Source organism: Pseudoalteromonas sp. TB51, from assembly GCF_000498055.1.
Classification (GTDB): Bacteria; Pseudomonadota; Gammaproteobacteria; order Enterobacterales; family Alteromonadaceae; genus Pseudoalteromonas; species Pseudoalteromonas atlantica.
On sequence record NZ_AUTO01000236.1, the window covers coordinates 1 to 57,671 of the forward strand.

Consider the following 57,671-nt stretch of genomic DNA (forward strand, 5'->3'; position numbering starts at 1 on the left):
GGCTGCCACAGCACACACAATAAGGCCAAACTCACTAAAATTAGCAAGGCTAAATGCAGTGAGTAACGAGGTGCGCGCTCTGAGTTTAAAGGTATTCGTAAACACATAATAAAGTAAGGTTTTAACTGGCAGCACAAATATAAGGATTAACGCTACAATTAATGAATTAGCTGTAAGCTCTGCGTTTAAACCAATACTTAAGAAAAAACCGACCAGCAAAATATCTTTTAAATTAAGCAGAGATTTTGAAAGCTCTCCCGCCTTTTTATGTGGCGCAAACATCATCCCCATAATTAGCGCGCCTAAATCGCCCTTTAAACCTGCAAAATCAAAAGCGTTATAACCGGCTACCAACGCAAAGAAAAAGCCAAATAACGGCAATAGCTCACCATGTTTAGAGCGGTTAAGCACTGCATACATAAGTGGACGTACTAAAGGTAGTGCAATAATTAAAGCAAGAGCCCACATATTAGGTACTTTGCCGGTGCTAATGGCTAAAAATATAACCGCAAAAATATCCTGCATAACTAAAATGCCAATGGCTATTTTTCCGTGTAGGCTTGCCATTTCACCGCGCTCTTCAAGTACTTTTACCGCAAATACAGTGCTTGAAAAGCTTAGCGCAAACCCAACTAATAAGGCACTTTGCCAGCTTAAATCAACAAACATAGGCACAGCAAAAATACCTAGCAGTAATATAAAGCCACTAAATAATGCACTGCTAAAAATAATGTGTAGGGTAGCGGGCGCCCATACTTGGGGCTTGATTAAGTTGTTTACTTTAAGTTTTAAGCCAATACTAAATAAAAGAAGTGTTACACCCAGTGCCGCAATGGTATCGAGTAGTTCGGTGCTTTTATAGCCAGATAAATTTAATGCAAAACCGGCAAGTAAAAAGCCAATAAGGGGAGGAAGTTTTAATTGATAAACACCAAAGCCACAAACAAACGCGGCGGCAAAATAGATTAGTTCCATAATTCTTAATATCACTTCATTTGGGATTGCAGTGTAGCGAAAATTTTATACCATTGAAAATAAAAATAGCCCTAAAAATGAGTGCGTTTAATCAATTACTTGCCCAGCTACGTATAAAAAATGCACATTAAACACGTATTTAATCGTAAATAGCATGTAAATAACATTTTTTCACTGACATTGGCTTTTAAATATGGTTAAGATGCTTTAACGAAGGAGTTTAAGCTTGAGCAACAAACTGAGCCGCTCAGCTTAAGGAGATAGATATGTTTAAAAAGATTTTAGCGTCGGTAGGTATTGGCGCTGCAAAAGTAGATACAATTTTAGAAACTGAGCATCTTCAGCCAGGGCAACTTTTTAACGCTAATATCGTTATAACTGCAGGCGATGTGGCTCAAGAAATTGCTGGCCTTGATTTGTTTTTAATGACTCGCGTTAAAGTTGATGGCGAAGAAGGTGAGTACTTTACTAATCACGTAATTGATCAGTGGCGTATAACCGACATAGGCACCATTGAGCCAGGTGAAGTTAAAAGTATTCCATTTGAAGCGCGCCTTCATCCAGAAACGCCAATTACTGAAATTAATGCCGGTTACAACCAATCACATGTATGGATTGAAACAGGCCTTGATATTGATTTAGCACTAGACCCAACAGATAAAGACCACTTGCATATTTACCCTAACGAAGCAGTTAAAACCTGTATGCAAGCAATGGATAAATTAGGGTTTAGTTTATTAAAAGCTGATGTTGAAAAAGGCCATTTACGTGCGCCTACTTTTCAGTCGGTATCGGGGTGTTATCAAGAGTTAGAATACAAGCCTAATAGCCGCAGCTTATTTGGTATTCAAGAGATTGAATTATCGTTTGTACCAGAAGCACACAAAACGCATGTTTTAATTGAGCTGGATAGAGCATTTAGAGGCGATGGTTATGTTGATTTAACCATAGAGCACGACCATGTGAATTTATCGCAGTTGTGCGACCAATTAGAGCGTTTGTTTGCCTAAGTGATGCGTAGTTTAACTAAACCCAGCTTAGGCTGGGTTTTTTATTTTAGGATTTTATATGTCGTTTAAATGTGCGCATTTTGATGCGCTTGATACGCGTACTTTATTTACGATAATGCGCGGTCGTGTTGATGTATTTGTAGTAGAGCAAACGTGTCCTTACCCTGAGCTTGATGAAGTAGACATTAACCCTAGTACTCAGCATTTATATGCAATTGCAGATAATAGTTTATTAGCTTATGCCCGCTGCTATGAAAAAAATGAGCAGTACAGTGCAATAGGCCGTGTACTGGTTTGCAAAAGTGAGCGAGGTAAAGGGCGGGCAACTGAGCTTGTAAATGCGGCCATAGCATGTTGTAAAAAGCAGTGGCCACAGCGTCATATTTATATAGGCGCACAAACCTATTTATTAGCATTTTATCGCTCTTTTGGCTTTACAGAAGTAGGGGAGCAATACCTAGAAGATGGCATCCCTCATCAAGATATGGTGTTAAATACTCTAAGCTAATTTATTACGAGTAAATTTAAGCTATTAAAAAGCCCACTTAACGCGTGGGCTTTACTTAATTTAGAACTTAACCTGAACTCGGGTTAGTTAAAAATAACGTTTTAACTTAACACCGAATGTAAAAACACAGCACCAATAGCTATAGGGCACACAAACTTAGTGTATACAGGCCATATTTTCCAAAATAGTGTGTTATGAACCTCAGGGTTACCTTGCTGTATTGCTTTTAGTAGTGAGCCACGGTACCAAATCCAGCCAACAAAAATACAACACATCAAGCCAAGTAAAGGCTGAGCAACTTTAGTTGTTAGGGTGATCACTAAACCAAATAAGCTTCCTAAGTTACATACTATGGTAATGCTCACTGCGCTTATTAGCGCGCCAATTAGCCATGTAGCCTGCAGGCGGCTCATTGCAAAGCGCTCCACAGTATACGATACCGGCGCCTCTAACATTGAAATAGAGGAGGTAAGTGCGGCTATACTCATTAGAGCAAAAAATGCAAAGCCTATAAATAAACCCACAGAGCCCATACCATCAAACAATGCTGGTAGCACTTGAAACACCAGTGTGTCTTCAGAGAGAAGTTTGCCTGTAGATGAAAAAATTTCTACGCCTTGAGCTTGTGCGACATACATGGCTGGTATAATTAAAAGGCCCGCTACAAACGCGATAAACACATCTATTAAGGTTACATAAGCGCCTAGCGTGACTAGGTTTTCTTTTTTACTTATGTAAGAGCCATAAATAATCATCACGCTGGTGCCTAATGACAAAGAGAAAAACGCTTGACCGAGTGCACTTACGAGTAAATTTGCATCAAATATAGATGAAAAATCAGGCACTAAATAGGCTTTAAGCCCTTGCATAGCACCTTCTTGGGTCATAACGTAAGCAATTAGGGCAAATAAAATACCTAAAAGAGCAGGCATCAGACGCTTAGACCATTTTTCTATGCCGTTTTCTACGCCACGGCTAATAATAGCCACGGTGAGTATAATAAATATCACTGTAAAAATGATGTTTCGTGAAAGTGACTGCTCACTTAACCACGTTGAAGCTTGGTTTGCACCAGCTAATGTAGTGATAGGTTCAATTGTTGCGCTGAGCATCCAGCCTGCCACAATGGCATAAAAACTTAAAATAAAGCCCGCACATAAAATCCCGCCAAAACCCACGATAAAAGCAAAGCGCTTTTGCCACGCGTGTGATGTTATTTTTGTTAAAGAAGACACCGCATTAGCTTGTCCGTGGCGGCCAATTATAAGCTCAGCCATAAGTGCGGGGTATGCTAAAAAGAACGCGAGTACCAAATAAGCGACTAAAAAAGCGGCACCACCATTGCTTGCTGTTTGGGTAGGAAAACCCCAAATATTACCTAAACCTACTGCAGAGCCTGCGGCGGCCATTATAAATCCAAAGCGAGAGCTAAACTCACCTCTAACTGCGCTCATATTGTTGTACTTCTCTATTTTTTGACGGCGCTGACAATCTACTGGAATTGCAAATAAATAAAAAGTACTTATTTGCCCAATTGTGACAATAATTATCGTCTGGTGTGTCTATCACGCGATGCATTTAATTAATGTTATCAACAGGTTTAGAATAAGGAGTTGATTTTGTGTAATAAATTTTAGGGCCTGTTTACCTTTCGAGGTTAAATTTGCAGCAGTCTGTTTGGTGTTTAGGCAAGGCAGAGCCTATGTAGTGTGGTTGTTCCCCATAAATAGGCGATAACGACGTATAAATGCCAAACAGGCGCTGCCCTAAGGGTTCTGCCTAGGGGCTATTTACTCTTTGTTACTCGGTTTTTACGTAGCCCACTAGGTTACAAACCTCGCGCCGCGATTAAACAGCCCCTAGATAGAACTAATTATAACCCTAAAAGGCCAACAGGCCCTAATTACAGTTGTGTAAATAATATTTTACGAATCGTGATGCTGGCCAATTTTAAGGGTAAAACACGCCCCTTGAAGCCGCGCACTTTTACTAACGCTTACACTGCCGTGATGCCAATCTGCCACTTTTGCAACAATGGCTAACCCTAAGCCATAACTTTTATCAGCACGGTTACGGTGGCTTTCTTCTCTAAAAAACGGGCTAAAAACGTTATTAAAGTTCTCTGGTGCGATACCTGGGCCATCATCTTCAACTGTAATATATAAATAATGCTCATCGCGCTTTGCACTGACATAAATAGTGTCTTTTGCAAAGTCGCAGGCATTGCCAATTAAATTACTAATAGCCCGAGCAAGCCAATGTAAGTCAGCAAAAACCATATCGTCACTACTTTTTAGTTGTATTTTAAGTTGGCTGGTTTCAATTTTAGGCGAAAGCTGAGTAAGTAAGTCTTCAAGATAGTGCGATAAATTAGTTTGCGAGTAGGTGAGCTGGTTGGCATTTTGCTCAAGGGTTGCAAAGGCTAAATAGCTTTTAAGCATCGATTCCATATGATCAAGATCGTTTTCCATACGCACAAGGTATTGCTTAACTTTAGGCATATCTGCGCTGTCGAGCGCAGCATCTAAGCCAAAGCGTAAACATGCGATAGGGGTTCTAATATCGTGCGATAAGCTCGATGCCATTAATTTGTTCTCCGCCACGAGCTTTTCTATTTGGCTAGCCATGCGGTTAAATGTAAGCTCAACATCTCTTATGTAGGTAAAGTGAGAGACCTTTATTCTGGCTTGCACATCTCCTGCGGCAAATTTTTTAGCCGCATCGTTTAATACTGTTAAGCGTTTAGCAAGTGGGGCAATAATAAAGCCCATAAAAATGCAGAGCCCAGCATAAAACAACAAAGTTAAAATAATATCGTTGCGCTGATCTGTTTCAAAGCCTTTATCTAGGCGCATGGAAAGATGATAAGGCGACAATACTTCGCTACTGTAGAGCATATAAAAACCTTGCTGGTCTTCTAAAATAAGGCCGCTTTGGGTATGCATTTGTAGTATTAAAGACGGTGGCAGGGCAAGGGATTCATTGTTTTTGTAATCAAGCTTTACATTAAAGTCGTTTGCCAATTGCTTTACATAAGCTGCGCGCTCTGAGGTCGCTACACTACTCAAATGTTTACTAAAGCCGTTGATCATTTGGCTTTGTAGGCTGAATTCATCATGCGGTGTTTGAGTTTGTTGGCTAAATGCATCGATTAGCCAGCCCAATACAACAATAGAAAGCAGCGCGCTACCGAGTAGTGAAATGTAAAATTTTTTCATTTAAACCACCACGGTTACTATTCCCACGCAGTGGCAACAAGTAAATAACCACGCCCCCAAATTGTTTTAATTTTTTCTGGGTTTTGCGGGTCATCATGAAACTTTTTGCGCAGCGCAGATATTAGTACATCAACACTTCTATCAAGCCCATCGTATTCACGGCCTTTGGTTGCTTTAAACACAGCATCACGCGAGACTACTTGGCCTGCATTACTGGCTAAATAGTGCAGTAGGAGGTACTCAGCACTAGAAATAGCCATATCTTGATTATTAAGCGTTACACTGCGTGATTGAGTATCAATACTGAGTGCGCCTACAGTAATCACACTCTCGTTAGTGGCTACTTTAGTCGGTTCGCTGGTAAGGCGCAGTGCTGCTTTTATACGGGCAAGTAATGCGCGAGGGCGCACAGGTTTCATGATGTAATCACTCGCACCTACTTCTAAACCAATTACTTCATCCATTTCATCATCGCGGGCGGTCAGCATAATAATGGGCGCGGTGTAAAAGCTACGTAGCTCTCTGCACACACTTATACCGTCTTGGCCTGGCAGCATAATGTCGAGCAGCACAATGTTAGGGTTTAAGTTTTTTACCTGGCTTATTACTTCATCGCCGCGGTGGCAAACATGGGTGGTATAGCCTTGCTCGGTTAAGTACTCTGCAACCCATTGGGCTAAAGAGGTGTCATCTTCAACTAATAAAATAGTGCCGTAATTATCCATAAAGCTTCCTTAGTGTTAGAGGGTTGCCGTGTGTGGATTGAAACTCGCCCTTAAATAACCCTAAGGGCTGCATAAGTTTGGGATTTGTGCTGCGTTAGTGCCTATTTAGGTGAACGACCACACTTTATAAACGCTGACTTACTTAATTACCAAACACATTGCTGTAAAATCAATCACGAAAGGTCACACCTCTAATTAGAACAAGCGCCAGCGGCGTTTTTTTGTCTATTTTGATAAACCCACTGCAGTTTAACCTCTGTTGTGGCAATAACTTGGGCTGTATTACTATCAAACAATTCAAAAGAAATACTTTGCTGGGAGTCGAAGGTATATTCAAATACGCCTTGTTGCTGCTTTAACCAGCATTGCATTATATATTTTGATGTTGCGTCTCTTAGGCAGTAATTACCAATAGTTGGTTGCTGCCAGCTAAGCGTTACATCAGCGTAGCAATTACGGCCCTCACGTAGTGCAACACAAGTGTCGGGCAGCGCAATTAATGGGGCTGTTTTATCTGTGGTTTTAGCAGATGAAATAGCAGGGAAGATCAATAATAAACAGATCCATCTAAAATACATAACGTAGGCCTACCTTGGCTTTATGTTGATACCCTTGAGAAATAATGGGGCTGTCGTCTATTTCTTTTGAAAACCATGTTGTTAACCAGCCAGACAAAAACACCCAATCTTGAGAAATAGGGTACTCAGCATGAAACTCAAACATAATACTGGTGCTGCCATTAGGGGTGTAAATAGGGCGATTAGCGGTGGCTTCGTCTGCATCTATACCAAAGTAATAGTTAGTAAAACTGCCCGAATAAGCGCTAATACCCACCCCAGATCTAAACTCCCAATTACGCCATGGCAAAATATGGCTAAAAAAGGNCCCAGCCATTATGTGTACCTGTAATATCATGTAAAAACTCAAACGAAATTTGCGAGTTTTCAAAGCGGCGCGTTAACCTTAGCCCAGCATCAAAATCGTAATTACGCGATTTTATACCCGCAAGCTCTTCTATTACACCGTGGTTGTAAAAACCTAAGCCTTTGTCATCAAAGCCAGCTTGAGTATTGGTGCCTAATATATCCAAGCCCCAATCAAATTTATCTATAAGGCTGTAACCCACAACTAAGCCGCCGCTTAACTGGTTATGATCAAAGTCGAGATAAAAGTTTTCGTAGGAAATAGCCAGGCTTAAATCGAGTTCAATGCCATCGTCATAGGAATCAAGGCCAATTAGGTAAGAATCTTCTACATAATAACCAGCCCCAGCGCTCCAATCCCACGCAAAACCTTGGGTGGGCTCTAGCGTGTTATCAGCATAGTATCGATTGCTTGCCTGGCTTTGAAAGCTCAAAAAACTGGCGCAAAGCAATACGCTATTAATAAAAGTATGCTGTAAGAAAGCGTTTTTCATCCCTGGGGACCTAATTATTATTTGTTATTAAGCGTATTATATTGGTAAGTGAATCCTTGAATCTGTAAAAAAATGTAGTTTTTTACGTTATTGCACTTTTATTTTATCAATTAAAATACTGCTTAAGTAATATTGCATCATAGGCGTTAAGGCACTCACCTCTGTACGCGTACATGGGCCTTGTAGTTTAGTTAAGCTGCTTAATTTAGTAATGGTTTTAAAGGGCGGTACAGTTACTTCCTTACCTGCGCGCGCTATACGGGCTTGCTCGGTATTTTGTTGATGTACAAATGTTGCCACTTCTAACTCATTAGTAATTTTTTGCTCTTGGGCAAAGCTAAACAATAAAGGCTCACGGTGGAAGCTTGCGCTGTCTATTGATGATTTTGCAAACCATACCACATCGCCAGAGGCGCGGTGCGTAATGCGCATGCTCACTTGCGCTAGTATGGTGGCGCATTGTTGAGTAGGGTATTGCTGCGCTACTTTGGCAAATAAAGGGTACGGGTTTTCAGGTTGAGTTAACGCATATTTTGTATCGTCAGTAAATGCTAAATCTAACTGATGGATAGCTAACGTGTAGTCACTGTTTTTGCTATCAGTCACTTCTAAGCCTTTATCGTTCAAGGCTTGGGTTATTTGCTTTAATAGCGTGTCTGTTACGCTTGCTTTATCGGTTGTAATACGCACTGTTTGGCCGCGTGTTACTTTGTGCGCCGGTAACTGTACAGACTTAACTTTTGGCGATGCGTGCTCTGTTTTATACTCAAGCTGGTAAGTTTCGCTCTTTAATGTTGGCTTTAACGGTAAAGCCAAAGGCTCGGCCGGCTGTTTGGTAATTGCACAACCTGCTGATAATAATATAAAAAGTGATACAACTATAAAACGCATAAATACTTAACATCCACTTAAAAAGCCAATAATCGCAACATTGTACGTTAGTCCTATCAAAACTTCATGATATTATGCACATAGATGTAGTTAAAAAAGAATAAATTTGTAACGAATGAAGTATCTCACTAATTTTATGTACGTTTGGGTCGCTATTTGTCTATCTATACCGCTTCTGGCAATAGCTAAAGCAGACTCAAGCTGGGATGGATTCGTAAAACAGTATGGACGCTACGCAGAAAAAAAACTCAACAGTAAAGGTATTCCTGGCGCTGCGCTTTCGATAGTGAGTATTGGTAACGCTGATTATATCCACACCATGGGCCGCACTAAGGCAAGAAGTGGCACACAGGTTAACCGCCACACCCGCTTTAGGTTGGCTTCTGTGTCAAAAACATTTGCAGGGTCGTTAACTGCAAAGCTTGCAAGTGAAGGGTTAATAGATTTATTTAAACCGGTAAGTGAGTATATACCTGCCTTTAAAGGCACGGTTTATAAAGATAATTTAAAAGTATTTCACTTATTAAGCCACTCCAGCGGTTTGGTTCCTAATGCGTATGACAATTTAATTGAATCAAGAATGAATTACCCCGATATTGTCGAAAAGCTATTAACAGTAAAGCCCATTTGCGAACCAGGCCAATGCTATGGCTATCAAAATGTGATGTTTAGTTTAATTGATGATGTAATTTACAGCAGTACCAATAAAAAATATGACCAATGGCTGCAAGAGGGGATTTTTACACCATTAAAAATGAGCGATACCAGCTTAGGCTACGATGCAATGGTGCAGGATAAAAATTATGCGCTGCCGCATGTTAGAGGCAAAAAACGTTGGTACACAGCCAAGCTGAAAAAAAACTATTATAAAGTCGGCCCAGCTGCGGGCGTAAATGCAAGTGCCACCGATATGGCAAAATGGTTAAATGCGCAATTAGGGCAAAACCTAGATGTACTTTCTTTAGATGCACTTGCTACACAAACACGTCCTTATACACTTACAAAAAAAGAGCGTTATAGACGAGTATGGAAAAAGGAATTAGAACAAGCTTATTATGGATTAGGCTGGCGTGTTTATAACTATAACGATGAAACGCTTTATTATCATAGTGGCTGGGTGCAAGGCTATCGCAGTGACTTGGTGGTTATACCCCATTTAAATGTGGGTTTTAGCTTGATTGTTAACGCGGAAACAGGCGTGATAAATGAATTAACTACTGAATTTTTAGACCGTTTATTAAAATACAAACGCACTAAATAAAACAGGCCTAAAATTGCTTAAAAAGCGCAGTGCTTTAAATTTATTGTTTAAAGGTAAAAAGCATAAATAAGCACATATGATAAAAAACCAGCTTAATGCTGGTTTTTTTATAAAAAGCTCACTGCACAATTAACTTATGCGCGTGGTAATTGAATCTTTTTTTCTGCACTTTGACGATACAATACAACAGTGTGACCTATTGTTTGTAGCTTAGTAGCGCCGGTTTCACGAACGATTGCATCAAAAATAAGTGCTTTTGTTTCACGATCGTCAGTAGGTACTTTTACTTTAATCAATTCGTGAATTTCTAATGCACTTTGAATTTCGACTACTACGCCCTCGGTTAAACCGTTAGAACCTAGTAAAACTACAGGCTTAAGGCTATGCGCCTGACCTTTTAAAAACTGCTTTTGTTTGTTTGATAATGTCATGTTTATACAAATTTTGCTGAATATGGCTTGAATTAAGGGTATTCTAACGCCATCTAAAGAATATTACTAATTAGTTGCGTGTTAATTTATGACAAATAAAAAACATTCAGCCAGTTCAAAGCGATGGCTGAAAGAACATTTTGATGATCAATATGTTCAGCAAGCGCAAAAAAAAGGCTGGCGTTCTCGAGCTGTTTTCAAATTAGATGAGATCCAAAATAAAGATAAACTGCTTCGCCCTGGTATGACCGTTGTTGATTTAGGTGCTGCACCTGGCAGCTGGTCACAATACTTAGCCGAGAAAGTATCTGATAAAGGTCAGGTTGTTGCGTGTGACATATTACCTATGGACTCACTTGCGGGGGTTGACTTTTTACAAGGCGATTTTCGTGAAGAAGCCGTACTTGATGCATTGTTAAAACGCATTGATGGTAAAAATGTTGATGTGGTACTCTCTGACATGGCGCCAAATATGAGCGGTAATAACTCGGTAGATCAAGCGGGTAGCATGTATTTGGTAGAATTAGCACTTGATATGTGTCATCAAGTATTAAAGAAAAATGGTGCATTTGTTGTTAAAGTGTTTCAAGGTGAAGGCTTTGATCAATACTTGCAAGACGTTCGTAATAGTTTTAAAGCAGTGAAAATACGCAAACCTGATGCCTCACGTGCCCGTTCTCGGGAAGTATATATAGTAGCGACCGGCTACAAACTGTAGTACAGTTGCTTGGCGTTTAGTTGAATTTAAATTAATTGGATACAAGAGGTTAACCCCTTGAGCGATATGGCGAAAAATCTAATACTCTGGCTGGTTATTGCAGTTGTGCTAATGTCAGTATTTCAGAGCTTTAATGGCGGCGATCAAGTTGATCGTCAAACAAGTTACACTCAATTTGTAAAAGACGTGCGTAGCGGCTCTTTACAAGAAGTTATTATTGACCGTGGAACAGGTAATATTACAGGTACTAAAAGCAGTGGTGAGCGTTTTCAAACCACAATGCCAATGTACGATGAAGACTTAATTAATGATTTACTTAAAAATGATGTAAATGTGAAAGGCGTTCAGCCTGAAGAACAATCGTTTTTAGCAAGTATTTTTATCTCTTGGTTCCCAATGTTGCTGCTTATAGGGGTATGGATATTCTTCATGCGTCAAATGCAAGGCGGTGGCGGTAAAGGCGCAATGTCGTTTGGTAAAAGCAAAGCGCGCCTGATGAGCGAAGACCAAGTTAAAACAACTTTTGCTGATGTAGCAGGTTGTGATGAAGCAAAAGACGACGTAACAGAGTTAGTAGACTTTTTACGTGACCCTTCTAAGTTCCAAAAACTTGGTGGTAGTATTCCTAAGGGCGTACTAATGGTGGGTCCTCCTGGTACGGGTAAAACATTACTTGCAAAAGCCGTAGCCGGTGAAGCAAAAGTACCGTTTTTCACCATTTCAGGTTCTGACTTTGTTGAAATGTTTGTTGGTGTGGGCGCATCGCGTGTACGTGACATGTTTGAGCAAGCTAAAAAGGCTGCACCCTGTATTATCTTTATAGATGAGATTGATGCTGTAGGTCGTAAGCGTGGCGCTGGCATGGGCGGTGGACACGACGAACGTGAACAAACACTAAACCAAATGCTAGTAGAAATGGATGGTTTTGAAGGTAACGAAGGTATTATCGTTATAGCGGCAACTAACCGCCCTGACGTACTAGACCCTGCATTACTTCGTCCTGGTCGTTTTGACCGTCAAGTAGTGGTTGGTTTGCCTGATATTCGTGGCCGTGAGCAAATTCTTAAAGTACATATGCGTAAAGTGCCATTAGGCGATAACGTAGAAGCGGCAGTTATTGCACGTGGTACGCCTGGTTTCTCTGGTGCTGATTTAGCAAACCTTGTAAACGAAGCCGCACTTTATGCCGCACGTGGTAATAAACGTGTTGTAAGTATGGCTGAGTTTGATGCTGCTAAAGATAAAATCATGATGGGTGCAGAGCGCAAGACCATGGTGATGAGTGAGCAAGAGAAAGAAATGACGGCTTACCATGAAGCGGGTCATGCTATTGTTGGCCGTATGGTGCCAGAGCACGACCCAGTTTATAAAGTGTCGATTATTCCACGTGGCCGTGCCCTTGGTGTAACTATGTACCTACCTGAACAGGACCGTGTTAGCCATTCTAAAGAGCTTTTAGAGTCAATGATTTCAAGCCTTTACGGTGGCCGAATTGCTGAAGCACTTATTTATGGAGAAGACAAAGTAACAACGGGTGCGAGTAACGACATTGAGCGTGCAACAGATATTGCACGTAAGATGGTAACGCAGTGGGGCTTGAGTGAAAAACTAGGTCCGTTACTTTACGCTGAAGATCAAAACGAAATGTACATGGGTGGCGGCGGTGGTCGCGCAATGAGCATGTCTGATGAAACAGCTAAAGTAATTGATGCCGAAGTACGCTTATTCTCAGACCGTAATTATCAAAGAGCAGAAGATATATTAAAAGAAAATATTGATATTCTTCATGCGATGAAAGATGCATTAATGAAATATGAAACAATTGATGCTAAACAAATTGATGATTTAATGGCGCGTCAGCCTGTGCGTGAACCACGTGATGCACACGACCGTTTAGACGATAAGCCAACTAAAACAGTCGCACCTCAAGAAAAGCCGGTTGATGAAAGCCAAAAATCGGATGATTCATCGAAAAAAGATGAAACAAACCTTGATGATAAAGCTGAATAATCGTTAAAATAATACTTTAAAAGCCCCGTACTTCGGGGCTTTTTTGTATCAAATAACTAAAAGGTTGGCGATGACTAACATAATAAACCTTCCCCGTGGGCGTAAACTTAATTTAGAAAAACCATGTGTGATGGGTATTTTAAATGTGACCCCAGATTCATTTTCTGATGGTGGAAAGTTTTTAGATACAGCGCACGCGGTGCAACAGGCAATGCAGTTGCTAGACGAGGGTGCAACTATCATTGATATTGGCGGGGAGTCTACACGCCCAGGCGCGCCAGATGTTAATTTAGACGATGAACTTAATCGTGTGATACCTGCAATAAAAGCCATTAGAGCTAAAAGTGACTGCGTTATATCGGTAGATACCAGTAAAGCGCAGGTCATGGAGCAGGCGATTTTAGCAGGTGCTGATATAGTTAACGACGTACGTGCATTACAAGAGCCCCACGCACTTAGCACACTCGCTAAGTATCCCGATGTAGCAATTTGTTTGATGCATATGCAAGGGCAGCCACGGACAATGCAAAGTGAACCCACTTATACTGACTTGCTAGCGCAAATTAACCTCTTTTTTGAGCAGCGTATAAGCGCATGCGAAACAGCGGGTATTAAGGTGGAGCAACTTATCCTCGACCCAGGTTTTGGCTTTGGCAAAACCCTAGAGCATAATTTTGAAATACTTGCTAAATTTAATGCATTTAATAAATTTGCACTACCGCTTTTAGCAGGTCTTTCACGCAAGTCGATGATAGGTAATTTGCTAAACAGAAAAACAGATGAGCGATTAGCGGGCAGCTTAGCCGGTGCGCTAATTGCCGCGCAAAATGGCGCAAAAATTATTCGTGTACACGATGTAAAAGAAACAGCAGATGTGCTTGGTGTACTCCAAGCTTGCGAAAAAGGAGCTTTATAATGAGCGAAAGAAAATATTTTGGTACCGATGGGGTACGTGGTTTAGTGGGCACGGCTCCAATTAACCCTGAGTTTGCAATGAAATTAGGCTGGGCCGCAGGTCGAGTTTTGTCTCTAAGTGGAACAAAAAAAGTAATTATAGGTAAAGATACCCGTATTTCAGGTTACATGCTAGAAACCGCGCTTGAAGCTGGTTTAATTGCCGCAGGAATAGATGTCGTACTGCTTGGGCCAATGCCAACGCCCGCTGTTGCATATTTAGCGCAAACGTTCAGAGCCGAAGCAGGTATTGTAATTAGTGCATCGCATAACCCATATTACGATAACGGGATTAAGTTTTTTAATGGCCAAGGCTTAAAATTGGATGACGACGTTGAGCTACAAATTGAAGCGATGCTTGATGAACCAATGACCTGTGTTGCCTCAGATAAACTTGGTAAAGCCTCGCGCTTAGTAAGTGCTGATGGGCGCTATATTGAATTTTGTAAAAGCCAATTTCCACAAGGCTTATCACTTGAAGGTTTAAAAGTTGTACTAGATTGTGCCAATGGCGCAACCTACCATATTGCTCCGTCGGTAATGCGTGAGCTAGGCGCTGAAGTGATTACTCATGCATGTGAGCCTAATGGGGTGAATATAAACCATGAATGTGGTGCTACACACGTTGATACGTTAAAGCGCAAAGTGCTAGAGCACAAAGCTGATGTGGGTATTGCTTACGATGGTGATGGTGATCGCGTAATGATGGTTGATCACAACGGTCGCGTATTTGACGGTGATGACTTAGTTTACATTATTGCCTGTCAAGCGGCTGAAGATCATATGCTAGGTGGTGGTGTTGTTGGCACGGTTATGTCGAACATGGGGCTTGAAAATGCATTAAAAGCAAAAGGAATTGAATTTGCGCGCAGTAAAGTTGGCGACCGTTATGTAATGGAAATGCTGCAGCAAAAAGGGTGGAGAATTGGCGGTGAAAGCTCAGGCCATGTATTAAACCTCGATTTAATCACCACGGGTGATGGTATCATTTCAAGCCTTCAGGTATTGGCTGCAATGGTGGCTCAAAATCGCACATTACAAGATTTAGGGGCTGGTTTTACAAAGTACCCAATGAAAATGATTAATGTACGTTACACACCTGGCACAGACCCTACACAAGCACCAGAAGTACAAGATGCGGTTGCGCAAGTAGAGCAAGCTTTAGGCGAAAAAGGCCGTGTTTTACTTCGTAAATCAGGCACTGAACCGGTAGTACGTGTTATGGTTGAAGCCGAACAAGAAAAAATAGTCATAGACAGCGCGCAAAAAATTGCAGCAGTTGTCGAATCTATGAGCAAATAAACTGATTGAGAACAATAACCTCTTGTAACTTAGGGCGAGAAAAGTTAATATCTCGCCCGCTTTCTAATCTGGAGTGGAAAATGGCAATACGTAAGGCAATGGTCGCAGGCAACTGGAAAATGAATGGCTCTTTAGAGCTTGTCACTCAACTGTCTGATGCCATTAACAGTGTTAAATCAAATGAGATAGACATTGTTTTATTTCCTCCATTTCCATTAGTATCAGCACTGGTTGACAGTGGTGTTACCACGGGTACCCAAACGCTCAGTGAAAATACCCCAGGCGCCTTTACCGGTGAAGTGGATGCTCAGCTTATTAAAGATTTAGGTGCTAAGTACGTACTCGTAGGTCATTCAGAGCGACGCAGTATTTACAAAGAAAGCAATGCAACCGTAGCCGCAAAATTTGCCCGTGCACAGCAAGTGGGGCTAACACCTATCTTGTGTATTGGTGAAAGCGAGAGCGAACAAGAAAACGGTCAAACCGAACACGTGGTTGCTGCACAAATTGATGCAGTAATTGGGAAATTAGGTGTAGCAGCACTGAAAGATTCTGTGATAGCATACGAGCCCGTTTGGGCCATAGGCACAGGTAAGACTGCATCGCCAGAACAGGCACAAGCTGTTCATAAATTTATCCGTGACAAAATTGCTTCATTAGATAGCGATTTAGCACAAGGGCTTACCATCTTATATGGTGGTAGCGTTAACGAAAAAAATAGCGAATTATTATTTGCACAACCAGATATAGATGGCGGCCTTATTGGCGGTGCTAGTCTAAAAGCAGATTCGTTCACTGCAATCTGTAACAGTGCAAAAGGGACCGTATAAGATGTACGAAATTTTATTAGTAGTTTATTTAGTTGTTGCTTTAGCTTTAGTTGGTATGGTTTTAATCCAGCAAGGTAAAGGCGCAGACATGGGTTCTTCATTTGGCGCCGGTGCTTCGGGCACAGTTTTTGGCTCATCAGGTGCAGGTAACTTCATGACCAAAACAACAACAAGCTTAGCAACAGTGTTTTTTGTTTTAAGTATTGTGTTAGGTAACTTAACTGCCGGTCAAATTAAAAAGACCGATGAGTGGGAAAACCTCGAAGCAGCACCTGCAGTAGAAACTGTAGCGCCAGCAGAAGAAGACGTACCTGTTACTCAACAGCAGAGCTCTGACGTACCAAACTAATTTAGCGAAAGCTAACGTTAAACGACTTATACTCCTCAAGTAAGTCAATAAGTTTAACACCTAAGCGAAAGCTTAAAAAATGCGGATGTGGTGGAATTGGTAGACACGCTACCTTGAGGGGGTAGTGCTTTCGGGCGTGGGGGNCCCCCCATCCGCACCAAATTATAAAACCAGTAGCAGCAATGCTACTGGTTTTTTTATGGGAAATTCTCCATTTGCTCACTTATTAATCGTTAAATCCTTTTTGCGTTTATTAGTTGTTTAAAACTCGCTGTATTTGTAAAAAAACTAGAAATATTACAAATTTAGTTAACACTTATAGGTAATAAGCCGATAATAGATATAGACAACAAAATAAGGTATACACAATGGCTTCAGGCTTCTCTTTTCAAAACCTCAGCATAAGTAAAAAAATACATGCGATTACCAGCATTGCGGTTGTAGCATTTTTAGCAATCGTTTTGATTAATTACTTTGCAATGAATGACAATAGAATCGCACTTGATGAAATGGAAAAGTCTTCATATCAGGTTGTTAAGTTAACATCAGCAAATGTAAGTCTTTTAGAAAAGCTCGATGAGCTTTATACGCAAGCAGTTACATTTGGTGAGCAGGAGTTAGTAGAGAAAGCAGCTGATACATACAATGCACTAAGCAACAACATAAATGCGGTTGAGCAAATAAACGCTTCGTATATTCACAGTGACACGAAAGTTCAGTTAGCAAACTACGAAAAAATATCAGCCAGTATTGCCAATGGCATGGTAAATGGAACAGCTGACTTCAGTAAAATTCAGCAACAAGCACAAAGAAAAACAGCACTGTATAATGATGTGCTTGAAAAGTTTAAAACCGCTCAAGCAAAAGCAGACGATCGCTTTTTTGAGTTAGTTGCAAGTACTAAAGAGCGTTCTGATCACGCACTAACACTTATGTTGGTGGTATCTATTATTTCGTTAATTTTACTGCTATTTATGGCTATTTGGATTGCTAAACGTATTGCTGCCTCTGCAAGTGATGCCGCTAATAACCTGAGTCTACTCGCAAACGGTAAAGGGTCGCTGAGCACTAATCTGAGCGTAAATTCAGAGGATGAAATTGGTCAAGTATCAATTAACTTCAACTCCTTCATCGCTTTGCTGAAAAAAACAGTACTTGAAGTAATCGCGGTATGTGAGCCACTAATGGAGAACTCAACTCGCTTAGTGCAAGGTATGGAGCAGGCTGAACGCGCAACCACAAAGCAAACAACAGAGGCTGAGGTGGTTAAACAGTCTATGGAAGAGATGAAGCAAAGCGTGGGTGATATTTCTCAATCGGCGGCAAGTGCATCAAATGCAGCGCAAACAGCAGAAAAAGAGGTAGAACAAAGCAGAACTCAAGTTCAAATGTCAGTCACCGCCTCACGTACGTTAAGTGATGAAATAAATCAAGCCGCCTCAACTATCAATAAGTTAGCTGATGATACAAAAAATGTGTCTCAAATTCTTAATGTGATTACATCTATTGCTGAACAAACTAATTTATTAGCTTTAAATGCTGCTATAGAAGCGGCTCGTGCAGGTGAGCACGGTAGAGGCTTTGCCGTGGTTGCGGATGAAGTAAGAGAGCTTGCATCACGTACAGCACATTCAACGAATGAAATTCGTGAGTTACTAAGCACCTTGACTGAGGCTGCAAATGAGTCTGTGACGGCGATGACATCAGCGCGAGATATGGCCACAGATAACGCAACAGCCGCAGAGAAAACTGGCGTTTCGATAGAAAAAATTGCAGAGCAAATGTTAGAAATAAATGGTATGAACTCACAAATCGCCGCTGCAACAGAAGAGCAAACATCGGTTGCTGCGATGGTTGTAGAAAATGTGACGAATATGCATGAATCGTTTGAAGACACCATGGACTCACTCGCGGCGGTAAGGGATGTAGCGAAAAACCTACACTACCTTTCAGATAACCTTTTAGATGCCACTGCGAAATTTAAAATTGAGTAATATTAACCCGTAATAATACTTAATCATTTTAGAGGCTAAGCTAGGCGGTAGCTGCATTAAAAAATCGTTATTTAGCGCAACTAAATAATGATTTTTTTGCCTAGCTATCTACACACTTGTCCGCCACTCAATTGCTTATTTGTTTAAGCATATTAGTATATAGCCGTAATATTTAGATATAAAAAAACCACCTAATCGGTGGTTTTTTTATATCTAGCTACCACGCTTAAAACGTAGCAACTACCTTAACTTTATCTGTTGCCTTACTACTGTCTATGTAACCAATTGAGTCGCCATTACTAGCAACAAAATCAATAACAGCTTGGTCAGAATCAAATTTCTCTGGAGGTGTACCTTTACCGGTAAAAACAAGTTTTGACCAATAGGCATTTAATTGGCTACTTGATTTACCAACTACTTTAGAATTGAATTCATCAGCAACAGCGGTACCGTTTTGAGTGGCTGGGCTCACTTTATTACCGTTAGCAAATGACTTTGCTTTTCCTAGGTAAATCTTTTTAATAGTATCGCCATCAAGTGCACTTGCATTGCCAGGGTTTACTATTACCGCAACTTCAGCATAGGCGCTAAACGCACATACCGACAGTACACTGGCTAGGATTAATTTTTTCATATTTCGCTCCAATTAGAATACTAAGTCAACGCCGACAGCTACTACATCAGTTTCAATGTTTGTTATGTCGTCATCTAAGCGACTAAAGTCGATTTTAAATGCAGCTGACGGGTGGAAGTCATAACGGGCGCCGATGGTGTAAACATTACTTTTTGCTTTAGAGCCTTCTAATGCTGAATTTATACCTGCATTTAATTGCGGCACAGCTGTAAGTGAATCATAACGGTTGTTATCGTGTTTATCGTCGTTGTTTTCATAGGTAACGTGAACAAGCCACTCATCCATACGATAGCCTAGAGAGGTATAGTATTGAGTTTGCTCAGCTAAAGCGCTGTTATCGACTTCAAACTGAGTATACTCTGCATCAAATAAAATATTGTTGTAGTCGATTGAAAAGCCAAGTGCGAAAAATGCTCCATCGTCTTCATCTACAGCAATGCTATCTGCTTGATCAGTGAAACCCGAGCTGCGAAGAGTTGCCTCTAGGCCATTAAGGGCGATACCAGCATCAGTATCATTTTCAATGTCAATGGTGGTCTCTGCCACAAAATAGGCAACACGTGCGCTAAACCAATCGTAACTAAGTGACCAGTTAAGACCAGCGATATCATTAAGCTCAGTTTCACCATTGACCGACACTACTGCGATATTATCTTCAAAGCTACCATATATGACTTGAAGACTTGAGTCCCAATCACCGATTTGTGATGTATATAGTAAGCTCAACCCTTCGTAAGTAGAAAATGGTAAATTGTAAACCGATTGAGGAGGGCGAACCCAGCGGTAAGTGTAACCTACATCTAGAAAGTCAGAGTATTTGTAAAATGGCGCACGCATTTTACCAGCGCTGAGTTGTACTTCATCACTAAACTCATAAGTTAAATACGCCCATTCAAAATCTGCATCAAAGTCATTCTCGCCGCGAGCCACAATTTGCGCTGTTGCGCTGAGCTTTTCCTGAAGATCGGCAGATAGTTGTAATGCAAATACACTCTCATTTTTAAATGAGATATCGTCATCATATCCGTATAAAGTTTGATCACTGTCTAGACTTTTGCCACCCACTATAGATGCAAAGCCATTTATACGAACTTCAGCACTCGTGTAACTAGATGCAAGTGCGGCACATATTGCTACTGCTACAGATAGCTTTTTCATATGTATTTCCTATTTGTTATTTAGATGTTGATTTCATGGGGATTATAGAAGTGATTTTAATTTTTATCTAATAATTTTAGCTAGTTACTAAAAAAGAAGTCAGCATTTAGTTTATATTAAAGTTTACAATTGTTAATTTTGAGTTTTTTGTAATCAAAGTTGTTGATTTAATTAAAGTTAAAAATTATTTAAATTTATTAAAGTTGTTTATCTAATAATTTATAAAATAGTAATTGCTGTTTAATTGGTTGTTTATCTTTTATTCAACTTATGTTTTGCATGTTTATAAACATTAAACATAGCGCTAAAGCGGACTTTAAGAGAGTGATAATAATAAAGAGGCTACCTTTATCGGTTACTAGTCACTTAAATGTTTATACCAAATGGTATGCTTAGCTACAGTGTATTTAGTCTTACCTTTTGTTTTGTAATCAAATAACAACTTTCTAAACCTGAATTTTAGCTTAACATTACCACTGTATTAGCAAGGTAGTTCAAAGGAAGTGACAGTGATGAAGAGGCTTGCATGGTTAGTATTATGTTGCTTTGCATCCAATGCATACAGTAACGATGAAGTAAGTATTACATTGGTGGGGCATATTTCTCCGGTGTGTGAATTTACCTCACAAAATAATAACCTAGAGTTTTCTTCTAGTGGCGTTGCTAATACAACATTAGAGATTAACTGTAATTCGCCAATGAGAATATCAATGCAGTCTCTTAATGGTGGTTTAAGTCATGAGCAAAGCAGTAGAGTAAGTTCATATAATATTAACTGGTCATTGGAAGGTGCCAACAAAAGTGTGTCTGTATCGGCACAGGCAACCAAATCGACATATAGCTTTAATATTGATGATATCTTATTTGATAGCATTGCTGAAATTCAGTTAACTCTAGATGACCCCTTGATATATGCAGGAAGCTACCAGGATGTGATCCGCATAGAAATGACACCATCAGTAGTATCGGGTGGCGTGCTTTAAACGCACATTTATTTAACAAAACAAACTATATGTCACATGGATAAGGAATATAACAATGAAAAAATTAATCGTAATTTCAGCAATCGCAGCAATCTCATCTGGTTCAGCACTAGCAGATAACTTAAACGTAGGCGGTGCAGTCGCATCCGTATGTGAAGTAAGTAATATTGCAACAAATCACTACTTTCCAACTCTTGCAATGGGGGATACAACAAGCGTTAACTTTGATTTGAAATGTAATGATGTGGATGGTGCAACACTTACTTTAACCACTTCTGAGGGTCATCTTCAAAACGCTGATCATGAAGACAGAGGGATAGGGTACACCGCTCGCTTAACAGCAGGCGCATATGACTTTACTTTGACAGCTGATAATGGCATCAATGATCAAAGCGTTTCTCAAAGTAATGGCGGCAACAATACATTAGCAACGTCGGGCGTTGCAGGAATGATTGACTTAGAAGTAATTGAGACACCGGTATACGCAGGTACTTATGCTGATACTCTAATGCTAACTGTTACAGCAAACTAAAGTTAAATAAATTAAATAAAAAGGCAGTGACTATGCACTGCCTTTATTTAGGAGGGAATTCTATGCATATTTTATTTATCTTTATATTTTGTTTGCTTTCTTTTTCAGTCAGTGCTTTTCAGGTGATACCCATGGTAGCCGATCTCAGCTCGCAGGGGAGTCAGTCACAGCAAACACTTCGAATTACAAACCCATCTGATAAACCATTAACTATTGATGTTTCAGCATTTAATATGAATATAAGTGATACTGGTGTTGAGTCTTTAGAGATAAATGAAGAAGATTTCTTGATTATTCCTATGACAACAATTATCCCACCAGGAAATAGCCAGTCGGTTATTGTTAGATATATTGGCGAACCTATTATTGAACACTCCAAATCTTATCGAATTACAGTAGAGCAAGTGTCGGTTGATTTGAACGATAATGCGCAGTCTGGGGTTGGTATGTCACTCAGTTTTCGAACGCTATTTAATGTTGTGCCAGATAACGCTGAAGCAAAACTAATAATCAAAGACAAAAAGCAGTTAGCAGAAAATCAATGGGGTGTGTTGCTAGAAAACCATGGAAATAAATATGTACGCCTTTCTAAAGCTCAGTGGAATATTAAATCTAAGGGTAAAGTGTTAATTTTAGAAGGAATGGATCTAAGTAGAGCCCTATCAGGTAAGATTTTACTTCCAAATTCAAAAAGCAATATTTCAATTTCAATACCAAAAGAGTTTCAAGCTGCTGATAGTGAGTTAGAGGTTATATTCTAATGTTTTGTGTTCAGTGGTTCTCCCGATGTTTAATGATACTAATATGTAGTATTTCTATTTCGGTAGAGGCTCTGGAAGTAACACCTATGGTGATCACATTATCACCGGATAAACCCTCAAAAGTACCTTCTAGTTTTATTTACAATCAATTACCTAGAGAGATTGCATTTGATATTGAAGTGTTTGAAATTAATTTTTCTGAATCTAGCCCATCGTTAAAAAAGTTGGAAGATTCTCCATTATGGGTCTTTCCTCCCTCTTTATTTTTACAAGAGGGGCAAGGTCAGAAAATTCAATTTAGGTGGGTTGCTGAGAGTTTTCCGAAATATGATAAAAGTTATCAAGTAAGTTTAGTTGAGCAGCCTTTGGCTTCTAATATTGGTAGTGATACCTCGCAACTTAAAATATTAATGAATGTAAATTTAGTTGTTCATGTAGACAGGGATATATATTCACCTAACTTAAAAATACTGACTTCTAAAATAGAAAGTGGGGAGCTTTTAGCCCAAATCAAAAATGAAGGAGAAGGGGCTGCGCGGCTCAGTGACTATAAAATTAAAGTAACTACAAATAAATCCGTTGTAACTACTTTTGAAAAACAAGCTTTATTGGAGAAGGGGTACGATGTTTTTTTTGCGCCTTATGCCACACAGACCATAAAAGTTAAGCTACCTGAAAATATTGAGAGCCGTGAGGTAGGGCATTTAAGTTTAGATCTGGTGCAATGAAAACTTCAGCAGTGTTCCTCTTCGCTATATTTTTTTTACCACTTAGCGTGTTAGCACAAATAAACCCTTCTAGCAGGACAATTGAACTTAATGTGTCAGTTCAATTAAATAAAAGTCCAATAGGTCAAGTCTCACTTAAAGTCGATAAAGATGATGCACTTTTTTTACAGTGGAACGAGTTAGAGCCACACCTTAGCGAAATTTTACTTGAAGAAAAAGAGAGAGAACTATTTAAGGTATTAAAAGACAATACTTTAGCGGTAACTTCATTAAGGGAACTGGGTTTTAGCGTTGAGTTTGATATGAGCGATTTTAGTTTGGACGTTGTTGTTCCCGTAGAGTTAACTCGCCCACAAAAATTAAGTGCGCAAAAACGAAGGAAAAAGTTAAAGGCTATCGAGCCAGCTAACACTAGTGGTTTTATTAACGCTTATGCAAGCTACGTACATCAAGATGATAAGGAACAGCAGCAAGTTCAAGAGCAATATGCATTACGCTCAGAAATTGTAGCTAGTTGGCAAGGGTGGGTGTTAGAAAATGAATTTGAATATAATAAAATATCGCAGCCTGCTTCATCAAACTTTAAGCGGCAAGGAACTAGGCTTATTCATGATCTACCTAGCTTAGGCATGCGCCTTTCTCTAGGGGATAACTTTAGTTCAGGCGGTTATTTCCAAAACTCCTCTCGCTTGTTAGGTTTTTCAATAGCCCATGACTTTTCTCTATTATCAGACAGGCCCATAAGGCCAACCGCTTCACGTAGCTTTACTCTTCAAAGCCCTTCAAGTGTAGAGGTATATGTCGATGAACGAATTATTCAGCGCCTTAATTTGGTTGCGGGTATTTATTCTTTAGATGACATACCTTTGAGCGAAGGCAGCAATAATATCTCTCTAAAAATTACTGATATAGCTGGCGTTGTGCGCTATGTAAACTTTGATGTTGCAACTGGCTTAGATCTATTTGCACAAGGGCAGCTTGAATATGAAATTCACTTAGGCGTTCCTGCTGAAGCTGGCGATAAACTCGAGTATGAACCAGATTCTCCCTTCCTCAGTGCCTATCTGGATTATGGCCTGACCCCAAGTTGGACTGCAGGAGTTACAGCGCAGGGAGATAAATACGCGCAACAAATTGGCTTTAAACAAATCTATGCAGCTCAAATAGGGCAACTGGCATTTGAGGGCGCATTTAGCTTCGCGGAACGCCAAGGATACGCTTACCGTACTGTTTATAGTAGCTATAATATAAGCAACTTAGGAAGTGAGCTAACGCTCGGTTATGAATACAGTTCAAAAGGCTTTACAGCTTTAGGTTTTAGGTCTCAAGATACGTTTAATAACCGCTATAGAGAACACTATGCACAGGCGAGTTATAGTTATTATGTTAACGATAGAACGTTAGCCTCTTTTTTTACAAATATTTCCCGAGATCATCAAAGTGTTCAATTTGATAAATCGCTGGGAGTCAATTTCTCAGGCGACTTGGTAAATAGTCAGTGGAGATATACTGCAGGGGCGCAATGGGATGAGTTAAAAGGTGAGCGAGAGTGGGGTATAAATTTATCATTTACCTATAAATTTAATAATCAGCATAGAGTTAAACTATCCCACCAGTCTAGGCGTGATAAAACGAGACTAGAATTTACTCAAGACAGTAATCAGCGTTTTGTCGGTGCTTTGAACTTTCGAGCTGGTTTAGAGAGCAACGAGTTAAATAAAACTATCTTTGATTTAAACATGCAATATAACGCAAACCGTTTTGCTGCTAACCTTGAACATGCAAGTTTTTATAAAGATTTAAATGCTCGTTCTGCTTATCATCAAAGTCGTGTAAGCCTCTCATCTAGCATAGCTTTTGCAGATGATGCATGGGCATTTGGAAAGCCTATATACGATAGTTTTGCTTTGGTTAACGCCCACAAAAGTTTAGAAAATAAAGTGATTACATTAGGCCGAGCTGAAAATGACTATAGAGCTGATAATAGAGATTTCAAAACTATATTACTTAATGATTTGAGCTCTTATGACAATATCAACATCCCTGTTGATATTGATGATCTAGCCCCTGGCTATGATATAGGCTCTGGCATGCTTAGCTTTTACCCTAAATACAAAACTGGACATAAAGCAATAATTGGGACTGCAGCAAATATTTCTGTTATTGCAACTCTTCGGAGTAAGGACGAAAGCCCCTTAGCCTTAATGGTGGGAAAGGCTATTTGTCAAGATAAAGCATCGGCCAAAGAGTATACATTCTTCACAAATAAGCGGGGCCGCTTTGCAATAACTGGCCTTGCTCCTTGTCAGTATAAAGTGACCTTACAAAATAAAGATAGTACTACATTTTTAATAGAGGTTCATGATGCAGAGCAACTTCAACGAAAAGGGGTTATTTATGTTCATTAAAATTGTGTATTTAGCAATAAGTATATTTTTACTAACTATGGCAAGTAGAGTTAATGCTCTGTGTGATGCAAGTATTGGTGAAATTGAATATTTGTTCGATGACCTGTCATTTTATCACGTAAAATCACAAGTCGATGCTGAGAAGACAATTCGAGTAGACACAATAAATACGTCGGATTGTACTTTGTATTTTAGTCTTTCTTCGCAAAACCAAGGATACCTTAAAAGTAACTCTCAATTTATTGACTATCAAATTCGTCTAGAAAATCAGTTGTTAAGTAGGAGCATTAATCAGGTTAAGCTTAACAATAGCAAAGTAGATATCAGGCTAGTGATCCCCGCAGGGACGCCAGTAAAAGCAGGGTATTACACTGATAGGCTTGAGTTGAGGCTCTATGATGAAAATAAGCAAACCGTAGATGAAATAGAAATCGAGATTGAAACTAATATTCAACCCCGAACTAGTTTATCTTTATTAGGTTATAACACTTTTTCTAATACTGTTTATTTGGGAGAATTGAAGCCAGCAGAAAAATACACCATGTTACCTAGCTTACAAATAGTGACTAATACGGATGTTCAACTTAATGTAACCTCTGAGAATAAAAGTCGTTTATTACACTCTATTTTTAGTAATAAATATGGTATTAGCTATACATTGCAGTTAGGCTCAGAAGAAATTAACTTAGTAAAAGCTTCAAGTCTAAACTTTTCGTATTCTGGCCAGACTGAGTTTTACATTCCGCTTAGCATTCAATTGGAGGACTTCACACGTCAAGCCGCTGGAGAGTATTCAGATGTTATTCGTTTTCAAATAAGCCCACTTAATTATTAACTTTACTTAAGTTTTTTTGGCACCAAAGCAATGCTTGTTGTTTGTTTTTTACAGATATTTTTTGATAAATTTTATGTAAATGCACTCTGACAGTGGCTTCACTTATAAATAAGCTATCTGCAATAGCGGTGGAGTGTAGACCGGAGAAAAGCAAGTTTAATACTTTGATTTCTTTACAAGTAAGGTTACTTGATTGCAGGGTGGTTTGCTGTTCAGTGGCTAACATTTGTCTCATCCAGCTGTCAGTGACATCACGGGGAAACCAGAGCTTACCTTGTTCAATAGCTTCAAGGCCTTGTTGAAAAAGGGAGTCATCTGAACTTTCGTAAAAAAGTCCCTTTAAATTAGGCCATTCTTTTAAAGCTAATACGTCACTATTTTTTGGAACATCAAAAATAACTAAGCTTTTATAACCGTTATCTTGCATAAACTTATTGATAAGTTCATAAGTTGTGATTACATTAAGTGCTTGGTAATTAACTAATAAAATGTTGTAGTTAGCTGCTACACAGAAAAGTGAAGTATAGTCTGGACTATTAAAGCACTTTATATAGCGTATTGGAGTATTTTTAATATCCATAATTTCTGTCCGTAGATGCAATAGTAATACTATATTGCTATTTTTGGTTAATATCAATCATAGTGCATAGTTCGATAAGCTATACGTAGCTTTGATTAATGTGTTTTATGGAATAATGGTTCTCCTATATGTAAACATAAAAGGTGCACAAAATTAGAGTGTGTATAACGTGATTACTTTTTAGCAAAAGGCCATTTTTTTGTGTAGGTTATCCAACAATAATCAAAAATTATAATTGATTTGTACCTGTATGTTTATTAAATGAAAATTTTTATACATTTCTTCACAAATATGTAATATAATACCCTTCCAGAGGAAAGATGCTATTAGGCGTCTTTTTTTATGCCCAAAACTTATTGCCCAAGCCAATAAGTTCGCATAACTAAATTATACGGTATCCTTTGGAGAATATTTTGAAACTACGCAAACTCTCACAGTTAAGCCTCGCAATTGTCGCTGCACTAACTACCTCAGTAAATGCTGAAGAAGCTAAAACAACAGCAAAACAAGACGCGTTTGAAAAAATCGAAGTTACAGCTCGTAAACGTACAGAGAGCTTGTTTGAATCTCCAACCGCTATCACATCAATTGGTGCTAACCTAATTGATAAAGCCAATATGAGTAACCTAGAAGATATTGGTAAATACGTTCCAAACTTAAATATCACTCGCTACGGTGTAGGTAATGCGGCGCATGCCTCTGTGTTTATTCGTGGTATTGGTCTACAAGATCACATAATTACAACCGATCCGGGTGTAGGTGTTTATTTAGATGGTGTTTACTTAGGCCGTCAAATGGGGTCAAACTTATCGTTACCAAATGTAGAGCGTGTTGAAGTTCTACGTGGCCCACAAGGTACATTATATGGTCGTAATACCTTAGGTGGCGCAGTAAATGTAATTACTAAGCAACCAGGTGACGAAGGGATTGTTTCAACCACAGCTAAAATTGGTAGCCGCGGACGTATTGCTGGCGATGTATACTTTAATAACTCGCTAACAGATGAAGTGAGTATGTCTGCAAGTGCATCATACAAAACGCGCGATGGTGTGGGTGAAGCTGTCAATTTAGCTAATCCAGAAAAAGAAATTGGTGAAGAAGAAGAATTTAGCGGTCGCGTAGCCCTTAAATGGCAGGCCAATAGCGATTTAGCGTTTACTTTTTCACTTGACGGTGTTGATAACGAGTCGGGTCAATCGCCTTACACTATTGAGTTAACTGAGCCACTTGATGCAAATGATGTATTTAATGGTGACTTTCCTTTACTAACACAGGATATGATCCCATCTGACCCAGATGATTTAGGCACTACTGTTGCTGGTATTGAATCTACGTCTTACTCAGGGTGGGGTACGTCATTTACTGCTGATTGGGCAATTGATGATACGTACACGGCTAAATTTATTTCAAGTTACCGTACTTCTGAATACGAAGGTGGACTTGATGATGATGCCTCACCACTTAATTTATCTGAGTTCCCAGAAGAGGGTGGTGCAGACCAATACTCGTTTGAAATTCAACTAAATGCGACTTACGACAATATGGACTTTGTATCAGGTCTTTACTTCTTTAATGAAGATGGCTTCACACGTTCAGGTCCATTTGTATTTAGCCCATTCAATACTCCTAATGGCTTATTAAACGATGGTGTTACACCTTCATTTGGTGGTTATGGCGATTTTGAAATTAACCAAGAAACAAACTCATACGCTGTATATTTTAATACAAGTTACGATTTAACAGATGATTTAAGTATTGGTGGTGGCCTTCGTTACTCAAAAGATGAGAAAGATGCCGATGCGATTTTCCCAACATTTGCTGAACGTAAATACGTAAGTGCAGAGTTTGACGCTGTAACATGGGATGTAAACGCATCATATCAAATCAGCAATAACATGAATGTTTATGGTCAAATTCAAAAAGGTTACCAAACAGGCGGTTTCCCTCCACGTCCATTTGGCGGCCCCGATCAGTTTGTATCGTTTGATGAAACTAAAGCAATTAACTACGAAATGGGCTTAAAAGGCCAAGTACATGAAAATGTATCTATGATGTTGGCTGTATTTGTAACTGATTACACTGACCTTGCTTTACCATTTTCTGACCCTACTGCAGGCGGTGGTTTTGTAACGATTGTTGAAAATGCAGGTGAGTCTAAAGCGCAAGGTATTGAGCTTGAAACTACCGTTGCCATTACAGACGATTTCACAATTCGCAGCTCTGTAGGTTACTTAGATTCTGAAATTACAGAAGTAGATGCAGGCGTACAAGGTATTGGTAAAGGTGATTCACCAGCATTAACACCACGTTGGACTGTAATGATTGCCCCTTCTTACTTTATGGATTTAGACAGCGGTGCAACCGTTGCATTTAACGCTAACTACTCTTTCAGAAGCGAAATGCAAGGCCAGTCGGTTTACAATGAAAGCGAGACTATTGATTCGCGTGAGTTAGTTGGTTTTAATATTTCTTACACTAACCCTTATGGCGATATGGAAGTAACCTTATACGGTGAAAACGTATTAAACGAGGTTTACGATGTAGGTCGTTTACAGCAGTCAGGTTTTGTTGGTGTAATGCGCAGTAATGACCGTAGCGAGTTTGGCTTAAAATTCAAAAAAGACTTTGAGCTTTAATAACCCGCAATGAGTTAATTAAAAGGTAAGCTTAGGCTTACCTTTTTTTTCGCCTGTAAAAAGAAAAACTTAGATCAACAGTGAATCTCTTTAGAACAAGCGTTATACAATCGTGTAGTGCAATTGCTATTGATATATTTAGTGTGGTGCGAAGGCTAATCGCTAAGTATTAAAAAGCGCCACAGGCATCAACTAGCCTTATTTTTAGGCAATAAAAAAGCCCTCAGTGAGGGCTTTTAAACAATCAACATAGGTTTAAATAAAAACCTCTGCCATTCTTATTTGTTAGATTCATTGTATTCACGCGTTAGTCTTGCGTGCTCACTTAAATCTGTCAGGCCAAGCTTTTCGTAGCTTTTTTCCATCATCTCAAGTGCAGGCTCTAAATAGCTGCTTTGCGAGTAATGCTCAACAACGTACTTACCACGATTAGCGGCCGCTAGGTAAGCTTCACGTTCGTAGTAGTAATTAGCCACTTTTAGCTCGTAACGCGCCATGCGGTTTAAAAGCCACACTAAGCGACGTTTAGCCTCTGGTGCGTAATCACTTTTTGGAAAGCGTTTTACAAGCGTTGATAAATCGGTAAATGCAACACGTGTACGGTTTGCATCGCGGTCAGCTCTGTCTATGCCAAAATACTCTTGGAAGGCATTTTTATCTGCTTTAATGTTAACCAAGCCACGCATGTAGTACATGTAATCTAAATCTTTGTGGTTTGGGTTTAAACGAATAAAGCGGTCGATAGTCGCTAATGCTTGCTCTGTATTACCTGATTGGTAATGGGCATACACTAAATCCATTTGGACTTGCTTTGAGAAAGGGCCAAATGGGTAGCGTGAATCAATAGCGGTTAATAGCTCAATTGCTCGGGCGTATAAACCTGAGTCGAGTGTTTGTTTTGCATCTTCATACAAAGCGTGTGCAGATTTGTTAGGAACGCGTTGGATATCTTCTTGGTCAGGCGCAGAAGAACAGGCCCCTAAAGTAAGTACAGAAGCTGAAAAAACAATGGCGAATGCACGTTTCCCTATTTTATTTATCATTTTATTTGTTACCTTCGATGTCTTCGGCTAGGCCACGGCGGTAAAACCGAGTAAACTATGCGTATTATATTATGCTTTTATTAAAAGCGATTCTAACCCAGTCAGGCACAGCTTGCACTGGTAAATTGGGTAAAGTTACTAATGTCAGAACAAATTTCACTTCAAGCCGAGGTTCCTACCGAGTTAGGTGGTAAACGTCTAGACCAAGTATTAGCGCAATTGTTCCCTGATTATTCACGTTCACGTATAAAAACATGGATATTGGATGATAAAATCACCGTTGACGGTGAAATCTATAACACACCACGAGAAAAACTACTCGGTGGTGAAGTTGTAAATGTTGAAACCAGCATTGAAGCACCACGCGAATACGAAGCACAAGATATCAAATTAAACATTGTTTATGAAGATGATGATATTTTGGTTATCAACAAACCTATGGGCCTAGTCGTTCACCCAGGTGCAGGTAACCCAGATGGCACAGTGCTAAATGCATTGCTGCATCATTTTCCGGATATTATTAACGTACCGCGTGCTGGTATTGTGCACCGTCTAGATAAAGACACCACAGGCTTAATGGTGGTGGCTAAAACTATTCAGGCGCAAACACACTTAGTTAAAGCACTGCAAAAGCGCGAAAACTTCACACGTGAATACGAAGCTCTATGTAATGGTACTATGACCGCAGGTGGCATGGTTGAAAAGCCGATTGGCCGTCATCCAACGCAGCGTACACACATGGCAGTTCACGAAATGGGTAAGCCTGCCATTACACATTACCGTGTTGCTGAAAAATTCCGTGCTCATACACGTTTACGCCTTCGCCTAGAAACCGGACGTACACATCAAATTCGTGTTCATATGGCGTATATAAACCACCCGTTAATTGGTGATAGAGCCTACGGCGGGNGGCGTCCTCGTCCACCTAAAGGTGCTACGCCAGAGCTGTTTGAAATGTTACGTACATTTAATCGCCAAGCCTTACACGCAGTAAAATTGAGTATTGCGCACCCTATTACGGGCGAGATGATGACCTGGCAAGCGCCTATTCCAGATGACATGGTGGCAATGACTCAGGTGCTTAGAGAAGATACGAAAGCTAACCCTAACATAGAGTATTAATGGCTTTTTTGTCAGCCCCTTGGCCTAATTTAACCTCGGTAGGTACGCTCAGTACCACCCGAGAAGGCGGTGTGTCAAAGCCGCCTTTTAATAGCTTAAATTTAGGCCTACATGTTGATGATGATCCAGAGCACGTGCTAAAAAACCGTGCTTTGGTTGAGCAATCCCTGCCAAACCCGCCACTGTGGCTTAATCAAGTGCATAGCGCCGATGTGCTCTGTGTTGATGCAGATTTTAATTTTCAAACATTACACAGTGCTGATGCGTTGTATACTAAAGTTAAAAATCAGCCTCTTGCTATTATGAGTGCAGATTGCATGCCTATTCTGTTTGCAAGTCATGATGGCCATGAAGTTGCAGCAGTGCATGGTGGTTGGCGCGGCCTTGAAAAAGGGATCATAAAAAATACGCTTGCCTGTTTTAGCTCGCCTAGTAAGCAAATATATGCGTGGCTTGGGCCTGCTATTGGTGCTGAGCAATTTGAAGTTGGCGCCGAGGTTGCTACGCAATTTATTGCAAAATCTCCGTTGTTTAAAGAGGCGTTTAAATTACAAAGCAATAATAAATACTTGTGCGATATTTACCTAATCGCTCGCATTGAGCTTGAGCAATTAGGTGTTATTAATATTAGCGGAGGCGATTATTGTACTGTTTCTCAGCCATCATTGTTTTTCTCTTATCGGCGAGAAGGTAAAACAGGGCGTATGGCAAGTTTGATCTGGCGCAAATAAAACACTATTTCCCCACAATATTCTTCTTAACACCTTGAACAATTCTATTAACATACCCATTTATTAAGCAATTAGTTTATTAAATAGGTAAACCCTCATGCGTTTAGATAGATTCACAAGTAAATTTCAATCTGCGCTTTCAGATGCTCAGTCGCTAGCATTAGGGCGCGATCATCAATTTATTGAACCCGTACATTTAATGTATGCGCTTTTACAGCAAAATGGCTCTAGCGTGCGCGCCTTGCTTGCACAAGCAGGCGTGAGTGCGGATGAACTTAACACCAAGCTTTCTCAAGAAATAGAAAAGCTGTTTAAAGTTGAAGGAGTAGGGGGCGACGTACAGCTTTCTAATAACATGGCTTCGCTTATTAACTTATGTGATAAGTACGCGCAAAAGCGTAAAGATAAGTATATTTCGAGCGAATTATTTGTATTAGCTGCCTGTGACGACAAAGGCCCTTTAGGTGATATTTTTAGAGCGCTTAATATCACTGCAACTAAAATAGAAAGTGCCATAAAAGCAATTCGCGGTGGCCAAAAGGTCGATGACCCTAACGCCGAAGAAACCCGACAAGCACTTGAAAAATACACCATTGATTTAACCGAGCGCGCAGAGCAAGGTAAGCTCGACCCCGTTATTGGGCGAGATGACGAAATCCGTCGTACGATTCAAGTTTTGCAGCGCCGTACTAAAAATAACCCCGTGCTTATTGGTGAGCCAGGGGTAGGTAAAACGGCCATTGCAGAGGGGTTAGCACAGCGCATTATAAATGGCGAAGTGCCAGAGGGCCTAAAAAGTAAGCGTGTTTTATCGCTAGATTTAGGCGCGCTGGTGGCGGGTGCTAAATACCGCGGTGAATTTGAAGAGCGTTTAAAATCAGTGCTCAACGAGTTGGCTAAAGAAGAAGGCCAAGTGATTTTATTTATTGATGAAATTCACACTATGGTGGGCGCAGGTAAAACCGACGGCGCTATGGATGCTGGCAATATGTTAAAGCCAGCGCTTGCTAGAGGGGAGCTACACTGTGTGGGCGCCACTACGCTTGATGAATACCGCCAATACATAGAAAAAGATGCCGCACTTGAGCGTCGTTTTCAAAAAGTATTGGTTGAAGAGCCCTCAGTTGAAGACACCATTGCTATTTTACGCGGCTTAAAAGAGCGCTACGAGTTACATCACTCTGTGGATATTACCGACCCGGCAATTGTCGCCGCTGCGCATTTATCGCACCGTTATATTAGTGACCGACAATTACCAGATAAAGCCATTGATTTAATTGACGAGGCTGGCTCTTCAATTCGTTTGCAAATAGATTCTAAGCCTGAGTCTTTAGATAAGCTTGAGCGCCGTATTATTCAATTAAAACTTGAAGATAACGCTTTAGCTAAAGAAAAAGACGATGCAAGCCAAAAGCGGCGCAGCGAAATGCAGCAGCTCATTACCGACTTAGAAGCGCAATACCGAGAGCTTGATGAAGTATGGAATGCAGAAAAAGCCTCGTTACAAGGCACGCAAGTAATTAAAGCTGAGCTTGAACAAGCGCGCCTTGATTTAGAGGTTGCCCGCCGAGCAAGCGATTTACAGCGTATGTCGGAGCTGCAATACGGAAGAATTCCAGAGCTTGAGCGAAAACTTGATTTAGCCTCGCAAGCTGAAATGCAAGAAATGAGCTTACTAAAAAACCAAGTAGGCGAAGACGAAATTGCAGAAATACTTTCTCGTTGGACCGGGATCCCAGTATCGCGAATGCTGCAAGGTGAGCGAGAAAAACTGTTAAAAATGGAAGAGCAACTTCACAGTAAAGTGATAGGGCAGGACGAAGCAGTTGTTGCGGTCGCGAATGCGATACGACGCTCTCGTGCGGGGCTTGCCGATCCTAATCGACCAATAGGGTCATTTTTATTTTTAGGACCAACTGGGGTGGGTAAAACAGAGCTTACTAAAGCGCTTGCAGGTTTTATGTTTGATACAGAAGATGCCATGGTGCGTATCGACATGTCAGAGTTTATGGAAAAACACGCTGTAGCACGTTTAGTGGGTGCGCCTCCCGGTTATGTTGGTTACGAAGAAGGCGGTTATTTAACCGAAGCCGTTCGCCGTAAGCCTTATTCTGTAATTTTGCTTGATGAGATAGAAAAAGCGCATCCCGATGTATTTAATATTTTATTGCAGGTACTCGATGATGGCCGCCTTACTGATGGGCAAGGGCGCACGGTTGATTTTAAAAATACGGTTATTATTATGACCTCAAATTTAGGCTCAGATATTATTCAAGAGCAAGCGGGCACGAACGACTACGCAACGCTTAAGAGCAAAGTTATGAATGTGCTCGTTAATGAATTTAGGCCAGAATTTATAAACCGTATTGATGAAACTGTCGTATTTCATCCACTTGCCAATGAGCATATTAAAGAAATTGCCGATATTCAGCTTGTTAAATTGCGCGAGCGTTTAACAGAAATGGGCTACTTATTAGAGATCAGTGATGCGGCGCTTGAAAAAATAGCCTCTAGCGGGTTCGACCCTGTTTACGGTGCTCGGCCATTAAAACGAGCTATTCAGCAAACAATCGAAAACCCACTGGCTCAGCAGCTATTAGGGGGAGAGTACAACCCTGGCGATATTGTCGTGATAGATGCAAACGAGCAGGGCCTGATTTTTTCAAAACGCTAATCTAGACGCACAATAAGCCGCCAAGCAGGCGGCTTATTGCATTGCTTTATACTTTAAATGTATAAAGTAGGTTGTTTACTTTTTGAGAGCCGGCAACTAATTCTGCGGCATCTTTAGCAACGTCAAAACTTAAAGCTAAGTTTTCGTTACTCACCTCTTTTATATTATCTACATTATTAGCAATATCATGGCTCACCATCTGCTGCTCCTCTGCAGCCGTCGATATACTATTTGTTAGCAAAGCTATTTCACTAATTTGATTGAATATACTATCGAGCTCTTGGTGTGTTTGCTCGGTTGTTTGTACGCAGCCCTCAGCTTGTAGTTTTGTACTTTGCATTACCTTTGACCAATTAACCAATGTATCTTGTATATCTTTAATCGAGCTGTGAATTTGCCCCGTAGCACTTTGCGTACGAGAAGAAAGGGCACGTACTTCATCAGCAACTACGGCAAAACCACGGCCATGCTCGGCTGCTCTTGCGGCTTCTATTGCAGCATTAAGCGCTAGTAAATTAGTTTGCTCAGCAATACCTTCTATCTCATTCATTACTTGGCCTATTTTATCTGCTTCCTGCGCGAGGTTATTAGCCGTATTGGCAGCATGATCTACGTGGGTTGCCAGCTCCGATACCATTTTTTTGTTATCAGCAATATGTTGTTTTATATCCGCGCAGCTGTGCTGAGTCGAATTAACTTTGTCGGCGGTAGTTGTTGTACTATTCGAAATCTCACCAATAGTGGCGGTCATTTGCGCCATAGCAGTGGCGATTTGTGTAAGCTGTGTGCTTTGCGCCTCAATGCCTTTTTCGGTGAGCGTCGATTTATCATCTAGGTTTTCAGCAATGTTATTAAAGGCATAGGTAGCATCTTTTACGCGCCCCAATACAGTTCTGAGCTTAGCAAGTAACATTTGCTCTTTATAGTCACTCACACTTAGCGGTGAGTTATCGCAAAAAACATAGCGCGAGATAGAGTCAGAATGCTGTTTATAGGTGTTTAATTTAGCAGGGGTTGCCACAAGCTCTTGATAATTTAAGGCCAAAATAAGCACGCAAATTAATACGTTGATAACCGCTGCCATGGCTGAAAAGGCAAACCCACTCATTATTAGCCAGCTAAATACAACGGCTAACGTAAGCATTTGGCGCAAGTGTGTGCGTTCGTTAAAATTAAAAGCGGCTTTACCGCTATTTAATTTTTCGTATAGTTTATGGGCTGTTAAAACATGTTTTTTATCTGGTTTTGTACGTACAGATTGATAGCCAACTAACTGGTCACCTTCAAAGATAGGGGTTACAAATGCATCAACCCAGTAATAGCGCCCATCTTTACATCTATTTTTTACTATGGCGCGCCATGAGTGGCCGCTTTTTAGCGTACTCCACATTTCTTTAAATGCTGCTTTGGGCATATCTGGGTGGCGCACAATATTATGATTTTTACCAACGAGCTCCTGGGCACTAAAGCCTGCTACATCGCAAAATGCCTTATTTGCATACGTAATGACTCCTCGTAAATCGGTCGTGGATACCAATTGCTGAGCATCACTAAAGTGAACCTCTTCATTTATTAAGCTTTGATTATGACGCATGTTAGTTTTAACCATCCTTTTTAATTAACTTGTCATTGTATTGGGTAAACAAAAGGAGGTGAAGTAAAGGCGCTGCGCAAAATAAAATTGTCATTAAAATTGCGACTTTTTATGATCTATATCAAATACTGCGTTTAAAATGTTAAAGCTTATGAAGTGTAATCTATTAATTCAGGGTCTTTATGTTTGGGGCGTGAGGGTTTTTGTGGCTGAATTTACAGCAGTATGTTTGGTTTTTAGGCAAGGGGTAAGAGCAGGACGCGAAAGCTTTGTTCGGTTTTTACTTATTCTTACATGGATGTAAGTCATAAGAATAACGCAGGGCAGTTATCGAGCCTATTAGGTTACAAATATCGCGCTGCGATTGAATCGCCCTTAGTTCAAACAAATTTCAATTCACAAAGGCCAACACGCCCTAGCAAAGCGATTGTATATTAGCGTGAGCAGTGGCAAGATTAGCTTGCTGGTTGATGCTTATTGTATCAAGCGCATGCTCAACAGGGTAAATAGCTAAAAATTTTGAAAAATTATATTGTTCTTAACAATTTAATCTTGAGTATGGGCAATTAGCCCCCATAACCCTAAGATTAAGCCACGTGGCCGAGGAAGCATTTTTTGACTATACATGATTTATCTAGCGCGCTAAACGCGTTATCAGCAACACCGCATCAGCACGCAATTAAAGGGATCAAACGTGGTATTGAGCGAGAGTCGTTGCGTATTAAAGGTAATGGCGCCATTTCCACTTTAGGACATCCTAAAGGCGTAGGTAGTGCATTAACAAACGGACATATTACTACCGACTTTTCAGAGTCATTACTTGAATTTATTACCCCTGTTAGTGAATCTGCGACAGAAACCTTAGCGCAACTAAAAGACCTGCAAAAGTTTACACTTGAGCACATGGGTGATGAGCTTTTATGGCCCATCAGTATGCCATGCTTTATTGAAGATCAAGATGACATCGTACTGGCTCAATTTGGTAACTCAAATACTGCGCGTATGAAAACCCTATACCGTGAAGGATTAAAAAACCGTTACGGTAGTATGATGCAAGCGATTGCGGGTGTTCATTTTAATATTTCTTTTCCAGAAACACTTTGGCAATCTTTACACACCTTAAAGCAAAGTGAGCAAAGCCTAGAAGCATTTATTTCGGATGGTTATTTAGCGCTTATTCGTAATTTCAAACGCGAGCTTTGGTTAATTAGTTACTTGTTTGGTGCCTCACCTGCATTATGTAATTCTTTTTTACAAGGGCGCAAAACTGACCTACCGTTTAAAAAGTTAGGTAAAGGCACACTTTATTTAGAAGTAGGAACCGCGCTACGCTTGGGTGATTTAGGTTACACCAACAGTGCGCAATCTTCATTACGCGTAATGTATAACTCGCTTGATGAGTACGTTGCTGGGCTTAAAAAAGCAATCAACACGCCTTCTGACCTATACGGCGATATTGATGACTACACCACAGCAACACCTAAGCAGCTTAATAAAAACATTCTGCAAATCGAAAACGAATTTTATTCGCCGATCCGCCCTAAACGTAATGCTAAAAGTGGTGAAAAACCAACGGATGCATTATTAAGAGCAGGCATTGAATATGTTGAAATTAGAGCGCTGGATGTAAACCCGTTTAGTGAAACGGGTATTGATATAGAGCAAATCCATTTTTTAGATGTGTTTTTAACGTATTGTTTGTTAAAAGACTCTCCAGAAATGCAGTGGAAAGAGCAAGCCCGCAGCACTGAGAATTTAGACACAGTGGTTAATCAGGGGCGTCAGTTAGGTGTTATGCTTAACGACAACAACCAACAGCGTACGTTACAAAGTTGGGGGAGAGAAATTTTTGACCAACTAAGTGAAGTCGCTGAGCATATGGATAAGGCGTATGGGGTGACCTATTACAGCGAAACCATCGCACAAATGGCTACTTGGGTTGATAACCCAGCGCTGACTTTTTCAGGGCGTTATGTGCGCGAGCTAGAAAGTGCGGGTATAGATAATGGTTTATTTGCTATTCAATTGGCTAATAAATATAAGCAAAGCCATGCACAAGCCAACTACAATGTGTTTTCTAAAGAATGGCTCGAGCAACAAGTTGTTCTCTCGGATAAAGCGCGAGAAGAAATAGAGCGCGCCGACACGCTAAGCTTTACTGACTTTTTAGATGAATATTTTAATGCCAAAGCACCCGCTTAAGTTTTTTTAAGCAAAAAAAACGCAGCCCAAGGTGGCTGCGTAAATATTCTTCAGGGATGAAACAATGCTATACTGCTGCATTCATATACTCAGACCCACGCTTTTTTAAAAAGTTCAGTGAGATCTTATAAAAATGAAAAAAAATGCAATTATTTTATCTTTTGCCCTCTCTTTAGCTGGGTGTGCCACTGCGCCGCCAAAGCAACCTAATGATCTTTGTAAAATTTTTGAAGAAAAGTCAGATTGGTACTTTGATGCAAAAGATGCACAAGAAAAATGGGGCTCACCTAAACATGTTCTTATGAGCATGATGTACCAAGAAAGTTCGTTTCGTCATGATGCCGCACCACCCATGGAGTATTTTTTATGGATAATTCCAACTGGGCGTGCCAGTGATGCTTACGGGTACTCACAAGCAAAAACTCCAACTTGGTCTGACTATATTCGTGAAACGGGTAACAGTGGGGCTGATAGGGATGATTTTGACGATGCAATCGACTTTATGGCATGGTTTGTTTATAAAACACATAAAGTAAATGGTATCTCTAAATGGGATGCTTACGCCCAATACTTAAATTATCACGAAGGGTGGGGCGGTTATAAACGCGGTACCTATAAAAAGAAAAAGTGGCTAATGAGTGTTGCTAATAAAGTAAAACACCGCGCAAGTCGTTATGGTGCGCAGCTTAAACGTTGTGAAGACGAGCTTGATAAAGGCTGGTTTGAGCGACTGCTTTTTGGCTAACTACATATCTTAAAAGCAAAAAAAGGAGCCAAGGCTCCTTTTTTAATGCATTATTTACACTTACAACTTACGTTGATTTGGCTTAATTTTTACCTGTTTGATCATATTCTCTTTTACCTCTAACACCTCAACAGGGTAGCCGGCTATTTTAAGGCTTAAATTAGCATCTGGAATATCTTCTAGGTATTCTACAATTAAACCGCTGAGTGTTTTAGGGCCATCAAGAGGAAACTCCCAGCCCATCTCTTTGTTTAAGTCGCGCACGTTAGCGCCGCCATCAACAAGGTAAGAGCCATCGCTTTGTGTGGTCACTTCTTCACTTGGCGTACGTGTTTGCGTGGTAGTAAAATCGCCAACCACTTCTTCAAGAATATCCTCAAGGGTTACGAGACCTTGTATGTCGCCATATTCATCAACCACTATACCAATACGTTCTTTTGATTGTTGGAACTTTAATAGCTGGGTATTTAGGGACGTCCCCTCAGGAATAAAGTAAATCTCACGTACAGCACGCAATAATGACGGTTTATCAAATTGCTCTTTGGTTAAAAGACGAAGAGCGTCACGCGAATGGATAAAACCTACCGCGTCATCAATATTGTCGCGATAAAGTAATACACGGGTGTGCTGAGCATGAGTTAATTGGCGGCTAATGAGCTTCCAATCGTCGTTAATATCAATCGCCACTATTTCGTTACGAGGGATCATAATATCTTCAACGGTCACTTGCTCTAAGTCTAAAATAGAGGTCAGCATGCTTTGGTGACGAGCTGGCAGTAATGCGCCTGACTCATTCACCACTGTTTTAAGCTCTTCTTTACTCATGCTGTGCTCATCTATTTGTGCTGAGCTGATACCAAATAGACGTAAAATACCGTTGGTCATCCAGTTCACAACAACCACAAATGGGAATAGTATTTTGAGTAACCCTTTGAGAATTATAGAGCTTGGAAAGGCTACTTTTTCAGGGTACAACGCAGCAAGCGTTTTTGGGGTTACTTCTGCAAATATTAGTACGACTAGCGTTAACACACCGGTTGCAATACCAATACCTAAATCACCGTATAAACGAATACCAATGATAGTGGCTACCTGGGCAGCAGCGATATTTACAAGGTTGTTACCAATTAATATTAGGCCAATGAGTCTATCAGGACGGCTAAGTAATTTACTGACTCGTTTAGCTGCGCGATGTTCCTCTTTTGCAAGGTGGCGCAAGCGTATACGATTAATTGACATGATCCCGGTTTCTGAACCCGAGAAATAAGCAGAAAAAAGCACCAATAAACCTAAAATGATAAACAAGGTACTTGTCGATATGTCGTCCAACGATGGATCCTTTTTTTATAAACCAATGCGTATTAAGCTAGAGTGAGCTGACAGAGTCAAGTTAAAACTTATTTAACACCACTTCTTGTATAAAACGGCTGCCAAAATAAGCAAGTGTGAGGATAAATGCAGCGACCATGATGGTAATAACCACAGGTTTACCACGCCAGCCTTTTTTCATGTGCCCCAGCGCAACAGTGACAAAAATAACCCATGCGACAAGCGATAAAATGGTTTTATGGATAAATTCTTTTGCAAACATCCCATCTAAAAACACAAACCCTGTTAATAAGGCAAAGGTAAGTAACACCGTACCTAAGTTTAATAGTTGATAGAGCTGACGTTCTACCACCATTAATGGTGGCAAATGGCTATGCACAATTGCTAAATCTTTACGTTTTAAGCGTTTATCAATAAAGTAAAACTGCACGCCGTATAAAGTAGCAATAATTAACACGCAATATGCTAACAGTGATAGCGATATATGTGTAATAAGGCCTATTTCAATATTAAAGCTTTGTAATAAAATATGGTGCGGTATAAACAAACTCGCAATGGTGAGTAGGGCTGCAAAGCCATAGACGACCGGTAATAGCAATGTAGCAGGGAACTTTAACGACACCGCAGTCACCGACACCACAATAACCCAGCAGGTCAGCAGTGCAACATTAACAATACTTAAATCTTGCCCGTCGGAGCGAAACACCGAATTAACCAACAGCAGCATGTGCGCTAGTATAGCCACGGTACTTAAAATAACCGTTACCTTTTGGCTAGGACCTTGTTGATGAAACAGGCGTGTTAACACGTGAGACGTTGCTAACACATAAAATAAACTGGCAATAATAGTTAAACTAATAATCAGCATTGTGCTTGGGCCACTTATAATTAGAGTCAAATAATTCTTGTTGTTATAAGCACATTGTATTTTATAGCAAAGCAATTGCATAGACCTAAAAAAAGAAACTCAATAAGCTGTGCTTCAATACTGTATTGTGCGCCATCATTTACGGTATACTGTTTTTAATTGAAATTTAATACTATTGCTCCCATCTAATAAGTAAAATGCAAATAAGCGTGAGCTTATTGGGTCAATATAAACGTCTTATCGGAACCGTTACATGTTTGAGAACCTCCAAGAACGATTAGGTAAAACCTTAAAAAATATTAGTGGCCGCGGCCGTTTAACAGAAGACAACATTAAAGACACGCTACGTGAAGTACGTATGGCGTTTTTAGAAGCTGACGTTGCGCTGCCTGTTGTTCGCGAGTTTGTAAAGCAAGTTAAAGAACGTGCCGTAGGTGTTGAAGTAACTAAAAGCTTAAGCCCTGGCCAAGTATTTATAAAAATAGTGCGCGAAGAGCTTGAAAAAGCGATGGGTGAAGCCAACGAAGAGCTTAGCCTAAATGCACAGCCGCCANCCAGCCGTTGTTATGATGGCTGGTTTACAAGGTGCGGGTAAAACAACCAGTGTTGGTAAGCTTGCTAAGTTTTTAAAAGAGCGTAAGAAAAAGTCAGTGCTAGTTGTTAGTGCCGATGTATACCGTCCGGCGGCTATTAAACAGCTTGAAACACTTGCCAGCGAAGTTGACGTGGATTTTTTCCCAAGTGATATTTCGCAAAAGCCAGTAGATATCGCCACCGCTGCTATTTCTCATGCTAAAAAGAAATTTATAGACGTTGTTTTAGTCGATACCGCCGGCCGTTTGCACGTAGATAACGAAATGATGGGCGAAATAAAAGACCTTCATAAAGCAATCAACCCAATCGAAACATTATTTGTGGTTGATGCAATGACGGGTCAAGATGCGGCGAATACCGCTAAAGCATTTGATGAAGCGCTACCTTTAACCGGTGTTATTTTAACTAAAACAGATGGTGATGCACGCGGTGGTGCTGCTTTATCTATTCGTCATATTACCGGCAAGCCAATTAAATTTATGGGTGTGGGTGAGCGTACAGATGCACTAGAGCCGTTCCATCCCGATCGTATCGCATCGCGTATTTTAGGCATGGGGGATGTACTTTCATTAATCGAAGAAGTCGAAATGAAAGTCGATAAGGAAAAAGCAGCTAAGGTCGCTGAAAAAGTATTTAAAGGCAACGGCTTTACCCTTGATGATTTTGCAGAGCAATTAAAGCAAATGAAAAATATGGGTGGCGTGATGTCGATGCTAGATAAGCTGCCTGGTATGCAAAACTTACCCGATGCTGTAAAAGGCCAAATGGGTGACAAAACCTTCATTCAAATGGAAGCAATCATCAGCTCTATGACCAAACAAGAGCGCGCGCGTCCTGAGATTATTAAAGGCTCTCGTAAAAAGCGTATAGCCGCAGGCTCTGGCACACAGGTACAAGAGATAAATAAACTGCTAAAACAGTTTACGCAAATGCAAAAAATGATGAAAAAAATGAAAGGTAAAGGCGGCATGCAAAAAATGATGCGCGGCATGAAAGGCATGTTACCACCTGGAATGATGGGTGGCGGTGGCCCTAAATTTTAATGTAGCGCTTAAATAGCCGCTATATAATGTATAACAAAAGGGCTAATAGGCCCTTTTTTGTTGAATAAATTATGCGCGTGGTGCATGATAATCTATTAATTGTGGCTCAGATCACAGTTTAACCTACTAAAGTGGCTTTTTGCTTCACTTCTTACTTGCATTGTTGCTAAAAACTCGTACAATTCCCCAGCTCCCCATACTGGGGAGTAAATCTTATTAATGAAAACAGTCAATCTATTTAGAGGACGGTATGGTAACTATTCGTTTGCAACGTGGTGGCGCTAAAAAACGCCCTTTCTATCAAATTGTGGTTGCGGATAGCCGTTTCTCGCGTGACGGTCGCTTCATCGAGAAAATTGGTTTCTTTAACCCAATTGCTTCAGGTCAAGAAGAAAAACTTCGTTTAGATTTACCTCGTGTTGATCACTGGGTAGGTCAGGGCGCAGGTCTTTCTGATCGTGTAGCTAAGTTAGTTAAAGACGCTCGTAAAGCGGCTTAATAGGCGTAAGTGTAACCATGAGTCAAGAGAACACCTCATCAATTATTGTCGTAGGAAAGCTCGGTGCCCCATATGGTATAAAGGGCTGGCTTAAGGTACATTCATTTACTGATGATCCCCAAGGGATCTTCGATTTCAGCCCGTGGTTGATAGGGCAACAAGGTAAATGGCAGACCTTAGAAGTGGTCGACTGGCGTCGCCACAACAAAGGCTTTATCGCTAAAATTGCGCAAGTAAACGACAGAGACGAAGCAATGGCTTATACCCATGCAGAAATATCTGTTGATTCAGCGCAATTACCAGAACTCCCGCAAGGCGAGTTTTATTGGCGAGATCTCATTGGCATGTCGGTTGTAACTGATAAAGGTTACAATTTAGGCACTGTTGATGACCTGATGGAGACAGGATCAAATGACGTACTGGTTGTTAAGGCAAACAGTAAAGATGCATTTGGTCAAGCTGAGCGTTTGATTCCTTTTTTAACTGATTCAGTAATTAAAGAAGTTAAATACGAAGCGAGAGAAATTACCGTAGACTGGGATCCTGGGTTTTAATGACTCAAACTAGTTCATTATGGGTAGGGGTGATAAGCCTTTTCCCAGACATGTTTGATGCTATTACACACCAAGGTGTCACTGGTCGCGCAGTGAAAAATGGCTTAATTGACTTTAACTGCTGGAATCCACGTGACTATGCTTTAGATAAGCACAGAACCGTAGATGACCGTCCTTATGGGGGCGGCCCAGGTATGTTAATGATGGTTGAACCATTAAAACAAGCCATTCTTGACGCTAAAAAAGCGGCAGGTGATGGCGCAAAAGTAATTTATATGTCCCCGCAAGGGCGCAAATTAGATCAGCAAGGGGCTAGCGAACTCGCAAACTCTGAAAAGCTGATTTTGATTGCCGGTCGCTATGAAGGTATAGACGAGAGAATAATAGAGTCATACGTTGACGAAGAATGGTCAATTGGTGATTTTATTTTGAGTGGTGGTGAATTACCTGCCATGACATTAATTGATGCAGTAGCGCGATTAGTGCCAGGCGTGTTAGGTCATAACCAGTCAGCAGAGCAAGACTCATTTTCGGATGGCTTGCTAGATTGTCCTCACTATACACGGCCAGAAACATTGGACGACAAACAGGTGCCTGCTGTACTACTCAGTGGAAACCACCAAGAGATAGCAAAATGGCGGCTTAAGCAGTCATTAGGCAGAACTTGGCTACGACGTCCTGACTTGTTGCATAACCTAGCTCTGACTGAGGAGCAAGCGGTATTACTCGCACAATTTCAGCAAGAGTACCAAAAAGCTTGTGGCTAGAAGACAGTTACACCTAGGAAAGTGAGAAACATAATGGCAAAAGTAAACCAAAATATTATTAAAGCGCTTGAAGAAGAGCAGCTTAAAACAGACGTACCAGCATTCGGCGCTGGTGATACAGTAGTTGTACAGGTACGTGTAAAAGAAGGTAACAAAGAGCGTCTACAGGCCTTTGAAGGTGTTGTAATCGCTAAGCGTAATCGTGGTCTTCACTCAGCATTCACAGTTCGTAAAATTTCGAGCGGTGAAGGTGTTGAGCGTGTATTCCAAACGCACAGCCCTCTTATTGATAGCGTAACAGTTAAGCGTCGCGGTGCGGTTCGTCGTGCTAAGCTTTACTACCTACGTGAGCGTTCTGGTAAATCTGCACGTATTAGAGAAAAACTTAACTAATACGCGCTGTTTATCAACGCAAAGAAAACGGGTTGCAGCCTCACGGTTGCAACCCGTTTTGGTTTTTAAGCATTAAATAACATACTACCTCTTCACAAAAGCATTCCTCTGTATTAAGTAATCTTCACTCGCGTTGCTACATTAGCCTTTTAACCCATACTTGATCCTGTTAGTATTTAACGTATTGATTAGTTTACTTAAATGTAAATATATATTTACGAAATGAGTTGTTTATAGGTGGAATGAGAAACGTGGCTGAATTAAGTGATTTATCACAATTACGAGATGGCATAGATGAGTGCGATGCGCAATTAGTTGCTTTACTTGCAAAGCGAAATGCAATAACCCAAAAAATTGGTGCTATTAAGCAGCAAAATGGCGCCCCCCTGCATGCCCCTGAAAGAGAAGCTGCTTTGCTCGCTGCTCGTCGTGATGAAGCGATTAAACAAGGAGTCAGCCCTGAACTTGTTGAAGACATATTAAGGCGCATGATGCGCGAAGCCTATCAAAACCAACAAGCTAAACTTGCCTGTGCAGCTCCTGATTTATCACCTATTGTAATTGTAGGTGGGCAAGGGGCAATGGGCCAGTTATTTGCTCAGCAGTTTATTCGTTCAGGTTATGAAGTTAAGATTTTAGATAAAGATCAGCAAAACGATGCTAAAGCCATTTTAGCTGGCGCAAAATTAGTGATGATCAGTGTGCCTATCAATGCACTTGAGGCCGTTGTTGCTAAGCTACCTAAACTTGATGATGACTGTTTGCTTGTTGATATTACCTCAGTTAAGCAATCACCCATTAAGGCATTAAAGGCGGCGCACTCTGGGCCCGTTGTTGGCCTGCACCCTATGTTTGGCCCTGATATTTCTCACTGGGTTAAACAAACCGTTGTTGTGTGTGAAGGCCGAGCGCATGATGCTGCAAAAGGCTTACTGCAGCAGTTGCAAGTATGGGGTTGCCAACTTGTTGAGCTAGATGCTAAAAAGCATGATGAAGCAATGCAAATAATACAAGTAATGCGCCACTTAACGACCTTTGTTTATGGGCAGTTTTTAGCAAAGCAAAGCCATACGCTTGAGGAACTAAGAAGCTGCTCGTCTCCTATTTATCAGTTAGAGTTGATGATGGTAGGGCGCTTATTTGCACAATCTCCTGAGCTATACTCAGATATAATGTTGGCCCAGTTTGATAATGTTGAGAGTTTATTAGCGCAATACCAAGAGACCTTTGCACAAACTCTTGAAAAGCTAAAAGCGGGAGATAAAGGCGCACTCATCGATGCATTTGCTGATGCTAAAGCGTATTTTTCAGACTCTACCGCGCACTTTTTAACGCAAAGCCGTAGCCTGCTAAATAAAGCAAATGACGCCAAGGTATTAGATTAAAAGGGTTAAAAATGTGTAGTTACTTAAGCTATACGTTGAAAGCATTTTAAATGAGCGATTAAAAAAGGGCCTACTTAGGCCCTTTTTAGTATTTGCGTGTTAGGTTAGGTATTTACACTCACAGCTTGTAAAGACTCACTTTGATAACAGCCTAAAACGCGCACATATTGAGTATGCTCTTTTAGCTCCTCTAAGGCATGTTGTACTTGGCTATCGGCAAGGTTTGCTTCTAAGTCCACATAAAACACTTCTTCCCACGGGTTACCCGGTACAGGACGAGACTCTAGTTTAACTAAGTTTATTTGATGTTGCTTAAACACCATTAGCGCATCAGCCAATGAACCTGCTTGTTGTTTAGTGGCCATAATAAGGCTGGTTTTAGTCGGTATTTGTTTAGATACCTGCAGAGGTTTGCGCGCCACCACGATAAAGCGGCTGTGGTTTTCACTTTGATTCGCAAGGTTTGATTTAATCACTTCAAGACCAACGTTTTTACCTGCCTGCGCTGAGCCAATGGCCGCACTATTTGGCGTATTTAAAGCTGATTGTAGAGCACTTGAGGTTGAATCACAGGTTTCATGTTGTAAATCACCGAGGCCTTGTAAAAAGCGACTACATTGAGCAAATGGCTGAGGATGGGCATAAATTTTAGTTAATTGGCTTAATTCAGTATCTGGGGTGGCAAGTAAGCAGTGCTCTACACTGTGTGTAACTTCACCTACAATTGATACTTGAGCATGTTGTAATAAATCAAATACTTCGTTAATACTGCCCGAGCTGGTGTTTTCTATAGGCAGCAAACCAAAATCTGCTTGGCCATTTTCTACTTTGCCCGTAATTTCATCAAACGAGGTACAGCCAATTTCGACTAACTTACCAGGGCGGCGGCTAAAGTATTTATGACACGCTAGCTGACTGTACGAGCCTTGCCCGCCTAAGTATGTAACGCGATGTGTTTCGCTTAACGCATCGGGGTTTAAGCTTTTTTGCAGCATGGCCTGTTGATGCAGCACAGAGTCTTCCAAAATGGTTTGAAAAACGTTATTTACATAATACGCATCTAGACCAAGCGACTTGCCATAACCAATCAGCTTTTCGAGTAAGGCTAGTTCGCGCGCTTCATCACGAATTGGTTTGTTATTCGCAATTTTATACTCAACAACACCATGGCTAATACGGCGGCGCTTAGCTAATAACACCAATAGATCGGAGTCTATTTCGTTAATATCGTGTCTGAGCGCGTTTAAAACATCGTTGGTCATTTTGGTTTCCTCATTCCAAAAATAAGTTGCTTAGTGCAACTAAAACAAAAAAGCCTCCCAAGTGGGAGGCTTTGCTATTCGATTGATTTTATCTCACAAACAGTTCAGCCTCTTTTATATAAAGAAGCTAAAAAAAGAAAAAAAAGTGCAAGATAAGATAATTTTCATGCTGTTAATGTATGAGGTGTTACTAGCAAAGTCAACAAGCAAGCCAGTTTAAATAGACATAATGAATAATTATCAGCTCCTAGCTAACATTTAGATAAAATTTACAAATAGTTTATAAATATGAATAGGGATCTGGTATATTTCAGGTATTAGCTAAAAATAACAACAACTAAAATAGTAAGGTTGGCCTGTGGTGTATAGACGCCCTCCATCGCGTTTTGGACTAAATTCTTTAAGTGTAAAGCTGTCGTTGCTTATATCTGCAATTTGTTTAATTGCCGGTGTGTGCGCTGCCGCGCTGATGCTTAAATCTGAAGAAAAACAATTAGTTTTCGAAGAGCATGAAGTACTTAAAAGCTCCACCGAATTACTTATCAGGCAATTTGACGCACTAATCAAAACAAAATCAGCCGTTGCCAAACAGGCTAATAATGTTGTGTCAGAGCAGCTATTTAGTGATAGCTCAGCAATCAATTTATCTAACAAAACCCAGTTACAATTTAATAGCGACGGCACTATACGCAGTGCATCGAGCGACGGCCTTTCAGCCGCATTTCTTCCTCAGCAGCATTATTCTCCTTTTTATAAGCGTTTATTTAATAACTCAGAGTCGTTATGGAAAGTCATTTCACCAACCTTAATTCACGACTTTTTTAATTTTTATATGATCACCAAAGACGATTTCATCCGTGTCTCGCCCCCCAATTGGGCGTTAAACGCACCGGCTGAACTCAGAGGCTCTAATGGTGCAACATTTAAGTATGTACAAAGTGATTTAAACCCTAGCAGAGAACCTGTTTGGTCTAAGGTTTATTACGATAAAGTATGGCATAAATGGGTTATTAGTTTGCTTGTCCCTTTGTATGTTGATAATGAATTTTTAGGGGTGACCGGCAGCGATATAGATTTAAACACGTTGATTTCATTTTTACCTGTGGGCGATAAAGAAAAACATTTACTGGTATTTGATAAAAAAGGCCAGCTGCTTGCGCACCCGAGTCTTAACCCGGCGCTACAAGCAAGTTATGGCAGCAAAGATAAAACAATAACAACAAACGAATTTGTTAATCCGCAATTGCAAGCCATTATAAATGAAGCAATTACTATGAAATTACCAGAGTATGCTAATTCGTTTGTACAAAACGATGAAGCACACATTATTAATATTCGTAAAATTGATAAACTAGACTGGTATATTGGGGTTTATAAAAAGCGCTCATCAACGCTCTCTGCTCTGCAAGATTTAAAACTGAAGTTTTTTGGCTTGTTTGTGCTTTATGCGGTCTTGGTTGCCTTATTGTTACACCAAGCGCTGTATCAGCTAGTGCTTCGCAGAATTCACACATTAGTACATGCAGTTACTGGCTTTGGTAAAGGGCAATTACTAACCGAATTCCCGCCAGAGAACAAAGACGAAATAGGCACGCTAAACGGCTCATTTAGAGATATGACCGTAGAAATTCGTAAGCTTATAGATGGGTTAAACCAGCGAATTACAGAAAAAGAAATTGCCGAGAAAGCCGCTAATAGGCTCTCTAAAGCCGTTGCCTTCTCAGGAACCGGTGTGGTGATCACCGATGAAAACTTTGTTATAGAATACGTTAATCCCAAAATGCTGGAGATGACAGGCTACCCAGAGAGCCACTTTAACCGCGCGCCGCTGTTGAATATTATCGCATCTGAGATGGCCATTTTGGTTGAAGATATCAATATCGACCTTCGCAGTAGAAACTACTGGCGTGGTGATACCTTGATTCAGGGCAATGATAAACAGCCTATTTGGGTATCGTTAAGTGTTTCTCCTATTCGCGAAGACGGCGGTGAGATCACCAGTTATGTAGCCTCCGCACAAGATATTTCGTTTGTTAAAGAAAGCCAGCGCAAAATGGAGCAGCTTGCGTACTTTGACACGTTAACGGGCTTAGCAAACCGAACATTTTTTAGAATGCAGCTGCGTAAATCAATGGCTTTGGCTGAGCGCGGCCATTATGCGTTTGCACTTTTTTACTTTGATTTAGATGAATTTAAACGCATTAACGATACGTTAGGCCACGATGCAGGCGATCAACTACTAATTGAAGTTGCTAACCGCCTTAAAGCACGCTTACGCGCCGAAGATACAATTGCCCGCCTAGGGGGCGACGAATTTGCTGTATTACTCAGTGGTATTGAAAGCCAAGAGCATGCCAGTGATGTCGCAAATACTATTCAAAAAACACTTAATGTGCCTATAAAGCTTGGCAATAACGAAGTAATAGTCAGCGCTAGTATTGGTATTACAATGGCCCCTTACGATAGCCTAGAAGAAGATCAGCTTTTAAAACATGCTGATTTAGCAATGTATGAGGCAAAAGCAAAAGGGCGTAATACTTACCACTTTTATAGCCAAGAGCTTAACGCGGCTGCCAATGAAAGGCTGTTCATTGAAAACGAATTACGCCATGCGATTAAAGAAAAACAGTTTGAGGTTTATTATCAGCCGCAAATAAACTCATTAACTCAGCACGTTGTAGGCTATGAAGCGCTACTACGCTGGTTCCACCCAGTAGAAGGGCTTATATCGCCGACCAAGTTTATTCCTATTGCTGAGGCAACAGGGCTTATTGTTGAACTCGGTGAGTGGGTACTACAGCAATCGTGCGAGTTTGCCGTGCGTTTAGCGCAAGATGGACGAGATAACAACGTATCTATTAATTTATCGGCACGTCAGTTTAAAGACGCTAATTTAGTGCCCATGCTCAGCAGTATTATTAAACAAACAGGGGTAAGTGCTAAGCGGTTACACTTGGAGCTTACCGAAAGTATGCTAATGGGCAATGTTGAAGCTGCCATTACGCAGTTACACGAACTAAAAGCACTGGGTATTTCAATATCGATTGATGATTTTGGTACTGGCTATTCGTCGCTAAGTTACTTAAAACGATTCCCGGTCGACATATTAAAAATTGACCGCTCGTTTGTAAAAGATATCCCTGCAGATTCTAATGACATGGAAATTACCGCCGCTATTATAGCCATGGCGCAAAAGCTTAAATTAGACGTAGTTGCAGAAGGGGTTGAAACGATTGAACAAGTAGAGTTTTTGCAAAATAATAATTGTTATATTGTGCAAGGGTTTTATTTTAGCAAACCGATTGCTGAGAGCGACCTGCCAGCGTTATACAAAAAATTAAACGATACGTCTAACATTGTTAGTAGCAAATAAAAGGTTGCGGGTTTAGCCACCCGCAATTTTTACTTTAAATTTAAGGGTTTCTAAAATCCCTTTTAATTTTTCGCGATCATCGCCTTGAACTTCAATAATACCTTCTTTTACCGCGCCACCTTGGCCCATTTTACTTTTTATGGTTTTAGCTAGCTTTTTTAGCTCGTGCGCTTTTGGATCTATACCCACAACCAACATCACACCTTTACCTTTTCGGCCCTTAGTTTGGCGCTCTATGCGGATAAAGCCATCTTTAAATAGTTTTGCAGTGGGTTCTTGCTCAACCTTTGGCTGGCTAATTCGGCCCATATCGGTTGAATATACTAAGCGGTTATCACTCATAATTTACCTAAATAAACGTTTTTATTGATGTATTAAATAATAACAAATTTGCTGGCGAGTGTTTTTATTTTTGCTAAATACTTTTAACAGGTTATATTTAGGTCAAAGGAAATATTATTGGAGTTTATAATGAGTTTAACAAAGAGTTTATCGGTTGATGAAAGTACTTTAACGATACAAATTAAAGGCAAATTTGACTTTAATTTAGTGCAATCATTTCGCCAAGCCTATGCCCAAATTGAGCCTAAAACAAATAAAGTGATTATCGATTTAAGAGAGACCGACTACATGGATAGCTCTGCTCTTGGTATGTTGCTTAACATGAAAAAAACCATTGAAAGCCAGGTACAAACAATAGAGATCAGTAATTGTCAGCCTCAGCTTAAAAAAATACTGCAAATATCACGTTTTGATAAGAAGTTTGATATTAACTAATGACCCACGTACTTATTGTTGACGATCAGGCGCTTAATCGCATCCTGCTCGAAAAAATGCTGCTCGAAGAAAACTATAAAATATCAATTGCGTTTAACGGCCTAGAAGCACTTGAGGTGTTAGAAAAAGAAGCAATTGATATTGTTCTACTCGATGTACTTATGCCGGTAATGGATGGCTTTGAAGCTGCAAAGCTGATAAAGCAGCGATACAACGACGTTTATCTACCCATTATTTTTATTACTTCGCTTGAAGATCAAAGCAGCTTTGAGCGTTGTTTAGAAGTAGGCGGGGATGACTTTATTCAAAAGCCGTTTGAAAAAGTAATTTTAAACGCAAAAATTAAAGCGCACAGTCGTACACGCGAATTAAGTAAAAAAGCCCATCAACAAAACACCTTACTTGAGTATCATCGCAATCAAATAGAGCGCGAGCACGAAATAATTGAGCACATTTTTAATAACTCGCTCGAAAACCAAGATAAGTTTAAAGACCATTTAGACTTTAGCCTTTCTCCTGCTTCTATGTTTAACGGTGACATGTTTTTAGTCGCGCAAAGCCCAATAGGCAATTTATATTGCATGTTGGGTGATTTTACCGGGCATGGGTTAGCGGCCGCGATTGGAGCATTACCTGCATCACGGGTGTTTTACACTATGGTGCAAAAAGGCATGGCTGTTAACGATATCGCCTCTGAGATCAATATATTACTGCATAATTTACTGCCAGAGCACATGTTCTGCGCGGCGACTATTATTGAACTCAGTGCCTCGGGCAAAAGTATTTCAGCATGGCTTGGTGGCTTACCAGATGCGTACTTAATAAATACCGATGGTGAAGTAAAGCAAACGCTTGAGTCGCAACACATGGCACTGGGGATTTTAGACCGTGATGAATTTGAATATGAGCTAATTAATTTAGAAGTTGATAAAAACACCCGCTTAGTGCTTTCAACCGATGGCATAATAGAAACTAACAACGACGCCGATATTTTTTATGGTGAGCAGCGCTTTTTAGCAGCACTTAAAAGCAAGCCGATGATCAGCAGTCAGCGTGTTATAGATAATGTAAATACCTTTGCCAATGGCAGTGAGCAATTAGACGACTTAAGCTTAGTGCTGCTTAATTGTTTGCCGCTAACCCCAGAGCCAGAGGCCAAAGAGGCGTATTCTAATTTGGCATTTAACTTTTCACTTAGCTTGAACGCGCAGCAAATTAAATGCACAGACCCTGTGTATGATGTTGTTAATGTATTAAGCAGTGTTGAGGGGCTTAGGTCGCATCGCTCAAATATATTTTTATTGCTTTCTGAGGCGTATAACAATGCACTTGATCATGGTGTGTTAGGCCTTGATTCAGACATAAAAAAACAAGACGATGGCTTTTTTAAATACTATGAATTAAGAGAGCAAGCACTGAGTAAAATGAAAGAGGCGATGATTATTATTGATATGCGTTATTGCCCAGATACCTTGTGCTTGTACTTTATTATTTGTGACTCGGGTAGGGGGTTCTCAAGTGACTCCTCTACACGTACCGAACTCAACGCAGAGTTTGGCCGTGGCTTATCGTTACTCGAAGAAGTGGCAGAAAAAGTCACGTATAACGCAAGTGGTAACCAAGTCGAAATGTGTTACAAGTTGCTATAGCTCAGAAAAAATTTCCATGTTATTATCTAGAAAATTTTAGATGTATGGATGGCCAAATGATTTCTTCTTACCTTGATATTGCGCAATTAAATATAGACCCACAATTAATTGCCAAAGAGCTAGAGCAGCTAGAACAGTATATTGCTGCAAGCGCGCTGCCGTCTGTACGTTGGGAGTATCAAATTCCTGAACTCGGTGAAGGCGGTGCGTGTAGTTTGTTTGGTTATTTACAAGATGAGCCATTTAAACTTACTGATCACGTGAGCGCGACTTCACAAAACGAGCAAAAACTAGCAAACCTACAAAATATAGTTAATTACATAGAGCAGCAAACACAGGTCGATTGGTATGGTATTTATCAAGCGGTTGACACTGCTGAGGGTCCGCAATTATTAAAGCTTGCGTATCAAGGTGCGCCAAGCCGTCCACTGTTTCCTCTTACTGAAGCATTTGCAGCAGGCAGCAATAATGTACAAGTTGCATTGTCTAAGCGCGGGCGTGTAATTAACAACGTAGAAAACTATTTAGCACAAGGTGGCGAGTACTATACGTGCGACCCTAAAGTGAAAGCTGAAACCTGTTTACCCTTATTTAATGAGCAACATGAATGCGTCGGTATTATAGATGCAGAGGCATTTAGTAACGACTTTTTTGATAGCCGTACACTGGCTGTATTAGTTGCGTGCTGCATTAAAATTCCTCACTTTCTAGTGTAAATATCACTAGCCAAGAAGGTAAGCTTTTATGTTAAGCTTACTACAACAGCCAACCCCTAATTAATGATAAGAGATAGCTAATGTTCTCAGAATTAAAACCATTACCAACAGATCCTATTCTTGGCCTTATGGCAGCCTATAAACAAGATACAAACCCTAACAAGATTGATTTAGGTGTAGGTGTCTATAAAGATGAGCAAGGCAACACACCGGTATTAAAAGCGGTAAAAAAAGCTGAAGCATTTCGTTTAGAAAACGAAACAAGCAAATCTTACATTGGTTTAGCGGGTAACTTAGACTACTGTCAAAAAATGGAAAACCTATTACTAGGTGAGCACCAAGCACTTTTAGCAAACCGCGTACGTACTGCACAAGCACCAGGTGGTACAGGTGCACTTCGCGTTGCCGCTGAATTTGTTAAGCGTTGCAATAAAGACGCAACAGTGTGGGTAACTACGCCAACATGGGCAAACCACATTAGCTTGTTTGAAGCTGCGGGCTTAAACGTTAAAGAATACCCGTACTACGATTACGAAAACAAAGATTTATTGTTCGACGACATGATAAACACCCTTAAGCAAGTACCAAAAGGGGATATTGTGCTACTTCATGCTTGTTGTCATAACCCAAGTGGTATGGACTTAAACGAGACACAGTGGAACACAGTTGCTCAGCTTGCAAAAGAAGTTGGCTTTACACCACTTATTGATATTGCTTACCAAGGCTTTGGCTCGTCACTTGAAGAAGATGCACGTGGACTGCGCATTTTAGCTGATGCAGTAGAAGAGCTAATTATTTGTTCATCATGTTCTAAAAACTTTGGTTTATACCGTGAGCGTATTGGTGCGTGTTCAATTATTGCAAAAGACACTGCAACCGCTGATATTTCAAATTCAGTGCTATTAAGCGTTGTTCGTAGTATTTACTCAATGCCTCCAGCGCACGGTGCTGACATTGTAAACACTATTTTAAGCAGCACAGAGCTTACACAAATGTGGCACAGTGAGCTTGATGAAATGCGTAATCGTATTAATGGTTTACGTAGCTTAATTAAAGAAAGCTTAGCAGCAAAAGAGATAGAGCAAGACTTTTCGTTTATTGAACGTCAACACGGTATGTTTTCTTTCTTAGGTATTAATAAAGAGCAAATTGCGCGCCTACAAAAAGAATACGGTATTTACATTGTTGGTTCTAGCCGCGTAAATGTAGCGGGTATTAGTGATACTAACATTGAGTATTTCGCAAACGCCGTTGCTGACGTTTGTAAATAACGCTTTTACTTAGCAGTAATAAAAAACCGCCCAGCCTAAACTTTAGGCTGGGCGGTTTTTTTAGCTGTTATTTATACCAATTAGCTAATACCAATCCGCAATAATACTTAATTATTTTGCGGGGCTAAACGTGTCGCTACCTGCGTTAAAAAGCTCTCATTTAGAACACCTAAATAGCGATTTTTTTGCAGAGCTATCAACACGTTTATCTACTCTCAAAGTAGATCACTTAATTAAGCGAATTGGTATAACTATAATTACAGCACTATTCGCTATCGATTAAGTCTTCTACGCCTACAATCAGCCACGGTGCATCGGAGGTGGTAGCACGCTGAAGGTGCCAAATCTCTAAAATAGGCTCTTCTTTTTTATCGTCTAAGTCGCGGTATTTGCCTTTAAATTGCACACTTACTTGCCACGAATTTGCTGTTGTTTCAGCGCGCACAAGCTCGGCATCAATAAACATCACCTCAGTCGCTACCCGTTCAATCGCTTCGCGCTCAGTTTTAAACTCTTGAGCTAACGATGGGCTTAAATACTCAGCCATCGTGGCGTAATCTGCATTATTCCACGCAGTTTGCATAGTGTGATAGTGGCTACGCGCGCCTTGTAAAAAGCCATTTACGTCAAAATTAGGGGGTAAATTGAAAGGTACTTGCTCAGTGTGTGCGCTTTGCTGGGTAAAACCACTGCTGGTAGGTTGCTCTGGGGCTGCTTGCTTAAAAGCAGAGTGCCCCGTAGCGTGAGTATCGGCTAATTGCGGGGAGTGGCGAGCGCGCATAAACCCCGTAATAAGTTTAAACAAAATAAAGGCAACGCCTGCTAATAAAATAATTTCTAATAGCTGCATGCCCTCAAAGTTATCTCCTAGCATAGCGGCAATTAAACCGCCGGCTAACAATCCGCCTAATACGCCGGCCATAATGCCTTTTTTACTGCTTTTTGTCTTAGCTGCAGGTGCTGTGGTATCGGCTTTTTGCTTTTGTGTGGTTTGTTGTGTTGCTGGGGTTGTACCGCGTTTACTACTACCAAACTTTTTGCGTGCGTGTGCATCAAAACTTGCTGTACACAGTAGTGCAAGTAATGAAAATATAACGATGATGTTCTTCATGTAATTCCCTAAGTTAAACTGAGCGGTGAGTATAATTAACTTTTCAGTAAAAATTAATAATTACATTTAAAATCAATTGTTTTGGATGAAAAATGAGCGCTGAATAGGCACAAAAAAACCG

At 40.4% G+C, this 57,671-nt stretch carries 48 protein-coding genes, 1 tRNA gene and 3 pseudogenes; 34 read left to right on the forward strand and 18 right to left on the reverse strand.

What is annotated here, in order from left to right; genetic code table 11:
• On the reverse strand, positions 1-975 hold a 975-nt coding region (locus tag L650_RS0113485; RefSeq protein ID WP_029773442.1), incomplete at its 3' end, for a cation:proton antiporter.
• Positions 976-1,241: 266 nt separating this feature from the next.
• Between L650_RS0113485 and L650_RS0113490 the strand changes: the two genes are divergently transcribed.
• A complete protein-coding gene (locus L650_RS0113490; protein ID WP_029773443.1) occupies positions 1,242-1,985 on the forward strand; it encodes a sporulation protein in 744 nt (247 codons plus the stop codon).
• A gap of 58 nt (positions 1,986-2,043) precedes the next feature.
• A complete protein-coding gene (locus L650_RS0113495) occupies positions 2,044-2,493 on the forward strand; it encodes a GNAT family N-acetyltransferase (RefSeq protein WP_004587354.1) in 450 nt (149 codons plus the stop codon).
• A 101-nt stretch (positions 2,494-2,594) separates the two neighbouring features.
• Here L650_RS0113495 and L650_RS0113500 read toward each other — a convergent pair whose 3' ends face one another.
• The 6 genes and pseudogenes from L650_RS0113500 to L650_RS0113525 all read right to left on the reverse strand — a co-directional run bounded on the left by L650_RS0113500 (position 2,595) and on the right by L650_RS0113525 (position 8,744).
• Positions 2,595-3,947, reverse strand: coding sequence for a sodium-dependent transporter (locus L650_RS0113500; protein WP_029773444.1), 1,353 nt, complete (start codon positions 3,945-3,947; stop codon positions 2,595-2,597).
• A 471-nt stretch (positions 3,948-4,418) separates the two neighbouring features.
• Complete coding sequence (locus L650_RS0113505; RefSeq protein ID WP_029773445.1) at positions 4,419-5,711, reverse strand: sensor histidine kinase; 1,293 nt, start codon at positions 5,709-5,711, stop codon at positions 4,419-4,421.
• 17 nt (positions 5,712-5,728) lie between these two features.
• Complete coding sequence (locus L650_RS0113510; RefSeq protein WP_029773446.1) at positions 5,729-6,436, reverse strand: response regulator transcription factor; 708 nt, start codon at positions 6,434-6,436, stop codon at positions 5,729-5,731.
• Between the two features lie 195 nt (positions 6,437-6,631).
• Positions 6,632-7,014: pseudogene (locus L650_RS0113515) on the reverse strand (DUF3019 domain-containing protein).
• Positions 7,004-7,853 (reverse strand): annotated as a pseudogene (locus tag L650_RS0113520) (MipA/OmpV family protein). Before L650_RS0113520 ends, L650_RS0113515 begins: the two co-directional pseudogenes overlap by 11 nt.
• 87 nt (positions 7,854-7,940) lie before the next feature.
• The gene (locus tag L650_RS0113525; RefSeq protein ID WP_029773447.1) at positions 7,941-8,744 is read right to left on the reverse strand and encodes a hypothetical protein; all 804 of its coding nucleotides are present in this window, start codon (positions 8,742-8,744) and stop codon (positions 7,941-7,943) included.
• Between the two features lie 115 nt (positions 8,745-8,859).
• Here L650_RS0113525 and L650_RS0113530 point away from each other — a divergent pair, with 115 nt between their 5' ends.
• Positions 8,860-10,005, forward strand: a complete 1,146-nt coding sequence (locus L650_RS0113530) for a serine hydrolase domain-containing protein (RefSeq protein WP_029773448.1) — start codon at positions 8,860-8,862, stop codon at positions 10,003-10,005.
• A 134-nt stretch (positions 10,006-10,139) separates the two neighbouring features.
• Here the strand turns inward: L650_RS0113530 and yhbY are convergent, their stop codons facing one another.
• Positions 10,140-10,436, reverse strand: a complete 297-nt coding sequence (yhbY, locus tag L650_RS0113540; RefSeq protein WP_004587346.1) for a ribosome assembly RNA-binding protein YhbY — start codon at positions 10,434-10,436, stop codon at positions 10,140-10,142.
• A gap of 88 nt (positions 10,437-10,524) precedes the next feature.
• Between yhbY and rlmE the strand changes: the two genes are divergently transcribed.
• The 8 genes from rlmE to L650_RS0113580 all read left to right on the forward strand — a co-directional run bounded on the left by rlmE (position 10,525) and on the right by L650_RS0113580 (position 18,593).
• Complete coding sequence (rlmE, locus tag L650_RS0113545; RefSeq protein ID WP_004587345.1) at positions 10,525-11,154, forward strand: 23S rRNA (uridine(2552)-2'-O)-methyltransferase RlmE; 630 nt, start codon at positions 10,525-10,527, stop codon at positions 11,152-11,154.
• A 66-nt stretch (positions 11,155-11,220) separates the two neighbouring features.
• Positions 11,221-13,164 carry an ATP-dependent zinc metalloprotease FtsH gene (ftsH, locus tag L650_RS0113550; protein ID WP_064386937.1) on the forward strand — a complete coding sequence of 648 codons (1,944 nt, stop codon included), beginning with the start codon at positions 11,221-11,223 and terminating at the stop codon, positions 13,162-13,164.
• Between the two features lie 70 nt (positions 13,165-13,234).
• The gene (gene folP / locus L650_RS0113555; protein ID WP_029773450.1) at positions 13,235-14,080 is read left to right on the forward strand and encodes a dihydropteroate synthase; all 846 of its coding nucleotides are present in this window, start codon (positions 13,235-13,237) and stop codon (positions 14,078-14,080) included.
• Positions 14,080-15,420: a phosphoglucosamine mutase gene (glmM, locus tag L650_RS0113560; RefSeq protein ID WP_004587342.1), complete on the forward strand. Its 1,341-nt coding sequence runs from the start codon at positions 14,080-14,082 to the stop codon at positions 15,418-15,420. The genes folP and glmM overlap by 1 nt, the downstream gene beginning before the upstream one ends.
• 80 nt (positions 15,421-15,500) lie before the next feature.
• Positions 15,501-16,250, forward strand: a complete 750-nt coding sequence (gene tpiA / locus L650_RS0113565) for a triose-phosphate isomerase (RefSeq protein WP_029773451.1) — start codon at positions 15,501-15,503, stop codon at positions 16,248-16,250.
• Between the two features lies 1 nt (position 16,251).
• Positions 16,252-16,599: a preprotein translocase subunit SecG gene (gene secG / locus L650_RS0113570; protein ID WP_004587340.1), complete on the forward strand. Its 348-nt coding sequence runs from the start codon at positions 16,252-16,254 to the stop codon at positions 16,597-16,599.
• Between the two features lie 81 nt (positions 16,600-16,680).
• A tRNA-Leu gene (locus L650_RS0113575) sits at positions 16,681-16,759 on the forward strand.
• Positions 16,760-16,967: 208 nt separating this feature from the next.
• A complete protein-coding gene (locus L650_RS0113580; RefSeq protein WP_029773452.1) occupies positions 16,968-18,593 on the forward strand; it encodes a methyl-accepting chemotaxis protein in 1,626 nt (541 codons plus the stop codon).
• A gap of 226 nt (positions 18,594-18,819) precedes the next feature.
• On the opposite strand, the gene L650_RS0113585 is transcribed toward L650_RS0113580, so the two are convergent.
• Complete coding sequence (locus L650_RS0113585; RefSeq protein WP_029773453.1) at positions 18,820-19,227, reverse strand: hypothetical protein; 408 nt, start codon at positions 19,225-19,227, stop codon at positions 18,820-18,822.
• A 12-nt stretch (positions 19,228-19,239) separates the two neighbouring features.
• Entirely contained in the window at positions 19,240-20,385 is a 1,146-nt protein-coding gene (locus L650_RS0113590; protein WP_029773454.1) for a porin, read from the reverse strand.
• A 512-nt stretch (positions 20,386-20,897) separates the two neighbouring features.
• On the opposite strand from L650_RS0113590, the gene L650_RS0113595 reads away from it, so the two are divergent.
• From L650_RS0113595 to L650_RS0113620, 6 genes are all read left to right on the forward strand, one after another.
• Positions 20,898-21,368: a hypothetical protein gene (locus tag L650_RS0113595; RefSeq protein ID WP_029773455.1), complete on the forward strand. Its 471-nt coding sequence runs from the start codon at positions 20,898-20,900 to the stop codon at positions 21,366-21,368.
• Between the two features lie 55 nt (positions 21,369-21,423).
• Positions 21,424-21,900, forward strand: coding sequence for a hypothetical protein (locus L650_RS0113600; protein WP_029773456.1), 477 nt, complete (start codon positions 21,424-21,426; stop codon positions 21,898-21,900).
• 62 nt (positions 21,901-21,962) lie between these two features.
• Positions 21,963-22,661, forward strand: coding sequence for a molecular chaperone (locus L650_RS0113605; protein WP_029773457.1), 699 nt, complete (start codon positions 21,963-21,965; stop codon positions 22,659-22,661).
• An 86-nt stretch (positions 22,662-22,747) separates the two neighbouring features.
• Positions 22,748-23,389, forward strand: coding sequence for a hypothetical protein (locus L650_RS0113610; RefSeq protein WP_164835563.1), 642 nt, complete (start codon positions 22,748-22,750; stop codon positions 23,387-23,389).
• Entirely contained in the window at positions 23,386-25,797 is a 2,412-nt protein-coding gene (locus L650_RS0113615) for a fimbria/pilus outer membrane usher protein (RefSeq protein WP_029773459.1), read from the forward strand. The genes L650_RS0113610 and L650_RS0113615 overlap by 4 nt, the downstream gene beginning before the upstream one ends.
• The gene (locus L650_RS0113620) at positions 25,787-26,632 is read left to right on the forward strand and encodes a hypothetical protein (RefSeq protein WP_029773460.1); all 846 of its coding nucleotides are present in this window, start codon (positions 25,787-25,789) and stop codon (positions 26,630-26,632) included. The genes L650_RS0113615 and L650_RS0113620 overlap by 11 nt, the downstream gene beginning before the upstream one ends.
• Here the strand turns inward: L650_RS0113620 and L650_RS0113625 are convergent.
• Positions 26,622-27,212, reverse strand: a complete 591-nt coding sequence (locus tag L650_RS0113625) for a LuxR C-terminal-related transcriptional regulator (protein WP_029773461.1) — start codon at positions 27,210-27,212, stop codon at positions 26,622-26,624. The two genes, L650_RS0113620 and L650_RS0113625, sit on opposite strands and share 11 nt — an antisense overlap.
• A 413-nt stretch (positions 27,213-27,625) precedes the next feature.
• Here L650_RS0113625 and L650_RS0113630 point away from each other — a divergent pair, with 413 nt between their 5' ends.
• The gene (locus L650_RS0113630; protein ID WP_029773462.1) at positions 27,626-29,848 is read left to right on the forward strand and encodes a TonB-dependent receptor; all 2,223 of its coding nucleotides are present in this window, start codon (positions 27,626-27,628) and stop codon (positions 29,846-29,848) included.
• A 278-nt stretch (positions 29,849-30,126) separates the two neighbouring features.
• On the opposite strand, the gene L650_RS0113635 is transcribed toward L650_RS0113630, so the two are convergent.
• Positions 30,127-30,891, reverse strand: a complete 765-nt coding sequence (locus L650_RS0113635) for an outer membrane protein assembly factor BamD (protein WP_024031852.1) — start codon at positions 30,889-30,891, stop codon at positions 30,127-30,129.
• A 141-nt stretch (positions 30,892-31,032) separates the two neighbouring features.
• Here L650_RS0113635 and rluD point away from each other — a divergent pair, with 141 nt between their 5' ends.
• The 3 genes from rluD (at position 31,033) to clpB (ending at position 35,418) form a co-directional block, all read left to right on the forward strand.
• Entirely contained in the window at positions 31,033-32,013 is a 981-nt protein-coding gene (rluD, locus tag L650_RS0113640) for a 23S rRNA pseudouridine(1911/1915/1917) synthase RluD (RefSeq protein WP_029773463.1), read from the forward strand.
• Complete coding sequence (pgeF, locus tag L650_RS0113645) at positions 32,013-32,744, forward strand: peptidoglycan editing factor PgeF (RefSeq protein ID WP_029773464.1); 732 nt, start codon at positions 32,013-32,015, stop codon at positions 32,742-32,744. Before rluD ends, pgeF begins: the two co-directional genes overlap by 1 nt.
• A 97-nt stretch (positions 32,745-32,841) precedes the next feature.
• Entirely contained in the window at positions 32,842-35,418 is a 2,577-nt protein-coding gene (gene clpB / locus L650_RS0113650) for an ATP-dependent chaperone ClpB (RefSeq protein WP_004587334.1), read from the forward strand.
• A 46-nt stretch (positions 35,419-35,464) separates the two neighbouring features.
• Here the strand turns inward: clpB and L650_RS0113655 are convergent, their stop codons facing one another.
• Positions 35,465-37,012, reverse strand: a complete 1,548-nt coding sequence (locus tag L650_RS0113655; RefSeq protein ID WP_029773465.1) for a methyl-accepting chemotaxis protein — start codon at positions 37,010-37,012, stop codon at positions 35,465-35,467.
• Positions 37,013-37,627: 615 nt separating this feature from the next.
• Between L650_RS0113655 and gshA the strand changes: the two genes are divergently transcribed.
• Both gshA and L650_RS0113665 read left to right on the forward strand, forming a co-directional pair.
• Positions 37,628-39,214, forward strand: coding sequence for a glutamate--cysteine ligase (gshA, locus tag L650_RS0113660; RefSeq protein ID WP_029773466.1), 1,587 nt, complete (start codon positions 37,628-37,630; stop codon positions 39,212-39,214).
• A 133-nt stretch (positions 39,215-39,347) separates the two neighbouring features.
• Positions 39,348-39,959 carry a transglycosylase SLT domain-containing protein gene (locus L650_RS0113665; RefSeq protein WP_029773467.1) on the forward strand — a complete coding sequence of 204 codons (612 nt, stop codon included), beginning with the start codon at positions 39,348-39,350 and terminating at the stop codon, positions 39,957-39,959.
• 60 nt (positions 39,960-40,019) lie between these two features.
• Here the strand turns inward: L650_RS0113665 and L650_RS0113670 are convergent, their stop codons facing one another.
• Together L650_RS0113670 and L650_RS0113675 are read right to left on the reverse strand one after the other, a co-directional pair.
• Positions 40,020-41,288: an HlyC/CorC family transporter gene (locus L650_RS0113670; protein WP_004587330.1), complete on the reverse strand. Its 1,269-nt coding sequence runs from the start codon at positions 41,286-41,288 to the stop codon at positions 40,020-40,022.
• Positions 41,289-41,349: 61 nt separating this feature from the next.
• Positions 41,350-42,156, reverse strand: coding sequence for an inner membrane protein YpjD (locus tag L650_RS0113675; RefSeq protein ID WP_024031858.1), 807 nt, complete (start codon positions 42,154-42,156; stop codon positions 41,350-41,352).
• A gap of 253 nt (positions 42,157-42,409) precedes the next feature.
• Here L650_RS0113675 and ffh point away from each other — a divergent pair.
• The 6 genes and pseudogenes from ffh (at position 42,410) to tyrA (ending at position 47,391) form a co-directional block, all read left to right on the forward strand.
• A pseudogene (gene ffh, locus L650_RS0113680) lies at positions 42,410-43,793 on the forward strand (signal recognition particle protein).
• Positions 43,794-44,043: 250 nt separating this feature from the next.
• Entirely contained in the window at positions 44,044-44,292 is a 249-nt protein-coding gene (rpsP, locus tag L650_RS0113685) for a 30S ribosomal protein S16 (RefSeq protein WP_004587327.1), read from the forward strand.
• 17 nt (positions 44,293-44,309) lie between these two features.
• Entirely contained in the window at positions 44,310-44,846 is a 537-nt protein-coding gene (rimM, locus tag L650_RS0113690; RefSeq protein WP_004587326.1) for a ribosome maturation factor RimM, read from the forward strand.
• Positions 44,846-45,613, forward strand: coding sequence for a tRNA (guanosine(37)-N1)-methyltransferase TrmD (trmD, locus tag L650_RS0113695; RefSeq protein WP_004587325.1), 768 nt, complete (start codon positions 44,846-44,848; stop codon positions 45,611-45,613). The genes rimM and trmD overlap by 1 nt, the downstream gene beginning before the upstream one ends.
• Positions 45,614-45,646: 33 nt before the next feature.
• Entirely contained in the window at positions 45,647-46,006 is a 360-nt protein-coding gene (rplS, locus tag L650_RS0113700; protein WP_004587324.1) for a 50S ribosomal protein L19, read from the forward strand.
• Between the two features lie 251 nt (positions 46,007-46,257).
• Positions 46,258-47,391, forward strand: a complete 1,134-nt coding sequence (gene tyrA, locus L650_RS0113705) for a bifunctional chorismate mutase/prephenate dehydrogenase (protein WP_029773468.1) — start codon at positions 46,258-46,260, stop codon at positions 47,389-47,391.
• 104 nt (positions 47,392-47,495) lie between these two features.
• Here tyrA and L650_RS0113710 read toward each other — a convergent pair whose 3' ends face one another.
• Positions 47,496-48,653 carry a chorismate mutase gene (locus L650_RS0113710; protein WP_029773469.1) on the reverse strand — a complete coding sequence of 386 codons (1,158 nt, stop codon included), beginning with the start codon at positions 48,651-48,653 and terminating at the stop codon, positions 47,496-47,498.
• Positions 48,654-49,011: 358 nt separating this feature from the next.
• Here L650_RS0113710 and L650_RS0113720 point away from each other — a divergent pair, with 358 nt between their 5' ends.
• Positions 49,012-52,026 carry an EAL domain-containing protein gene (locus L650_RS0113720; protein ID WP_029773470.1) on the forward strand — a complete coding sequence of 1,005 codons (3,015 nt, stop codon included), beginning with the start codon at positions 49,012-49,014 and terminating at the stop codon, positions 52,024-52,026.
• 12 nt (positions 52,027-52,038) lie between these two features.
• Here L650_RS0113720 and L650_RS0113725 read toward each other — a convergent pair whose 3' ends face one another.
• Complete coding sequence (locus L650_RS0113725; RefSeq protein WP_029773471.1) at positions 52,039-52,368, reverse strand: translation initiation factor SUI1; 330 nt, start codon at positions 52,366-52,368, stop codon at positions 52,039-52,041.
• Between the two features lie 129 nt (positions 52,369-52,497).
• Between L650_RS0113725 and L650_RS0113730 the strand changes: the two genes are divergently transcribed.
• The 4 genes from L650_RS0113730 (at position 52,498) to L650_RS0113745 (ending at position 56,439) form a co-directional block, all read left to right on the forward strand.
• Positions 52,498-52,803, forward strand: a complete 306-nt coding sequence (locus L650_RS0113730; RefSeq protein ID WP_004587319.1) for an STAS domain-containing protein — start codon at positions 52,498-52,500, stop codon at positions 52,801-52,803.
• Complete coding sequence (locus L650_RS0113735; protein WP_029773472.1) at positions 52,803-54,452, forward strand: fused response regulator/phosphatase; 1,650 nt, start codon at positions 52,803-52,805, stop codon at positions 54,450-54,452. Before L650_RS0113730 ends, L650_RS0113735 begins: the two co-directional genes overlap by 1 nt.
• A 56-nt stretch (positions 54,453-54,508) precedes the next feature.
• Positions 54,509-55,168, forward strand: coding sequence for a GAF domain-containing protein (locus L650_RS0113740; RefSeq protein ID WP_029773473.1), 660 nt, complete (start codon positions 54,509-54,511; stop codon positions 55,166-55,168).
• An 80-nt stretch (positions 55,169-55,248) separates the two neighbouring features.
• Complete coding sequence (locus L650_RS0113745; RefSeq protein WP_004587316.1) at positions 55,249-56,439, forward strand: amino acid aminotransferase; 1,191 nt, start codon at positions 55,249-55,251, stop codon at positions 56,437-56,439.
• Between the two features lie 265 nt (positions 56,440-56,704).
• Here L650_RS0113745 and L650_RS0113755 read toward each other — a convergent pair whose 3' ends face one another.
• The gene (locus L650_RS0113755; protein ID WP_029773474.1) at positions 56,705-57,550 is read right to left on the reverse strand and encodes a Tim44 domain-containing protein; all 846 of its coding nucleotides are present in this window, start codon (positions 57,548-57,550) and stop codon (positions 56,705-56,707) included.
• Positions 57,551-57,671 lie beyond the last annotated feature (121 nt).

Bases quoted from the DNA above. Each gene is read 5' to 3' on its own strand.
- L650_RS0113745 (WP_004587316.1), top strand. From the start codon at position 55,249: ATGTTCTCAGAATTAAAACCATTACCAACAGATCCTATTCTTGGCCTT.
- L650_RS0113580 (WP_029773452.1), top strand. From the start codon at position 16,968: ATGGCTTCAGGCTTCTCTTTTCAAAACCTCAGCATAAGTAAAAAAATA.
- rimM (WP_004587326.1), top strand. From the start codon at position 44,310: ATGAGTCAAGAGAACACCTCATCAATTATTGTCGTAGGAAAGCTCGGT.
- L650_RS0113710 (WP_029773469.1), bottom strand. From the start codon at position 48,653: ATGACCAACGATGTTTTAAACGCGCTCAGACACGATATTAACGAAATA.
- L650_RS0113740 (WP_029773473.1), top strand. From the start codon at position 54,509: ATGATTTCTTCTTACCTTGATATTGCGCAATTAAATATAGACCCACAA.
- pgeF (WP_029773464.1), top strand. From the start codon at position 32,013: ATGGCTTTTTTGTCAGCCCCTTGGCCTAATTTAACCTCGGTAGGTACG.
- L650_RS0113735 (WP_029773472.1), top strand. From the start codon at position 52,803: ATGACCCACGTACTTATTGTTGACGATCAGGCGCTTAATCGCATCCTG.
- L650_RS0113525 (WP_029773447.1), bottom strand. From the start codon at position 8,744: ATGCGTTTTATAGTTGTATCACTTTTTATATTATTATCAGCAGGTTGT.
- L650_RS0113595 (WP_029773455.1), top strand. From the start codon at position 20,898: ATGAAGAGGCTTGCATGGTTAGTATTATGTTGCTTTGCATCCAATGCA.
- L650_RS0113605 (WP_029773457.1), top strand. From the start codon at position 21,963: ATGCATATTTTATTTATCTTTATATTTTGTTTGCTTTCTTTTTCAGTC.
- trmD (WP_004587325.1), top strand. From the start codon at position 44,846: ATGACTCAAACTAGTTCATTATGGGTAGGGGTGATAAGCCTTTTCCCA.
- tpiA (WP_029773451.1), top strand. From the start codon at position 15,501: ATGGCAATACGTAAGGCAATGGTCGCAGGCAACTGGAAAATGAATGGC.
- L650_RS0113585 (WP_029773453.1), bottom strand. From the start codon at position 19,227: ATGAAAAAATTAATCCTAGCCAGTGTACTGTCGGTATGTGCGTTTAGC.
- L650_RS0113490 (WP_029773443.1), top strand. From the start codon at position 1,242: ATGTTTAAAAAGATTTTAGCGTCGGTAGGTATTGGCGCTGCAAAAGTA.
- secG (WP_004587340.1), top strand. From the start codon at position 16,252: ATGTACGAAATTTTATTAGTAGTTTATTTAGTTGTTGCTTTAGCTTTA.
- L650_RS0113530 (WP_029773448.1), top strand. From the start codon at position 8,860: ATGAAGTATCTCACTAATTTTATGTACGTTTGGGTCGCTATTTGTCTA.
- L650_RS0113620 (WP_029773460.1), top strand. From the start codon at position 25,787: ATGTTCATTAAAATTGTGTATTTAGCAATAAGTATATTTTTACTAACT.
- clpB (WP_004587334.1), top strand. From the start codon at position 32,842: ATGCGTTTAGATAGATTCACAAGTAAATTTCAATCTGCGCTTTCAGAT.
- L650_RS0113665 (WP_029773467.1), top strand. From the start codon at position 39,348: ATGAAAAAAAATGCAATTATTTTATCTTTTGCCCTCTCTTTAGCTGGG.
- L650_RS0113610 (WP_164835563.1), top strand. From the start codon at position 22,748: ATGGTGATCACATTATCACCGGATAAACCCTCAAAAGTACCTTCTAGT.
- L650_RS0113495 (WP_004587354.1), top strand. From the start codon at position 2,044: ATGTCGTTTAAATGTGCGCATTTTGATGCGCTTGATACGCGTACTTTA.
- L650_RS0113730 (WP_004587319.1), top strand. From the start codon at position 52,498: ATGAGTTTAACAAAGAGTTTATCGGTTGATGAAAGTACTTTAACGATA.
- yhbY (WP_004587346.1), bottom strand. From the start codon at position 10,436: ATGACATTATCAAACAAACAAAAGCAGTTTTTAAAAGGTCAGGCGCAT.
- L650_RS0113590 (WP_029773454.1), bottom strand. From the start codon at position 20,385: ATGAAAAAGCTATCTGTAGCAGTAGCAATATGTGCCGCACTTGCATCT.
- L650_RS0113655 (WP_029773465.1), bottom strand. From the start codon at position 37,012: ATGCGTCATAATCAAAGCTTAATAAATGAAGAGGTTCACTTTAGTGAT.
- L650_RS0113600 (WP_029773456.1), top strand. From the start codon at position 21,424: ATGAAAAAATTAATCGTAATTTCAGCAATCGCAGCAATCTCATCTGGT.
- L650_RS0113635 (WP_024031852.1), bottom strand. From the start codon at position 30,891: ATGATAAATAAAATAGGGAAACGTGCATTCGCCATTGTTTTTTCAGCT.
- glmM (WP_004587342.1), top strand. From the start codon at position 14,080: ATGAGCGAAAGAAAATATTTTGGTACCGATGGGGTACGTGGTTTAGTG.
- ftsH (WP_064386937.1), top strand. From the start codon at position 11,221: ATGGCGAAAAATCTAATACTCTGGCTGGTTATTGCAGTTGTGCTAATG.
- L650_RS0113755 (WP_029773474.1), bottom strand. From the start codon at position 57,550: ATGAAGAACATCATCGTTATATTTTCATTACTTGCACTACTGTGTACA.
- L650_RS0113510 (WP_029773446.1), bottom strand. From the start codon at position 6,436: ATGGATAATTACGGCACTATTTTATTAGTTGAAGATGACACCTCTTTA.
- folP (WP_029773450.1), top strand. From the start codon at position 13,235: ATGACTAACATAATAAACCTTCCCCGTGGGCGTAAACTTAATTTAGAA.
- L650_RS0113625 (WP_029773461.1), bottom strand. From the start codon at position 27,212: ATGGATATTAAAAATACTCCAATACGCTATATAAAGTGCTTTAATAGT.
- rpsP (WP_004587327.1), top strand. From the start codon at position 44,044: ATGGTAACTATTCGTTTGCAACGTGGTGGCGCTAAAAAACGCCCTTTC.
- L650_RS0113615 (WP_029773459.1), top strand. From the start codon at position 23,386: ATGAAAACTTCAGCAGTGTTCCTCTTCGCTATATTTTTTTTACCACTT.
- L650_RS0113675 (WP_024031858.1), bottom strand. From the start codon at position 42,156: ATGCTGATTATTAGTTTAACTATTATTGCCAGTTTATTTTATGTGTTA.
- L650_RS0113505 (WP_029773445.1), bottom strand. From the start codon at position 5,711: ATGAAAAAATTTTACATTTCACTACTCGGTAGCGCGCTGCTTTCTATT.
- rlmE (WP_004587345.1), top strand. From the start codon at position 10,525: ATGACAAATAAAAAACATTCAGCCAGTTCAAAGCGATGGCTGAAAGAA.
- L650_RS0113500 (WP_029773444.1), bottom strand. From the start codon at position 3,947: ATGAGCGCAGTTAGAGGTGAGTTTAGCTCTCGCTTTGGATTTATAATG.
- rplS (WP_004587324.1), top strand. From the start codon at position 45,647: ATGGCAAAAGTAAACCAAAATATTATTAAAGCGCTTGAAGAAGAGCAG.
- L650_RS0113725 (WP_029773471.1), bottom strand. From the start codon at position 52,368: ATGAGTGATAACCGCTTAGTATATTCAACCGATATGGGCCGAATTAGC.